Source organism: Rhizobium sp. 01T437 (genome assembly GCF_056398505.1).
This window is the reverse complement of the sequence record NZ_JBFTPM010000015.1, coordinates 57672-115342: the sequence shown is the minus strand read 5'-3', so window position 1 is coordinate 115342 and position 57671 is coordinate 57672. Positions and strand designations below refer to the sequence as shown.

Here is a 57671-nt window from a genome sequence, read left to right as displayed (position 1 = left end):
GGCCAAGGGGCTGATCGAGCGCAGGGTTATCCTCAAGCACGCCCTGAAGAATGCGCTGATCCCGATCCTGACCGTCATCGGCCTGACGGCCGCCGTCCTGATATCAGGGGCGGTCGTGACCGAGACCGTCTTCGGCCTCCCGGGCGTTGGCAATCTCGTGGTATCGGCCGTCCTGCGCCGCGACTATCCTGTTATCCAGGGAGCGCTTCTGGTGATCGCCGCGCTTTATGTCCTGATCAATTTTGTGATCGACATGCTCTACCTGCTCGTCGACCCGAGGGTGCGCTACTGATGACGGATATCGCGATCAAGCCGGCCGAAAGCGAAGGCCGCAAATTCATCCGCCAGTTTTTAAAGCGCAAGACAGTCGCCATTGGCTTGCTCATTCTCACGATTTTCGTGCTGCTGGCGATCCTGGCGCCATGGGTTGCACCCTATTCGCCGTCGAAGCTTTCGATCATCAACCGTCTGAAGCCACCGAGCGGGACATATTTCTTCGGCACGGACGAGTTCGGCCGGGATGTGCTGTCGCGCACTATCTTTGCCGGCCGCCTGTCGCTGCTCGTCGGCGTCGCGGTCGTCGCCCTTTCGGCGGCGATCGGGGTCACGCTCGGCCTGCTTGCCGGCTTCTTCAAGAACCTCGACACGCCGATCGCTCGCCTGATCGATGCGATGATGGCCTTCCCGGATATCCTGCTGGCGATTGCGCTTGTCGCGGCTCTCGGCCCGTCGCTGACGACTGTCATCATTGCGCTGTCGATCGTCTACGCACCGCGTCTTGCTCGCGTCGTCCGCGCCTCGACGCTTGTTATCCGTGAACTACCTTATGTCGAGGCGGCGCAGGCACTCGGGATCTCGACCTTCCATATCATGACCCGGCATGTGCTGAGGAACCTGCTCTCGCCGATCATGGTTCAGTCGACTTTCCTCTTTGCGAGCGCCATGCTCGCCGAGGCCGGCTTGTCTTTCCTCGGCCTCGGGGTCAGCCCGGAAATCCCGACCTGGGGCACGATGATTGCTGCCGGCCGGCAATATATCGGTCAGGCCGACTGGATGACGCTGTTTCCGGGCGTCGCCATCATTCTCTCCGTGCTTTCGCTCCAGATGGTCGGTGACGGTCTGCGCGACATGCTCGATCCCAAACTTCGAAAGGACCTTTAAATGACCGGTGAAAAAGTGGGCAAGCCGCTCCTCCTCACCAACGTAAAGCCTGTTTGCTTCGGCGCCGGCACGCCTGATGGGGCAATCGACATTCTGGTCGATGCCGGTGGCAAGATTGCCAAGCTTGGTCCGTCCCTGGCTGTGGCCGATGACGTGACGCGCGTTGATGGCAAGGGCGCCTTCGTCTCGCCCGGCTGGGTCGACCTGCATGTGCATATCTGGCATGGCGGCACCGACATTTCGATCCGCCCGTCCGAATGCGGCGTTGAGCGTGGTGTGACGACGCTGGTCGATGCCGGTTCTGCCGGTGAGGCCAATTTCCACGGCTTCCGCGAATATATCATCGAGCCGTCGAAGGAACGCATCAAGGCTTTCCTCAATCTCGGTTCCATCGGCCTGGTTGCCTGCAATCGTGTTGCGGAACTGCGCGACATCAGGGATATCGACCTTGACCGCATTCTCGAATGCTATGCCGAAAACAGCGAGCACATCGTCGGCATCAAGGTGCGCGCCAGCCACGTGATCACCGGCTCCTGGGGCGTCACTCCCGTCAAGCTCGGCAAGAAGATCGCCAAGATCCTCAAGGTGCCGATGATGGTGCATGTGGGGGAGCCGCCTGCGCTTTATGACGAAGTGCTGGAAATCCTCGGCCCTGGCGATGTCGTCACCCACTGCTTCAACGGCAAGGCCGGTTCGAGCATCATGGAGGACGAAGACCTCTTCAATCTCGCCGAACGCTGCGCATCCGAAGGCATCCGCCTCGACATCGGCCATGGCGGCGCCTCCTTCTCCTTCAAGGTGGCGGAAGCGGCAATCGCCCGTGGCCTGTTGCCATATTCGATCTCGACAGACCTGCACGGGCATTCGATGAATTTCCCGGTCTGGGATCTGGCAACGACCATGTCGAAGCTTCTGTCAGTCGGCATGCCCTTCGACAAGGTGATCCATGCTGTGACCCATGCGCCAGCCTCGGTTATCAAGTTGTCGATGGAAAACCGTCTGAGTGTTGGTGCCGCCGCCGAGTTCACTATCTTCGATCTCGTCGATTCCGACCTCGAAGCCACCGATTCCAACGGTGACGTCTCGGTGCTGAAGAAGCTCTTCGAGCCGCGATATGCGGTGCTGGGCAACGAGGCCTTCACCTCCAGCCGTTACGTGCCGCGTGCCCGCAAGCTGGTGCGCCACAGCCATGGTTATTCCTACCGGTAAGACCAGAACACAAGACATAGCATGACAGGAGTTTGCGTGAACCAGTCTTCCGCCACCGCCGGCCCGCCCGTTACCGCAGGTCAGCCCAGCACGTCGCCCTACGAGAGGCTAGCAGCGCTTGGCATCAAGCTTCCGGCCCCACCACCGCCGATCGCTAATTTTGTCACCCATGTGCAGGAGGGCAACATGCTTTACCTGTCGGGGCAGGGCCCCCGCGAGCCGGACGGCTTCATGCATGTCGGCAAGGTCGGCGCCGATGTCGGTGTCGAAGCAGCCTACGCGCATGCAAAGCTCACCGGCATTAATCTGCTTTCCGTCATGCATGAGGCGCTCGGCGACCTTTCGCGTGTCAAGCGTGTCGTCAAGCTGCTCGGCATGGTCAATGCCGTGCCACATTTCGTCGACCATCCCTCGGTCATCAACGGCTGCTCGGATCTCTTCATCGATGTCTTCGGCGAAGGGGTCGGACAGCATGCCCGCTCTGCCGTCGGCTTCGGATCGCTGCCAGGAAACATCACCGTCGAAATCGAGGCCATCGTCGCGCTCAGGGATTAATGAGGATGCGCATGATTGCTCCGGCCCAACAGATTGAAATTGGAGACACCCATGTCTGAGGATATCCCTACATCGATCGGCCTTCGCCCGGTCATCAACGTTTCCGGCACCATGACCAGCCTCGGCGCCTCGATCGTCGTTCCCGAGGCCATCGCCGCTATGTCGTCGATCCTGCCGCAGTTCGTTGAGGTCAACGATTTGCAGCGCAAGGCGAGCGCGGTTATCGCGCGGCTGACCGGCGGCGAGGCAGGTTTCGTGACCGCCTCGTGTTCGGCAGGCATTTCGCTCGCCGTCGCTGGCGCGATTACCGGCAACAACCTACTCGCTATCGAAAGGCTGCCGGATGTCGTGCCTGACAAGAATGAAGTCCTTGTCCAGATGGGCCACATCGTCAGCTACGGCGCCCCCGTCGATCAGGCGATCCGGCTTGCCGGCGGCAAGGTTGTGATGGTCGGACAGGCAACATCCACCCATCGCTTCCACATGGAGAACGCGATTACCGAAAAGACGGCCGCTGCGGTCTATGTCGTTTCGCATCACGTCGTCGACTATGGCCTGCTGAACCTCAAGGAATTCGTCGAGATCGCCCATGCCAAGGGCGTTCCCGTCATCGTCGATGCGGCCTCGGAATATGATCTGCGGATATTCCTGGAACTGGGGGCCGATGTGGCGCTCTATTCCGGCCACAAGTTCCTGGGCGGTCCGACCTCGGGCATCGTCGCCGGCAAGAAAGAGCTGGTGCGCAATGCCTTCCTGCAGAACATGGGCATCGGCCGCGGCATGAAGGTCGGCAAGGAAAGTATCTTCGGCGTCATGGCGGCGCTCGAAGCCTGGGAAAAGCGTGACCACGCCGGTATCCGCGAGCGTGAGACGAGCTACCTCAACCTCTGGAAACGGACGCTCGACGGCCGCCCCGGCGTGACCGCACTGATCGAGCCGGACCCGACCAACAACCCGCTCGATCGCATGCGTGTGATCATCGATACCGATGAGGCCCATATCACCGCCTGGGACCTCGCCGATGCGCTTAGCCGTGGCTCACCGCCGATCATCGTGCGCGATCACGAAGTCGAGCATCGCTACTTCTACCTCGATCCCTGCAACCTGCACCCTGGCCAGGAGAAGATCGTCGCCAGACGCCTGGCCGAGGAGCTCGACAAGGCGTGCGCCTCCAACGAGATCATCGCGACGCCGATCGAAAACCGCAGCAAGCGACGTTTCGAGGGTGTGCTGAAGTGGCCGGATTGATCCGAGAACCAAGGCGCGAATTCTGAGGAAGCGATCATGACAGGCATCCAGGCACAATCCATCGCAACGGCGGAACCCGTTCTCTCCGTCCAGAACCTGACGACATCGTTTCTGGTCGATGGCGCCTGGAAGCCGGTCGTTCGCAATGTCTCCTTCGATGTAGCGCCAGGAGAGACCGTCGCGATCGTCGGCGAAAGCGGCTCCGGCAAGAGCGTGACTTCGCTATCGATCATGCGCCTTCTGCAGGCGGATTCGAGCCGCATCGAAGGCAAGATCATGCTCGGCGGGCGCGACCTTCTGGCCGTGCCGGAAGGCGAGATGCGGAAGGTTCGCGGCAATGATGTCGCGATGATCTTCCAGGAACCGATGACGAGCCTCAATCCGCTCTTCACGATCGGCGACCAGATCTCCGAGGCATTGCTGTGCCACCGGCCGATGGCGAAGGCCGAAGCCCGCGCCGAGACGATCCGCTTGCTCGAAAAGGTGCGCATTCCTTCGGCTGTCTCGCGCTTTGACGAATATCCCCACCGCTTCTCCGGCGGCATGCGCCAGCGTGTGATGATCGCCATGGCGCTTGCCTCACGGCCGAAGCTCCTGATCGCCGACGAACCGACGACGGCACTCGACGTGACGATCCAGGGCCAGATCCTCGATCTGATCAAGATGCTGCAGGAAGAGGAGGGGACGTCGGTTCTGTTCATCACTCATGACATGGGCGTGGTTGCCGAAATCGCCGACCGTACCGTCGTCATGTATCGCGGCGAGCAGGTGGAGACGGGAGCGACACCCGATATCTTCCATCGCGGCAAACATCCCTACACCCGTGCCTTGCTGTCGGCCGTACCGGTGCTCGGTTCCATGCAAAATTACCAGCGGCCGTTACGCTTCCCCGTCGTCAATGCGGCGACTGGAGAATCAAACATTCCAGTCGAAACGGCCGATACGGTCGCCGCAACATCTCGCCCGGTGCTCGAGGTGAAAAACCTCACCAAGCGCTTCGACATTCATTCCGGCCTCTTCGGCAAGCTGACTGGTCGCGTCCACGCGGTCGAGAACGTTTCCTTCGATCTCCATGCCGGTGAGACGTTGTCGCTCGTCGGCGAGTCCGGCTGCGGCAAGTCGACGACCGGTCGCGCAATCATGCGGCTGATCGAGGCGCAGAGCGGTTCTGTCATTGCCGATGGCAAGGATGTGCTGGCGCTCGGCAAGGCGGGCATGCGTGAGATGCGCAAGACCGTGCAGATGATCTTCCAGGACCCCTTTGCCAGCCTCAATCCCCGCATCCGTGTCGGCGACGCCATTGCCGAGCCTTATCTCGAGCACAGGATGGGGACGACAAAGCAGGCGAGGGAACGCGTCGCAGACCTCCTCACCAAGGTCGGCCTGACGCCCGACATGGCCTCACGCTTCCCGCATGAGTTCTCCGGCGGGCAACGCCAGCGCATCTGCATTGCGCGTGCTCTTGCACTGGAGCCGAAGGTCATCGTGGCCGACGAGAGCGTCTCGGCACTCGATGTTTCGATCAAGGCGCAGGTCATCAATCTGATGCTGGACTTGCAGCAGAGCCTCAATCTCGCATTTCTGTTTATTTCTCATGACATGGCCGTCGTCGAGCGCGTCAGCCACCGCGTCGCGGTCATGTATCTCGGCGAAATCGTCGAAATCGGCCCGCGCGCTGCCGTCTTCGGCAATCCGCAGCATGACTATACCAAGAAGCTGATGGCAGCCGTCCCGGTTCCCGATCCCGATCGCCGTCGCGAAAAGCGGGCTGTCGCCAATGACGAGATCAAGAGCCCGATCCGGCCCGTCGATTACAAGATCAAGCCGCTCGGGTACCGAGAGGTATCGCCTGGGCATCTGGTGGCAAACTGAGCGCAGTATGGGAATGGCAGTTTTCGCTGCCGTGGCATCTATATAGCTGCTTCAGAAAATCCTAGTGCCTGGTATCGTCGGCTCGCAGCTGATCGATCGCGTCAAGCGCTTCGTCTGCCGTCCAGCCGGCGCGCAAGGCAGCGGCAATGAGCCGGACCTCCGCCTCCATCTCAAGCCTCAGATAAAGTCCCTCCAGGGCCTCCTTGGCGGTGACCACGTGATCGTCATGCGGCACAACGTGAGTATTCCGTGAGGTCATTGACACGTTCCTTCCTCGATTTGGGTTGTGCTTCTTGTTAGGGCGATAACAGGTTCTTTGCGTCCCAGAGACTATTTACGCGCCTGCGTTGATTTTGTTCCATGCGTTTTTCTGCTACCGACGCGAGCATTAAGTGTTTTCGTTGTGTTCCGGTCCTATGCCTGTGAGTGACACCAGCGATGGACCGTTGACGAAATTACGGTAGAACGACAGACCTCCACAGATCCCGGAAGCCAAGGGACCGTATCATGCCACATTTGCAGGAACTGATCGACTGGATTATTGCCGAAGGACTATCGACCGATACGATCGAGACCGTTCTGCAAGGTGTGGCGGAGCGGCTGACGGATCTCGGATATCCGATCATTCGTGCGTCGATCGCTATGCCGTCGATCGATCCCCTGCAACGCGGGTCTTCAGTCGCATGGTACCGATCGTTCGGCTTTATGACGGAAGTTCAAGGACATGACGAAGCGGGTCAAGAGTTGTTTCAGCGCTCGCCCGTTGCTTATCTCCTGACAAACGATCTCGACTACGCCCGCTGGAAATTGCCACCCGGACCAGGCGCACCGTCGATTCCGCTTCTGACGGAGCTGGCCGAACTTGGGGCCACGGATTACCTGATGAAACTGGCCCGATTTCCTGGCGACACCGCGCTCGCGGGCGTCAGCTTTTCCCTTGCCGTCGATCATCCCGGGGGCTTTTCCGATCACCAGATTGCAGAGCTGCGGCGGTTGATGCCGGCCCTGACCCTTACCTGTTGCCGGATCGCGACCACACGCGTTGCTACCGATGTACTCGCGGTCTATACCGGCGCCGGAAGCAGCGGCCGCATCCTGAGCGGTCATATAAGGCGCGGCGACGGTACTGCGATTTATGCGGCGATCCTCCTGGCCGATCTCAAGAACTTCACGTCGCTCAATGAAAAACACGAGCCCGAACGCATCGTTGCCTGGCTCAACGAACACTTCGAGGCGATCGGCGCTCCGGTCGAGCAGGAGGGCGGCGAGATCCTGAAGTTCATGGGCGACAGTCTGCTCGCCATCTTCCCTGCCGATATCGACAACCCGGCCGAGGCATGCGACCGCGCACTATCGGCGGCGCGAACTGCCATGAACGCCAATGCTGATGTCAATCGCAGACGAGCGGAAGCGGGAGAGCCGGAGCTTCTTGTGGATATCGTCCTTCACGTCGGCGAAGTGTTCTATGGGAATGTCGGCGCGGCCCGCCGCCTTGACTTCACCGCCATCGGCAGGGCGGTCAACGAGGCGGCGCGCATGGAGAAGCTGGCCGACGAAATCGGCCACAGCCTGCTGGCATCCGCCGATTTCGTTTTGCAGGCGCCGGGACGTTTCGAGAAAGCCGGCATTTTTCCGCTCAAAGGCGTCGCTCGTCCAGCCGCGATTTACGCCTGGCCGGATTGAAGCGAGTGTCGCCAGCGGCGCCGTTATCGGCGCCGTCGGTGTTGGTGGGTCGTCCGCGGCGGCTCTCGCTCGAAGTCATAGAAAAGTTTGTATCCGCCGCTGCTCGACACGGTGGCCATCATTTCGTCCCGTCTCGGCCATGGAGCGCGCTGCGGACAAAGATGATAGGTCGACCTCGTAGCGCGCCCGCACGCGCCACGAGTCCATTCATCAGCAGCCGGACTATGAATTTCACTGCCGTACCCCTCCGGTTCAGGCGGCCGATTTGCTGCGCATATAGTTCCGCCAGCCACCGAGAGCCGTGATCTCCTCGGCCCCCTTCACAGCATGGGCTTCGCAGAGGAAGCACGATATGCTCGAACCGTCCTCCAGCGTGACCTTGCCGATACCAAGCGGGGCAGGGATCTTGGCAACGAAACGGCCGAAGCCCTCTGGGGGCAAGGCCCAGACCTCAATCTCTAGTCCGAGACCGTCATGTCCCGGTTCGCGCACGAGGCCGGGCTTCTGCGGGGTCGTATTCGGCAGCACGAAGAGGCGATAATCGCCTGCTGTGCGGCAGGCCCTTACCAACGTGCCACCCAATGTGGTCAGTTCGTGATTGAGCGGCATGYCCGTCAGATGCGCCCCGACCACAGCGATGGCGATGGTATCGTCTGTCAATGAGGCGACCCGGCTCTGCTCGGCGATAACCGCAGCGCGATCGACGCCCATGCCGGCGGCGGCGGCGCGGTGCAACGCATCGGCAAGGGGAGCCAGCGCATCGTCGGTGAAGGCTGGCGCAATCAGCGTCACGCCGCCCGGCAGGCCGTTGTCGCCGAATCCGGCGGGAACGGCGATCGCGGCGCAATCGAGCAGGTTGACGAAGTTCGTGTAGCGACCGAGACGGCCGTTGAGCACGATCGGGTCGGCCTGCATATCGGCAACCTTGTAGGTCGTCGGTGCCGTCGGCAGCAGCAGCAGATCAGCCTTTGCCCATTCGGCTTCCGTCTTGCGCCTGAGATCTTCGAGCTTGTAGCGGCCGTTGAAGGCTTCGACTGCCGTCTTGCCTTTCGCGCCTTCGATGATCTTGCGAACCGTGGGATCGAAATCGGCGGCGTTACTCTCCAGGAAATCTTCGACGGCGGCCAGTCGCTCGGCAACCCAGGGGCCGTCATAGAGCAGCGAAGCAGCCTCGCGGAAGGGCGTATAGTCGAAGGGAACGATCGTCGCGCCGAGCGCTTTCGCCCGTTCGATTGCCTGATCGTAGAGCGCTTCGACATTGTCATCGCCGAAGAACTCCCGCTCCGCGCCGTCGAGAACGCCGACGCGCAGACCGGCAACCGGAAGAGTTGCCGGCTTGGCACGCCGCGAAAACGCATCGGTGGCATCGAAGCCCTCGGCAATCTTGCGGATCGCGACCCCGTCGCCGACCGTCGGCGCAAAGATCGTGATGCAGTCGACGCTCTTGCAGGCCGGCACGGCGCCGGTATTTGGCAGCAGCCCCGGCGTCGGCTTGATACCGACAAGATTGTTGAAGGCGGCCGGCACGCGGCCTGAACCGGCCGTATCCGTGCCGAGCGCGAAGGTGGCGAGGCCGGATGCCACCGTCACCGCCGAACCGGAGCTCGAGCCGCCTGAAATATAGTCGGCATCGAAGACCGATCGTGGCGCTCCATGGGGTGAGCGTGTGCCATTGAGGCCGGTCGCGAACTGGTCGAGATTGGTCTTGCCGATCACGATCGCACCTGCCGCCCGCAGTCGTGCAACGACAGTTGCGTCCTTCTCGGGATTATAGGCGAAAGCCGGGCAGGCGGCGGTGGTCGGCAGCCCCGCCACGTCTATATTGTCCTTCACCGCGAAGGGAATACCCCAGAGCGGCAGGCTGTTCGGCTCGGGTGCACGTTCCATCAGAGCTCGTGCTTCGGCCCGCAATGTATCATCAGGCGTCGGCGTGATGAAGATTGCCGGATCCGTCGAGGCGGCACGACGCGTAATGACGGTTTCGATGACATCGAGCGGACTTTGGCCGGCCTCATAGGCTGCGCGAAGGCTTGTCAGATCAAGAATGGTCGGCAGCATGGTTCAGCATTCCTCCAGAACAACAATGATATCGCCCGCTTTGACGTTTCGTCCGGGGCCGGCGCGCAGGTCGCGGACACGGCCCGGCGCATGTGCGGTGACGTTGATTTCCATTTTCATAGATTCGATGATGGCAAGCGTGTCTCCGGCCGCAACCGGTGCACCCGGCTCGACCAGCAGTTTCCAGATATTGCCGGGTACGGCACTGGCAACCCCGAAGCAGCCTTCGGGAATATCTCCGTCAGGGCTTTCACCGGTGCCTTCGTCGGTAACGAAGCTGTCGAGGCCTGTTTCCTTCCAGCGCTGGCGCTCGGCGTCGAAAGCCGCCTGCTGGCTCGCCTTGAAGGTCCCGATCGAGGCGGCGTTGACCTGCAATTCCTTCTCGTATGCGGCGTAGGAGAATTCCGTTTCCTCGATCTTCACAGGATAGCCGCCATGCGGAAAGGCACTGCGCGCCTCTGTCAGTTCCTGGTGGCTGACGGGAAAGAAGCGGATCTGATCGAAGAAGTTCAGCAGCCAGGGCTTGTCCTTGGCAAAGACCGGTGTCTGCCGCCAGGTATTCCAGACCTGGATGGTGCGGCCGAAGAGCTGGTAGCCGCCGGGGCCTTCCATGCCATAGATGCACATATAAGCGCCGCCGATGCCGACGGCGTTTTCCGGCGTCCAGGTGCGAGCCGGATTGTACTTTGTGGTCACCAGCCGATGGCGCGGATCGACCGGTGTTGCGACCGGCGCGCCGAGATAGACGTCGCCGAGGCCGAGCACGAGATAGCTGGCGTCAAAGACGACATTGCGCACCGCCTGCTCGTCCGCCAGTCCGTTAATGCGGCGGATGAATTCGATATTGGACGGGCACCAGGGTGCATTCGGCCGCACGAGTTCCTGATATTTGCGCATGGCAAGTTCCGCATCCGGGTCATTCCAGGAAAGTGGTAGATGCACGATGCGGCTCGGCACCTTGACGTCCTGGGCTGCCGGCAGGCTCGCCTCGATCTCAGCCAGCAAGCCGAGCAGGCGTTTGCGGGTCAGCGTCGTACCGTCATAATGGATCTGCAGCGAGCGGATGCCGGGCGTGAGATCGATGATCCCGGGCAGGCGCGCCTGCGAGACGGCCTGCATCAAGCGATGCACCCTGAGCCGCAGGGCGATATCGAGCGTCATCGGCCCATATTCGACCAGCAGATTGTCATCGCCCTGGCGGCGATAGACGACCGAGACAGGCCCATCGTCGTGCTTGCCGATAACAGGCGAGCCTGTCTCTTCCTTCGCCCGATGCACGACCGGATCAGCAATCGGGTCCTCAGGCCGTGCGACCGGATGGAAGCGGATGCGATCGCCCGGCTTGAATTGGCCCATTTTCCATTGCTCGTCGCGAGCGATCACCGCCGGGCAGACGAAGCCGCCGAGGCTCGGACCGTCCGGTCCGAGGATGATCGGCATGTCACCAGTGAAATCGATCGCGCCGATCGCATAGGCATTGTCATGCAGGTTGGAGGGATGAAGGCCGGCTTCGCCGCCATCGCTGCGAGCCCATTTCGGCGCGGGACCGATCAGGCGTACGCCAGTGCGGGCGCTATTGAAATGCACCTCGTAGCTTGTCGAAAACAGCGTTTCGATATCGCCTTCCTGGAAGAAATCAGGCGCGCCATGCGGACCATAGAGGACGCCGACATCCCATTCGCGGGTCAGTTCTGCCAGCTCGGTTGCCGGTTTCGTCGGTTCGGCGGCGGCCTGACGGGCAAGATGCAGCACATGGCCGGTCTTCAGCGTGCCGGTGGCGTTGCCGCCGAACTGGCCGAGCCCGAAGGTGGCGCGCGAGCCGAGCACGACGGGAGCGGCAAAACCGCCCTTCACTGCGAGGTAAGCCCGCTGCCCTGGCCCATCGATGCTACCGATCGACAGGGTCTGGCCGGCGCGGATGGTGACGGCCTCACCATGAGGCAGCTTCACGCCATCGGCGCTCATCGCCATCCTGGCGCCGGCAAGCGCAACCACAGTGTCGGTATGGAATTTCAGCACCGGACCGGACACTGTCAGCTCCAGTGCCGCGACCATATCGCCGTTGTCGACGAGACGGTTGGCATGACGGAACGAGCGCTCGTCCATCGGGCCGCTCGGCGGCACGCCGACATGCCAGAGCCCAAGTCGGCCCGGCAGTTCCTGGATGCTCGATTGCGCCCCCGGAGCGATCACCTCGATAACGTCAGGCACGAAGGAAAAGTCGCGTAGCGCCGTCGTCGCCACCTTGCCGCTGGCAAGAAGCTCGGAGCTGGCGATGGCGCGCAAATAATCGAGATTGGTCTCGATGCCCGATATCGACGTGCCGGAGAGTGCTGCCTTCAGCTTCTCGATTGCCGCCGGACGATCCTCGGCGGAAACGATCAGTTTGGCGAGCATCGGATCGTAGAAAGGCGTCACCTCCGTGCCGGTCTCGATCCAGCCGTCGATGCGGATATCTTCGGGGAAGACAACTTCCGTCAGCAGGCCAGCGCTCGGGCGGAAGTCGGCATGCGGCATCTCGGCATAGACGCGCACCTCGATCGCTGCTCCTTTCGGCTGCAGCCACTCGGTGCCCGAAAGCACGTCCTCGCCGGCGGCCTGGCGGATCATCCATTCGACGAGGTCGATGCCGAACACGGCTTCCGTAACGGGATGTTCGACCTGCAGGCGGGTGTTCACCTCGAGGAAGTAGAATTCCTCACGTACGGGATCATAGATGAATTCGACGGTACCGGCGGATTCGTAGGAGACCGCCGAGCCGAGGTCGACGGCTGCCTTGTGCAGGCGGGCGCGGGTTGCAGCCGAAAGACCGGGAGCGGGGGTTTCCTCGACCACCTTCTGGTTTCGCCGCTGCAGCGAGCAGTCGCGCTCGCCGAGCGCGATGACCTTGCCTTTGCCATTGCCGAAGATCTGCACCTCGACATGCCGAGCTTCGGCCACGAAACGCTCGATATAGACGCGCGCATCGCCAAAGCTTGCCCGCGCGGTGCGTTGCACGCTTTCGAAGGATGCCTTCAGGCTTTCAGGATCAGCGCAGAGCTGCATGCCGATGCCGCCGCCGCCGGCCGTACTTTTCAGCATGACGGGATAGCCGATCGTCTCTCCCGCCGAGAGCGCCTCATCGGCATTTGAGAGCAGGCCGGTGCCGGGCAGGAGTGGAACGCCGCTCGCCTTGGCGAGTTCGCGAGCCGTATGCTTCAGGCCGAAGGCTGAGAGGTGTTCGGGCCGGGGGCCGATAAAGGCGATGCCTTCGGCGGCAAGGCGTTCGGCAAAACCGATATTTTCCGACAGGAAGCCGTAGCCGGGATGAACCGCCTCCGCCCCCGTTGCCTTGCAGGCGGCGATGACGGCATCGACGTTGAGATAGCTTTCGATGGCCGGCGCCGGCCCGAGACGGAACGCTTCATCGGCCATCATCGCGGGTTTGGCGAAGCGGTCGGCATCGGAATAGACGGCGACGGAGGCAATGCCCATTTGCCGCAGGGTCTTGATGACCCGGATGGCGATTTCGCCCCGGTTGGCGATCAGGACTTTCTTGAACATGCTCAGTCCTCGCCATCCCAGATCAGCACCCGGATCGGCGTCGGGTCGAAGCCGTTGCAGGGGTTGTTGATTTGCGGGCAGTTGGAGATGACACAGAGCACATCCATCTCGGCGATGAGTTCTACATAGTCACCCGGAGCGGAGATGCCATCGACGATCGTCATCTCGCCATTCGGCTTGATCGGCACGTTCATGAAGAAGTTGATATTCGGGACGATATCGCGCTTGCCCATGCCGTGCTTGCTGACTTCGAGCACGAAATTGTCGCGGCAGGCGTGGAGATATTTCGTGCCATGGCCGAAGCGCACGGTGTTGCTCTCGCAGGAGCAAGCGCCGGCGGAGGTGTCATGGCGACCGCAGCTGTCGGCCGTCATGGTCAGCATAACATTGCCTTCGTTCGACACGATTTTCGTACCGATGCCGATATAGGCGGCACCCTGCATGCGCATCGTATCCTGATTGGAATAGCGCTCGGAGAAATCATCGGCACGATAGAAGAGCGTGTCGATCGCCTGCTGGCCGTAGCTGTCCTCGATGCGGATCGTCTGGCCCTTGCGCACGATGCCGGACCACGGCGCTTCGGCCGCGATGAAATGATCCTCGATGGCGGTTTCCGGGCTGCGGGCAGGGGAGGTCTGGATGAAATCGGACATCGGTCTCTCCTCAGGCCTGCATCAGGGTGTTGTTTTCGAAACCACGCACGGCTTCGGCAGTTGCTGTGCGGCAAAGATCATCCGCAGCCGGAGCCGCCACCTTGTAGCGGGTGATGACAACAGGCTTCGGTTGGTAGATCGGATCCGGATCGAGGGGATGCGGGCAATTGGAAAAGCCGACCAGCATGTCCATTTCGGCGCGCAACTCGACGTAATCGCCGCTGTTGGAGCGCTTGCCCTGCCAGCCAAAGCCGCCGGCCTCGGCAAGACGCACGGGTGCGAAGAGATTGAGGATGCCCGGAATATCGCGACGCTCAAGACCGAGCTTGACGGCGGCGAGGATCAGGTTATCACGGGTGTTGCGGGTCTTTTCGCCCGGATATTTCGCCGCGTTAGAGGTCGCCGTCGAGCCGCCCATCAGGCAATCATGGGCGCCGGAACTGTCCTCGATCATCGAGAACATGACGCGTCCCATGTCGGAAAAGATCACGCGTCCCTTGCCGAGCGCGGTCGTCCATTGAACCTTGGCAGTATCGACGAGATTGATCCGTTCGCTCGTATCATCGGCATTCCAGGCGACGAGCGCAACGGTGGAATTGCCTTCGGCCTGATCGACGCGGATCGCCTCGCCACGCAAAAGCTTCGTCGACCAGTACCACCCACCGGGGATGGTCTCCTGGTGGATGACGGTGTTCGGATCGATGGCCGGCGCCGGCAGCGGGCTTGGGCCGGGCAGGGCCTTTGGCGCGAATTCCAGACCCTTCTTCTGATGCTCCTCATAGCGCGCGCGATTGGCGGCGATCTCTTCGGGGGAGCGTCTTACATGCATCATTGCATCTCTCCTGACGGTGCCAGGTCGTCCCGGCTGTGCCCCAGGGAAGCGACCGGGCCGTCCCGGTCGGGGCTGAAGATCGTTGACTGGCCGGCAAGGCGCGGCGGCCAGATGGAAATGTCCTTGGTGATGGTGGCGCCGTAGCGCTCTTTCTCTTCCGGCCGGTCGCGACGGCGTTCGAAGGCGACGACGCGGCTGGCGAGTGTGAAGGCCTCGCGCATGTCATGGGTAACCATGACGACGGTCATCTGCGTTTCGTGCCAGAGCCGCTTCATCAGCGTGTGAATTTCGGCGCGGATGCCGGGATCGAGCGCCCCGAAGGGTTCATCCAGCAGCAACACCTTCGGTTTCATGATCAGCGCCTGGGCGAGCGCCAGGCGCTGCTGCATGCCGCCCGAAAGCTGGGCCGGATATTTCCCCTCCGAACCGGCAAGCCCGACCTCGGCGATCAACTGGCGTGCTTCCGCGACGGCGTTGCGACGTGCCGCGCCAAAGAGCTTGGCCTTATAGCGCGCGGCGGACAACTCCTTGCCGAGCAACACGTTGCCGAGCACCGTCAGATGCGGAAAGACGGAGTATCGCTGGAAGACGACACCGCGATCCGGTCCCGGCTCCTGTGGCAGCGGCACGCCGTCGAGCAGGATCTTGCCTTTTGTCGGCCGTTCCTGGCCAAGCAGCATGCGCAGGAAGGTGCTTTTACCGCAGCCTGAAGGCCCGACAAGGGCGACGAAGGCCCGCGAGGGGACGGTCAGCGATACGTCCTCGAGCACGATCTGGTCGCCATATTCCTTCCAGACCCTTTCGATCCTGAGTTCGCTCATGCCTGCTTCTCCAGTTCCGACCAGGGAAAGACGGCAATGCGCAGACGGTCGAGCAAAGTGTTCATCACCACGGCGAGCAGGGTGATCCAGACGACATAGGGAAAGATGATATCCATCGAGAGGTAGCGGCGGACGAGGAAGATGCGGTAGCCGAGGCCGGAATCCGAGGAGATCGCCTCGGCCGCAATCAGGAACAGCCAGGCTGGGCCGAGCTGCAGCCTGAGGCAGGTGATCAGCCGCGGCAGGATCTGCGGCAGCACGACGCGCAGGCCGATCTGCCAGGAGGAGCCGCCGAGCGTCTCGGCCTTGACGATCTGTTCGCGAGGCAGTTCCAGCGCCTTCAGTGCCAGGTCGCGGATCATCGTCGGAGCGACACCAATGACGATAAGGGCGATCTTCGAAGTCTCTCCGAGACCCATAACGATGAAGAGAATTGGCAGAAGCGCCAACGGCGGAACCATGGAGATCACGGCGACAAAAGGGGAAAGCAACGCCCTCAGATAGGGCAGCATGCCGATCAACATGCCAACTGCGAGCGCAATTGCCGTCGAGATGCCGAGGCCGGAGAGCAGGCGGATCAGGCTCGCGCCCGTGTCCGACCAGAGCAGAAATTCGCCGGTACGCTGGTCGGCGACGAAGGCCAGACGGTTGATCGCATCGGCAAAGCCGGCAAGGCTCGGCAGAAGCTTGTCATTGGCGTTTTCCGCCAGTCGTGCGGCCGAGCCAAAGGCATAGGCGACAACGAGCAGCACGAAGGGTAGCAGCATCAAGGCAAATTGCGCGCCCCGGCTCGGCCTCGTGTTGATCCAACGCATGGGAAATGCTCCGCTGGTGAAGGGAAGGCGGCGCGGGTAAGCCGCGCCGCCATTGCGATCAGAGCGAACCGTCGGCGGCTGCCTTCATGTAGGTCTCGGTGAAGCGTAGCTTCACGTTGCCGGTATCGCCCAGAACCTTGCCATCGGGCATTTCGATGCCGATGACGTCAGCGGAGGGCGCGCCATTGCCGAGCAACCCCCTCTCGAAGAGGAAGGTGCGCACCAGATCCATGGTCTTCGGCAGGCCGGGCGAGGCGGTGAAGGCAACGGCATCGGCCGGCTTGTCGAAGAGTTTGGTGGCGGCGAGCTGGGCTTCGAAGCCGGCGAGATCGGTGCCCGAAGCGGAGCCCATGGCCTCGCGGGCCGCCTTGCCTTCGGCAGTATCGGCTCGCAGCAGGGCAGCCGTCTCGTACCAGATGCCGGCGAGCGCCTTGCCGAAATTCGGATTGTCCTTCAGTACGCCGCTATTGGCGACCATCAGGTCGATGATTTCGCCTGGCACCTGCGAGCTGTCAAAAACCTTCTTGGCTGTGGGATCTTCGAGGATGGTCGAGACCAGCGGGTTCCAGGTGACAACGGCGGAGACATCGGCGGTCTTGTAGGCAGCGACCATGTCGGCATCGGACGTGTTGACTACCTTTACGTCGCGCTCCGTCAGCTTGATGCTTTCGAGCGCTCGAGCGAGCAGATAGTGCGAGACGGAGAATTCGACGAGATTGACGTTCTGGCCCTTGATATCGGCAAGGCTCGCCTTGTCCTTCAGGATGACTGCGTCGTTGCCGTTCGAGAAGTCGCCGACGATGACGGCGGTTGTATCGACGCCCCCGGCAGCCGGGATCGACAGGCCGTCCATATTGGTCAGTGTGACGGCATCGAAGGCGCCGGCCGTGTACTGGTTCATCGACTCCACGTAGTCGTTGAACTGGGTGACATCGATCTTGATGCCGTATTTGTCGGCCCATTTCTTGACGATGCCGTGGTCAGCTGCGTAGCCCCAGGGCATCCAGCCGACATAGATGGACCAGGCTACCTTGAATTCTGTCTTCGGCTCGGCTTTTGCGATGGAGCCAAAGCCCAGCGCCAGCGAGGCGGAAAGAACTGTAATGGAAAGGATCTTCGAAAAAGTCTGCATTGAAATTCCCCTTTTGCTTTTCTTCAAAAGGGATCGGCAATGACCATCGTGCCGCCAATCCCTTGGCTTACGAGGTCTCCCGGGCTTTTGTCCCGCCGTGCACCCGACGGGATTTCTCCCCCGCCGGTAGTAGCTCTCGGACCAGTCGCGCTTTTTGAAAACGCCGGAACCCTAGCCACCAACTCTGCCTATTTCGAAGCAAGCACTATGCCAGATCGCGTATGTGTTTGATTTTCAAAGATTGGCATGTGTCGCGCATTATTCAGCGCTGTGAAAGTGCATACCGATGCCTATCTGATGGGCAGTTCGTTAAATGGCGTAGATAAAACGCACAAGATTTGTGCGGCCGCAAAATACCGGCTAAAATAGGAAGTAGTCGGTTTCTGCAGGAAAGTGACCAGCGCGTAGATCGTCAAATACTCCTGAGAAAGAGGCAGTTCATTCGGCACCTCACTGCTGCTATGACATGCGTGAAGCGGGTTGATGAACGCATGTTCACCCCAGAGAATTGAGTGCAGCATTTGGTCCACAGACCTCGAGTCTTTGATGCTCTTCTGGCGCGCCGCGAGCCGATCGTCGTTCTCGATGCTCCCGCCGGCATGGGAAAGACGTCGGCACTGAATGAGATTGCCGCTCATTTCGGCACCGATATTCACGCCGGTGAAACGGTACCCGCATGGCGACCGGATCAGGTCTGCATCTGGGATATCCCACCCCATGGCAAGCCGGCCGCCTTACCTGAAGCCTTTCTGTTGGCTCAGGCGCGGATTTTTATCGCAAAGCGCCCCGATACACTGCTGCCAGGCCTCTCGCGGGCTATCGCCTATGGTCGGGCTTTTGTTGCGGACCAAGCTTTTCTGCTCATCGACCAGCACGAAGCAGCAGAGATTTTTGCCGATGGCGCGTCTGATATCATGCATGCATCAGGCGGGTGGCCCCTGATTGCATTCAATCCGACATTGAGCGCTGAACGCTTGAGCGCATTCCTCGAAAGCGAGCTTCTTCAATCCGCGCCACCCGAAGTCCTGGTTGATCTCCGCATCGTTTTGGACACAGGCAAAGGGGATTTTCGCGGGCAATCCCATTTCCTTCCCATCATTGCGGAGAACGGCCTGCGCATAACTTCGATCGTCGGCGAGATCGATCATGCGCTCGATGCCGTGATTGCGGAGCGGATAAAGGTGCTGGCCGACGCGAAGGCGATTGCGGACAGTTTTGCTGCCCGTGGTCATCCGATACGGGCGATCGAGATATTCCAGCGCATCGGACTATACGACAACGCGCTCAAGGTCTTCACCGAGGCGAAAGGCATCTTTCTCCTCTATTTCCATGGGCCGGAAGTCTATGATCGAATTCTCGCAGGCTTTCCGCGAAGCTACGTGCTGCAAAGCGAAGTCCTGGTGCTTGCGCTCGCACTGCAGGCACTTAAACTCGGGGATGTGTCGCGAGCGCGTCGACTGCTTGCCGACCGCTTCGGCGATTTGGCCAACGATCCGGAGGCCGTCTTCGCCCAGAACGCCGTGTTTTCTCGGGAATTCAGGGCATTCCGGCTGCTGATGCTCATCTATGAAGACTATTTCTTCTCCGAAAGGCTCCTGGAAACCTGCTTCGCACTCGTTGCCGAATTCCCGCTCGACGACCATCTCTTTCGCGGCAGCTTCTACAATTCCGTGCTCGAATTCTACATCCGCAACCGGCGTTTTGCGGAGGCGGAGGAAGTGGCGCAGCGTGCAATGCACCATTACGAGCGCGCCAATGCCCCGATGCTCTGCTTCTATGTCAGCCTCCATCAGGCGTTGATCCGTCTTTTGATGGGCGACGCGCTGGCGGCCCGCAAACATTCGCTCCGGGCTGCGGAAAGTCTTCGCGAGCTTCCATTTGAAAGCCGAAATGATCAACGTCTTCAATTGCTCCTTGAGGCCTGCGTCGAATACGAGACCGGACGGGCTGAACCGCTTGCGCGGTTTCTCAGCCTCGAGATCGACGATTTCTCCCATAGCGAGATCTGGCCAAGCCTGCTGGAATTCGCGTTGCATTACGGCAGCCAGGCACTTGGAGACCATTTCTCGACGATCGCGGCGCGCAGCTTTCTCGACCGTTGGCGAGTTTATCAGGTGTCCAACCGCCAATTCCAAACGATGATCGAAATCCGCGAGGCGGCCATCCTGCAGAATGCAAATCGCTGGCAGGAGGCGTCGCAATGCCTTGCAGCAATCACATCGCGCATCGATCGGAACCGGGTGGTAAGCAATGATGGAGAGCTGGTCCATCTGCACGATCGCGACGAAATAGCGCTCGCGCTCGCATGGCTGCGCCAGATAACGTACGAGCAACCCGCACGCCCTGGCCTGGAAGGCCTGATCGAGGGCATTATCGGCAACCTGCATCTGACCGACCGCCAGCGTCTGAGTGGGCAGATCTGGCTCGCCTATATTGCCAAGCGCCAGCGCAACCTGACGCGTGCCCGCGCCATCCTGCAGAAGATCTTCGAGGATTGCGCCCGGCTCGGTGCCATTGCTCCGCTTTCGGAAGAACGCGTTTTTCTGGAGGAGCTGATCGACAACCAGCGCATTGGCGGCTTCCTGGCGACGTCGCTGCCCATCAGGCAGATCATCCGCAAGCTGCGCGACAGCGGAAGGTTGTCGAGCCGCTCTGCGGGCGGGCGCAATGACCTGTCGCGGCGCGAGAGCAAGATCCTGCTGATGATTTCGGAAGGCGCTGCCAACAAGTTCATTGCCAGCACCCTCGGCCTCAGCGAGGCGACAGTCAAATTCCATCTTGGCAATGTCTATCGCAAGCTCGGCTGCCGCAACCGGCAGGAGGCGATCAGTGCGGCAAGGGCGCTGGGTATTGTCAGTTGATTCAGAAGCCGGGCGAGATCGGCGTCGCCATGCACACAAAACCTAGACCATTTAAACGAAAACCTAGACCCGTCATCTGTTGAGCAGGTTGCTTTGCATATGCAATCTTCTTCTCAGACCTCCTCTGGCGGACAATCGGATGGGTCAGCGAAGGGAATGCGGCAAACCGGCAACCCAAGTGCCAGATGCTCCTCCCGAGCAGACCTTACGGTTTAGTGCCGGGTAGAAGGCGGTCCAACAAAAGCGATCAAAATGGTCGCAGGGAACTTTTGAACCGGGAGATACCATGAGCAGATTACAGCTGATTGCTTCTACCGCTATGGCCGTGCTTGCCGCCGGCTTTGCGGGCTCGGCCGCGGCCAAAACGACCGTGACCATGAATACCGTCCAGATCTTCGGTACGATCGATCCCGCCAAGATCTCTGATTACACCGACTATATGGCTGCCGTGAACCTCTATGACGGTCTGGTGACAGTCGATTCCAGCGGCAACCTGCAACCTGAGCTCGCCGAGAGCTGGACGGTTTCGCCGGATGCCAAGGAAGTGACCTTCAAACTGCGCGCCGACGCGCATTTCAGTGATGGTTCGCCGGTCGAGGCCGCAGACGTCGTCTATTCCTTCGAACGGCTTTTGAAGATCAATCTCGGGCCGGCCAACCTCTTCGCAGACGTGCTGAAGCCGGGCTCGGTCGTGGCCGTCGATCAGCACACCGTAAAATTCACCCTCTCGAAAGCCTTCGCACCATTCCTTAGCACGGTCCCGGCCGTCTTCATCGTCAATGCCGACGTGGTCAAGGCTAATGCCGGCAATGATGACGGCCAGACCTATCTTTCGACGAAGACTGCCGGTGCTGGCCCGTACACCCTGAAGGACTGGGACCGCGGCGCGTCAATGACGATCGAACGCGATCCCAAATACTACAAGGGCTTCAATGACGGCCCGATCGACGAAGTGCGTTGGATCATCACCAATGACGAGGCGACCGTGCGCTCGCTTGCAGCCTCCGGCGAACTCACGATGAGCAGCCAATATCAGGCACCCGATACCTACAAGGCATTGCAGGAGATGGGCCGCTTCAACATCGTCAGCGAAGATACGACGATCGGCTTCTACCTGAAGCTCAACACCAAGGTGCCGCCGACCGACGATATCCATATCCGCCGAGCGCTTGCCTATGCAACCGACTACGACACGATCCGCAGCGTCATCGTGCCGGGCGGTCAGTTGAATGGTCCGCTACCGTCCGGTTTTGCCGATTATTATGCGAGCGACCTGCCGGCACCGAAATATGACCTTGAGGCTGCCAAGGCGGAAATCGCGCAGTCGAAATATGCCGGCAGTGAAATCCCGATCACGCTCGGCTATGTTGCCGGCACCAAGTTCGAGGAAGAGCTCAGCCTGCTGATGCAGTCGAACCTCGAACAGCTCGGCTTCAAGGTGACACAGCAGGCCGATCCGTGGAACCGTGTGACGGAAATTGCCGGCAAGGTCGAAACGACGCCAAACGTCAACCAGATCTTCTTCGGCCCGACTTATCCTTCGCCGGATTCCATGTTCTTCACGCAGTATCATTCGAAAGCAGCCGGCACCTGGGCTTCGGCAGAATGGCTGCAGGATCCGGCGATCGACGCCCTGATCGATCAGGCTCGCGAAACGCCTGACAAGGCCAAGCAGGCCGAGATCTACAAGGAATTGCAGCACAAGATCGTCGATCTGCAGCCGGATGTCTTCCTGGAAACGCAGACGGTACAGCATGCCATGGACAAGTGCCTGGAAGGCTTCCATGCCGTGCCGATGCAGTCCTTTGACTACAAGTTCACCCGTTATCGCTGGACCTGCAAGTAACGGCTGAGCGCGTTTCGGGCAGCGTCACCCTCATGACGAACTGCCCGGAAAGGACGGCCCGAAAGGGCCGTCCATATCCTCCATCATGAATTGAAACAGGGCTGGAACATTGGAATTCCTCCTCTTCCTGGTCAGGCGCGCTTTGTGGTCGCTGCTTGTTCTTTTCGGACTGTCGGTGGTGATCTTCACGATCGCTCGTGGCATGCCGGGGGATCCGGTGAGATTGGCGCTCGGGCCTCGTGCCAGCAATGAGCAGGTCGAGCAATTTCGCCAGACACTTGGCTTCGACAAGCCGCTGATCCAGCAATACGGGATCTATGTATCCGGGCTCGTCGGCGGCGATCTAGGCCTGTCGCTTCTGACCAAGCGCCCGGTCAGCGACGATATCCGCGAGACTTTTGCTGCGACCTTCGAACTGGTGCTCGCCACGATCACCATCGCCTTCCTGTTCGGTGTTCCGTTGGGTGTCGCTGCCGCGCGGTGGAAGGACAAATGGCCAGATAATCTCGTGCGGCTAATTGCGATCTTTTCCGCGGTGACGCCGAGCTTCTTCCTCGCGCTCGTATTGCAGATCCTTGCCGGCTATGTGCTGCATATCCTGCCGACGACCGGGCGCCTGCCGCCGGGAATGGCCTTCAGTGCCGATATTACCGGTCTCGTCACGATCGATTCCCTGCTGCATGGGCGGCTGGATGTTTTCGGCGAGGGCCTGCGTTACCTTCTTCTTCCCTCGCTTGCGCTCTCTGCGGCAACCATGGGGCAGATCGCGCGCATCACGCGCTCCTCGATGATCGACGTCTCCAGCCAGGATTATATCGAGGCGAGCCGGGCCTTCGGCATTCCCGAGCGCGTGCGGGTGTTCAAATATATGCTGCGCCCGAGTTTCGTTCCGCCGCTCACCATTTCCGGCCTCGAATTCGCATCGCTGATCGGTAACGCCTTCGTCGTCGAACTCGTCTTCGCCTGGCCCGGGATGGCGGCCTATGGCGTGCGCACCATCATGCAGAAGGACCTGAACGCCGTCATGGGTGTGGTGATCGTCTCCGGCGTCTTCTTCGTCATCGTCAATCTCGTCATCGATGTGCTGGTCGGCATTGTCGATCCGCGCATTCGTATCCGGGGGAGGCGCTGATGTCCGATACGCCTGCTATCGAGGCCGAACGCCTCTCGAATGCCTATCAGAACTGGTATCGCTTCTCACGCAATCCGACCGCCGTCATCGGTGCAGCGATTGTCATCATCTGCGTGCTCGCCGCGATCCTCGCGCCATGGATCACGCCGCATCCCGAACATGTCGGCGCTGCCGTCAATTTCCGTGCGCGCCATCTGCCGCCATCGGGCGACTTCTGGTTCGGCACTGATAATGTCGGCCGCGATATATTCAGTCGCGTGATCTTCGGCATGCGCATCTCCCTGCTTCTGGCGCTGGTCGTGCTCGGTACGGCCGTTCCGATCGGCACCATCCTCGGCATTCTCGCCGGCTATTTCGGAGGCTGGGTCGAGGTGCTGATCATGCGCGTGACGGATATCGCGCTCGCTATCCCGCCGCTCGTCATGGCGCTCGCCGTCGCCGCGGTGCTGTCGCCGAACCTGATCAATTCGCTGCTTGCCATATCGGCGCTCTGGTGGACATGGCACACACGACTGATCTATTCGATCACCAAGCAGATCCGCGCCCAGGAATTCATCGAGGCGGCGGAGACGCTTGGTGCAAGCAAGTTCCATATCCTCTTCCGCGAGATCCTCCCGAACTGCGTCTCGGCAATCGCCGTGAAGACCTCGCTCGATTGCGGCTTCGTTATTCTCGTCGGCGCCTCGCTCTCTTTCCTAGGTCTCGGCATCCAGCCGCCGACGCCGGATCTCGGCACGATGGTTGCCCAGGGCGCCGCCTTCCTGCCGGATTACTGGTGGGAATCGGTTCTGCCTGGCTCGGCCATTCTTTTCGTCGCGCTGGGCTTCAACCTGCTGGGTGATGGCCTGCGAGACCTCTTCGACGTCCAGGAGGTTCGATGAGTTTCCCGCTCCTGCGTGTCAGCAATCTCTCGGTTGAGTTTTCCACCTATGGCCGTACCAGCCGCGTATTGCATGGTGTCAGCCTCGACGTTCCCGCCCGATCGCAGGTCGCCCTTGTCGGCGAAAGCGGCTCCGGCAAGACGGTGACGATGAAGGCGATCATGGGTCTGCTGCGCAAGCCACCCGCTCGCATCACATCCGGCGAGATCTATTATGACGGCGCCGACCTGCTGACCATGGCCGAGAAGGACCGGCTGCGCCTGCGCGGCACCGCCATGTCCATGGTGTTCCAGGATCCGATGAGTTCGCTCAATCCGGTCTTCACCGTTGGCGACCAGATGGGCACGATCCTGAAATATGCGGATAAGCGCCTCGGCCGCTCGCGCTCGCGCAGGGAGCGGATGGCGCGTGTCCACCAGGTGCTCGAACAGGTCCGGATGCGCGATCCCGAGCGCGTTACGCAGTCCTTCCCGATCATGCTGTCAGGCGGCATGCGCCAGCGCGTGCTGATCGCCATGGCGCTCTTGAGTGAGCCGCAGCTTTTGATCGCCGATGAGCCGGGCACCGCGCTCGACGTCACCACGCAGGCGCAAATCCTGAAGCTGCTGAAGGATCTTGTTGAAGAGAGCGGTCTGGCGCTGCTGATGATCACCCACAATCTCGGCGTCGTGCGCGAGACCTCGAACTATGTCTATGTCATGAACAAGGGCGCCATTGTCGAACATGGCGAGACCGCCGGCGTCTTCGACAATCCGCGCGATCCCTATACCCGCAGCCTGATCGATGCCGTTCCGCGGTTGGCAGGTGGCACGCGTTCTAGCGGGGAGGTGACCGTATGAGCACGCCGATGCTTGAGATCCGCAATCTTTCGAAATCCTTTCCCGTTCGCAATGCTTTCGGCCGCCAGATCGGCGAGGTGAGGGCGGTTGACGACGTTTCCTTCTCGATCGAGAAGGGGAGGGTCTACGGCCTCGCTGGCGAAAGCGGCTCCGGCAAGTCGACCATCGCCCGCATGATCATGGGGCTCGAAAAACCGGATGCCGGCGAAATCCTGATTGATGGCGAAGGCCTTGCGAAAACGAGACGTCACCATTCGCGACATGTGCAGATGGTCTTCCAGAATCCAGGCTCCTCGCTCAATCCGCGTCGTACCGTTGGCCAGTCTGTCGCCGTGCCGCTCGATGCGCACGGCTTTTCCGGCAACAGGCGCCAGCGCATTTCCGAACTCCTGGAGATGGTGCAGCTGCCGGCCAATTTCGCCGAGCGTTATCCGCATGAGCTTTCCGGTGGCCAGAAACAGCGCGTGGCAATTGCCCGCGCACTTGCCGTCGAGCCGAAACTGCTGGTGCTCGACGAACCGACCTCGGCGCTCGACGTGTCGGTGCAGGCGCGGGTCATCGATCTTCTGACCGATCTCGCGGGGCGTATGGACCTCACCTATCTCTTCATTTCCCACGATCTCAGCCTGATGCGTAATTTCGCCGGCACTGTCGGTGTGCTCTATCGTGGCCAGATCGTCGAAACGGGGGCGGTATCCTCCGTCTTCGAAAACCCATCCCACGATTATACCCGGCTTCTCCTCGCCTCCGTTCCCGTCATTTCGAAGGAGGAGGAGGCGATGCGCCCGAAAATTCCATTGATCGACGGGGAGATCCCGACAGCCGAGAAATTGCTGGCGCTCAGGGAAGTCGATCAACAAGCAAGTCACCAACGAGGTTAGGACTGATGATCAGAATTGGTATTGACGTCGGCGGCACCAATACGGACGCCGTCATCATGAATGGACCGGACGTGATTGCCGGCGTGAAGTCGGCGACAACAGCAGATGTCATGAGTGGTGTCGTCAACGCGCTGCGTGACGTGCTCGCAGCCTCAGGGATGGAGGCATCCGCGGTCGACTTCGTCATGATCGGCACGACACATTTCACCAACGCTGTCGTTCAGCGTCGTGATCTCGCCCAGACGGCTGCCGTGCGGCTTGGCCTGCCGGCCACCGCCTCGCTGCCGCCGATGGTCGACTGGCCGGAGGATCTGAAGCAGGCAATCGGCAATCATGCCTATCTCGCTCACGGCGGCAATGAATTCGACGGCCGGGTGATCTCGCCGCTCGACGAGGAAGAACTGCTGAAGATCGCCGCCGACATCAAGGCGAAGGGCATCGACACGATCGCCATCACGTCCGTCTTCTCGCCTGTGAGCACTGACTTTGAAAAGCGCGCTGGCGAGATCTTCGAAAAGGCTCTTCCAGGCGCTCATATTACGCTGTCCAGCGAGATCGGCCGCATCGGCCTGCTCGAACGCGAGAATGCGGCGATCATGAACGCCTGCCTGCGCGATCTCTCGGCTCATGTGATCGATGCCTTCCGCAAGGCGATCGCGGAGACCGGCATCAAGGGCAAATTCTTCCTGACGCAGAACGACGGCACGCTGATGGATGCCGCCTTCGCCGAGAAATTCCCGGTCCTGACCTTCGCCTCGGGTCCCACCAATTCCATGCGCGGGGCGGCCTTCCTCTCGGGTGTCAGCGATGCAATCGTCGTCGATATCGGCGGCACGACATCGGATGTCGGCTCCCTGTATAAAGGTTTCCCGCGGCAGGCCACGGTCGCCGTCGAAGTGGGCGGTGTGCGCACCAATTTCCGCATGCCCGACGTCTTCTCGATCGGCCTTGGCGGCGGTTCGCATGTCGTCGAAACGGAGAATGGCATCAAGGTCGGTCCGGTGTCGGTCGGCTACCGTATTCAGACGGAAGCGCTCATCTTCGGCGGAAAGACGCTGACAACGACCGATATCACCGTTGCTGCCGGCAACGCGACACTCGGCGATCCCGCTAAGGCTTCCCATCTTCCGGCCGATCTGCTGCAGCGCGTACAGCAAAAGATCCACGACATGCTGGAGGATTGCGTGGAGCGCTCCCGCCTGTCTCCCGATCCCTTGCCTGTCATTGTCGTCGGCGGTGGCTCCATCCTCGTCAACCGGCCGATTGCAGGACTCGAAGTGATCAAACCATCGCATTTCGGCGTCGCCAACGCCGTCGGCGCGGCGATCGCGCAGGTCTCGGGTGAAGTCGACCGGGTCTATGCACTCGCCGAAATGGGGCGCGAGAAATCACTCGAAGATGCCAAGAGCCGAGCCATCGAAGCAGCGGTTGCGGCAGGCGCTGCACGCGACTCCATCGAGATCGTCGATGTCGAGGATGTGCCGCTCGCTTATCTGCCGGGCAACGCCACCCGCATCCGCGTCAAGGCTGTGGGAGAGCTCAATGCCCGCTGAAGGTTACCTGCTTAGGGAGGAAGACCTGTTGCCGCTGTCGATCGGAGCAGCGCTGCTCGGGACCGGCGGTGGCGGCAACCCCTATATCGGCATGTTGCGCGCCCGCGAATTGATGCGAAAGGGAGCGCAAGTGCGGGTGATGCCGCTGGAGGCGCTTGCAGAGGATAGCTGGGTCGCTGAGGTCGGCGGCATCGGTGCGCCCGTTGTCGGTGTCGAGAAGATCGAGGAAGGAGGAGAATGCTATCGCGCGATGCGCGCGGTCGAGGAGACCGCGGGTGTCAAGGTTTCGGCAGTGATTTCCGCCGAAATCGGCGGCGCCAATTCCATCGAACCGATCATTGCCGCCGCGATGGCCGGACTGCCGGTCGTCGATGGTGATGGCATGGGCCGCGCCTTCCCCGAGGTGCAGATGACGACTTACATGATCTACGGCGCACCGGTTTCGCCGGCCGCAATCGCCGATGAGAAGGGCAATGTCGTCGTCTTCAAGGACGTCATCGACATGTTCTGGCTCGAACGTTTCGCCCGTGACACGGCTGTCGCCATGGGGGCAGGGGCCGGCTTCGCCACCGCGCCGATGCGCGGCGACTTCGTCCGCCGCACCGCCATCCCCGGCACGGTCAGCCAGGCACTGGAAATCGGCCGCACGGTGCTCGATGCCCGCGCCAAGCGTCAGAATGTGGTTGAGCGTGTGATTGAAAGCGCCGGAGCCAAGCTCTTCTTCACCGGCAAGATCGTCGATATCCGTCGCGAACTGAAGGGCGGCTTTGCGCGCGGCCATGCCATCATTGCTGGGACCGGCGACTGGACGGGTTCGGAAGCCCGCATCGCCATCCAGAACGAGAACCTCGTGCTCTGGATCGACGAGAAGCCCGTCATCATGGTGCCCGACCTGATCATGAATCTCGAAATCGACACTGGCGAGCCAATCACTACTGAGATGCTGCGCTATGGCCAGCGCGTCGCCGTCATCGGCCTGCCGGTGCACGATTTGATGAAAACGCCGCGCGCACTCGAAATCGTCGGGCCGAAAGCCTTCGGCTTTCCGGAGCTGACATTCGAGCCGCTGGTTACGCGCGAAATCGCGCGATAGGGGGGAATGATGAAGACGTTGAGAACGATCCATGCAGAGGATCTCGAGGACATCGCGATCGGCGGCGCCATTCTCGGCACGGGTGGCGGCGGCGATCCCTATGTCGGCAAGCTGATGGCGCAGGAAGCGATCCGCAAGCATGGCCCGGTCAAGCTTGTCGATGTCGACGAACTGCCGGACGACGCGCTGGTCGTGCCCGTCTGCATGATGGGCGCTCCGACCGTCATGACCGAAAAGCTGCCCCAGGGCGACGAACTGATGAATGCCTTCCGTCAACTCGAGAAAGTGCTGGGGCGAAAGATCGACGCGGTTCTTTGCGGCGAGGCAGGCGGCATCAATTCGACCACGCCTTTCGTCGTCGCTGCAGCAAGCGGCCTGCCGCTCGTCGATGGCGACGGCATGGGGCGCGCCTATCCCGAACTGCAGATGGAGACCTTTACGCTGCACGGCGTCTCGGCAACGCCGATGGTGCTTTGCGACGACAAGGGCAATTCACTGGTTCTGGAAACCGTGAGCAACGGCTGGACGGAACGCCTGGCGCGCGCCGCAACTGTCGAAATGGGCGGTTCTGCCTTGCTTGCCTTCTATCCCATGAGCGGAGAGGTGGCCAAGAAGGCGGTTGTGCGCGGGACGCTGTCGCTTTGCGTTAACCTTGGCCGAACACTTCGGGAAACCCGAACAGCACATGCCGATCCGGTGGCTGCCATCACCAAGTTGCTCGGCGCGAGCATCCTCTTCCATGGCCGCGTCAAAGATGTCGATCGCCGCACCATCGGTGGCTTTGCCCGGGGCAGTGCGCGTTTCGATGGGCTCGACGAATGGAAAGGCCACGGCTTCAGGCTGGATTTCCAGAACGAATTCCTGATGGCTGAGCGCGATGGCAAGATAATCTGCACGACGCCTGATCTCATCACGCTGCTGGAGGCTGAGACGGGGGCTCCCGTGACCGCAGACTCCTTGCGGTATGGATTGCGCCTCGTGGCGCTTGCCTTCCCGTGTAACCCGCAATGGCAGACACCGGCCGGGATCGCCTTGGTGGGGCCGCGGTACTTCGGTTACGATACGGATTACAAGCCTTACGCGTTCACCTAGGTGTGGGATGGTTTGCTGTGATGGTTGGAGCGTAGCGATGGTTCGAGTGTTCAGCGCGGCTTTGCATGCGCTGAGCACCGAAGTTGGGGCGCTTTCCGCATGACTGCCCAGCTTTAACCGTATGGTCTGTCCGGCGATCTACGGAATGTCTCTCGACTCTAGCTCCGGGCAGCTTGCCTCGTTTCCGAAGGTGATCTCCCTGCGATCCCCGTTAATGGTCAGCCCTCTGAAGGTCAGCACATTCTCGTCGCGATAGACAATCTCGCTGCGGTAAATGCCGGCGCGTATTGCTCTGTTCCTGGCCCGACTGACGTTGCACTGCCCGATCGGCGGCGTCACATGCCAATTGGATGTGCCTTGCGTGTCGGTCTGCCAGCCGCCAGCAGAAGCAAGCGTCGAACTGGCGAGCAACACAAATGCTGAAAGTACAAATTTTGACGACAATCGAGATTTCACGATCTTACTCCGAGGCAATTCCGCTATCGATGCCTCTGCTATTATCTGAAATTGCTCGATAGATCATCCGACGACGCCCTGATCGGCTCTGACTTCTCGGGGAATGGTGAACAACCACTCTAACAACACGCTTCCTTTTTAGCTCGGGTTCATCCGTTGCCGACTTATGTTGCTGCGTCGCAGTAGCGGGTTTGGGAGTCTGAGGTTCGGCTATGATTTGGGTATGGATTTTGGTTCCATAAGATAGATTATGCGATCTCTGTACGTGGCGGGGTACGTTCTATTTTGAAGTGCGACAGTTGGGCCAGTTAGAGATGCGACAGTCTCGCCTCTCGACGTTCTGGTCAATGCCAACGTTGGGAGAAAGGATGAGGACCTTCAACCTAGTCGAGAACCCATGAGCAAATTGATGAAAATTAATTTCATCAATTTGCTCTGAACCCCGTTTTCAGTTGACGCCCTCTGATTTTTGTCCCAACCTGAAGAAAATAAATTACGAAATTGGGAACGACTTTAGCATGAAAGTGGGAATCATAGGGCTGGGATTCCGGCTCGGCTATCTTGGCTATGTCTTCAAGGCTATCGACAGCAGCTTCGAGATCGTCGGTTACGTCGATCCGGACCCCGCGGGACTTCCCGGATTGACGGAAAAGGGCGTTTCCGCCGGCAAGGCCTATGGCTCGCCGCAAGAGCTCCTCGCCTCCGAAAAGCTCGATCTCCTGATGATCGGCTCTCCCAATCATATGCATCTCGATCATATCCGCCTCGGTCTTGAGGCTGGCCTCAAGGTCTTCTGCGAAAAGCCGATCGTCACCACGATCGCCGAGAGCATCGAACTTGCCCATCTGATGGCCAAGTTCGGTCATGAGCGGCTGATGGTCGGTCTCGTGCTGCGCTACTCGCCGCTTTACAAGGACCTGCGCGCCGTCCAGGCCGAAGGCAAGCTCGGCCATATCGTTTCGATCGAAGCCTCTGAACATATCGAGCCCTATCATGGCGCCTTCTTCATGCGCGACTGGCGCCGTTACGAGCGCTATTCCGGCAGTTTCATGCTGGAAAAGTGCTGCCACGACCTCGACCTTTATAATGGTGTGATTGGCGCCCGTCCCGAACGCGTTGCAAGCTTCGGCGGCCGCAAGAGCTTCATTCCCGCTAACGACCCCGCGCGCGAAGGCATCAACGATCTGGAACTCTTCCACCGCAAGCCGAGCGGCTGGATGGGTTCGGACAAGGTGTTCGACAGCGACGCCGACATCATTGATTATCAGGTGGCGATCGTCGAATACGCGAATGGCGTCGGCATGAATTTCCACACCAATCTGAATGTTCCCGACCAGTTCCGCCGCTTCGCCATCATGGGCTCGCGCGGCATGGCCGAGGGCGACTTCGTCCGCGGTTATCTCGATGTCCACGAGCAGCTGACCGGCAACAAGATTGTCGAAAATAGATATGCCGCGACCGAGCTGTCGCAGCATTACGGCGCCGACGAGCAGATGGCGGCTGATATTCTGCAAAGCGTGCGCATCGGTTCGGAACTTCCGGTCTCCACGCTCAACGCATTGGAGGCAGGCATCCTGGCACTTGCCATGGATGAAGCCCGCATGAAGAAGGCCGTGATCGACCTTCGTCCCATATGGGACCGGTTCGACGAGGCGCTACACGCCAGAGCGGCCTGAGGAGAACGGCAAGATGAGTGCTCAGAAAAGTGCCGTCATCTTCGCCTGGATCCTTCTCCTTCCGGCTGTCCTCTATGTGCTCGCGATCGTCGCCTATCCACTGGTCGACACGTTCATCCTGTCTTTTACGGATGCATCGCTGCGCAAGGTGACGAACTGGGTCGGCTGGGTCAATTACGAGAAGATCTTCAATTCCACCTTCGCGGAAGTCATTGTCCGAACTTTCATCTGGACCTTCTTTTCGGTCGCCCTGAAGATGATTATCGGCACCTTCGGCGCCTCCATGCTGAACGCCGCCGTGCCCGGCCGTTCATTGTTTCGACTGCTGACCATGCCGCCATGGATCGTGCCGATGGCAATCGGCATCTTCATGTGGGGCTGGATGTATAACGGCCAGTTCGGGATGATTTCCGGATTGTTGCAGCGCTTCGGCCTCGTCGACGGTCCGGTCGCCTTCCTCGCCTATGGCAGCACCGCCTTCTGGGCGACGATCGTCACCGACGTCTGGATCGGCGTGCCGCTGGTGACGATCTACTTCCTCGCCGCGATCCAGTCGATCCCGAAGGATCTCTATGAAGCAGCATGGACCGACGGCGCCGGCCGCTGGTACCGTTTCCGCCGCATCACGCTACCGCTGATGGTTCCGGCCATCATCACCATGTCGATGCTGTCACTGATTGCGACCTTCAATTCCTTCGACATTATCTGGATCCTGACGCAGGGTGGTCCGAGCGGCGAAACGACGACGATGATCATCGATACCTATCAGACGGCGATCGGCTCGAAGAAATACGGCGAAGGGGCAGCACGCGCGGTGCTGATCTGCATCTTCCTGTCGCTCTTCTGCTTCGCCTATTTCCGCGTCACCCGCCGCCTCAATCCGGAGAAGCGCGCATGAGCAGCCGCCCCATGATCGATCGCTACAGCTGGTGGGAAATCATCCTCATCTATTGCGGCATAGCGCTCTTCCTCTTCTTCGTGCTGTCACCCTTCGTCGAAGGCTTCCTGGTCTCGCTGAAGCCGCTCAGCCAGCTCTTCTCCTCGCCCTACCGCTTCTGGCCGGAAAACGGCTCGTTCGAGGCCTACCGGACGATGTGGATCAGCGTACCGGGCTTCGGTCGCTACATCTTCAACTCATTCTTCATCTCGATCATCGTCACCGTGATCGTGCTCTGCCTCGTCATTCCGGCATCATATGCGTTCGCGAAGTTCGAGTTCAGGGGCATGGGCATTCTGCTCGGCGCCTTCCTCACGGTGAACATGTTCTCCGGCGCCGTCCTGCTCATCCCGCTCTTTCGCCTGATGCGCAGCATCGGTGTTCTGAACACCTATCTTGCGATGATCGTGCCGGGCGTCGCCTTCCTGATCCCTTCGGCGATCTGGCTGCTGCGCACCTACATGATCCGCATTCCACAGGAACTGAACGAAGCGGCCTACATGGATGGCGCCAGCCATTTTTACACGCTGCGTCGTGTCATTCTGCCCATTGCGATGCCGGGGATTATCGTCGTCGCGATCACCACCTTCATCGGCGCCTATGCCCAGCAGTTCATCTTCGCGCTAACCTTCAACTCGAAGACCGAATATATGCCCCTGCCGGTGGGACTCTTTGCTTACTTCGGCAAGCAGGAGGTCATCTGGAACGAACTGATGGCGGCCTCCTTCGTCGGCATTGCGCCGGCGATGATCGTCATCTTCTTCCTTCAGCGCTATCTCGTCGGCGGTCTCACCGCCGGTGCGGTGAAACAATAAGACCAAAAATAAAGAGTGAACAGCTAACAACGAGAATGGGAGTAACGACGTGAGCATTACCATCAAGACAGGCCTTATGGCGCTCGCCCTGCTTGGTTCGACGGCACTGACCGCGGTCACGGCCCAGGCAGCCGACAAGGAAATCAGCTGGATCTACTGCGGCGACACGATCGACCCGATCCACACCAAATATATCAAGGAATGGGAATCCAAGAACGCTGGCTGGAAGGTCACGCCGGAAGTCGTCGGTTGGGCGCAGTGCCAGGACAAGGCTACGACACTGGCTGCCGCCGGCACGCCGGTCGCCATGGCCTATGTCGGCTCGCGCACACTGAAGGAATTCGCTCAGAACGACCTCATCGTTCCCGTTCCGATGACCGATGACGAGAAGAAGGGCTATTACCCGCATATCGTCGACACGGTCACCTTCGATGGCAACCAGTGGGGCGTTCCGATCGCCTTCTCCACCAAGGCACTTTACTGGAACAAGGATCTCTTCAAGCAGGCCGGCCTCGACCCCGAGACGCCGCCGAAGACCTGGGCTGAAGAAATCCAGGCGGCAAAGATCATCAAGGAAAAGACCGGCATTCCGGGCTTCGGTCTCTCCGCCAAGACCTTCGACAACACGATGCACCAGTTCATGCATTGGGTTTACACCAACAATGGCGCGGTGACCGATGCCGAAGGCAAGATCACGCTTGATAGCCCGCAGATTCTTGCTGCACTGAAGGCCTACAAGGATATTTCGGCCTATGCCGAAGAAGGCCCGACCGCCTATGAGCAGAATGAAGTCCGCGCCATCTTCCTTGATGGCAAGGTCGCGATGATCCAGGCCGGCTCGGGTGCCGCCTATCGCCTGAAGGATACGAAGATCAACTGGGGCGTCACGACGCTGCCGCTCGGTCCGGATGCCAAGGGTGCAGGCACGCTACTGATCACCGACAGCCTTGCAATCTTCAAGGGCTCTGGTGTCGAGGACAAGGCGATGGAATTCGCCAAGTACATCACCTCGCCCGACATCCAGGGCGAATACGAGCTGCAGGGCGGCGCCGGCCTCACCCCGCTGCGTCCCTCCGCAAAAGTCGACGAATTCGTTGCCAAGGACCCCTTCTGGAAGCCGTTCATCGAGGGCATCAGCTACGGTGGTCCCGAGCCGCTCTTCACCGACTACAAGGGCTTCCAGAACTCGATGATCGAGATGGTCCAGTCCGTCGTCACCGGCAAGGCCGAGCCTGAAGCCGCACTGAAGAAGGCTGCCGGCGAGATCGAGGCCTTCAAATAAATCGACGTCGAGGATCGCAGGTCGACGATCTGCGATCCTCACCGACCAATTCATGCGCGTTCAGGCCGGGACCGGAGACAGATTTTTGGGACAGCTTCAGCTCAACAAGGTTCAAAAATTCTATGGCGACTACGAAGTTCTCAAAGGCGTCGAGCTCGACGTCAGGGACGGCGAGTTCGTTGTCTTCGTCGGGCCTTCGGGATGCGGCAAGTCCACCCTCCTGCGCATGATCGCAGGTCTTGATGCGACGACCAAGGGCGACATCATCATCAATGGCGTCAGGGTCAACGACCTGCCGCCGGTCAAGCGCGGCATCGCCATGGTCTTCCAGTCCTATGCGCTCTACCCGCACATGACGGTTTTCGAAAACATCGCCTTCCCTCTTCGTGTGGAAAAGATGGAGGAGGAAAAGCTCAAGGCCAAGGTCGAGAATGCCGCACGTATCCTGCATCTCGAAACGAGGCTGCAGCAGAAACCCGGCATGCTTTCCGGCGGACAGCGCCAGCGCGTCGCGATCGGCCGCGCCATCGTCCGCGAGCCGAAAATCTTCCTGTTTGACGAGCCGCTGTCCAATCTTGACGCCGCCCTTCGCGCCGACATGCGCATCGAACTTGCCAAGCTGCACCGGCAGCTGAAGGCGACGATGATCTATGTGACGCACGACCAGGTGGAAGCCATGACAATGGCCGACCGCATCGTCGTGCTGGATGCCGGCAATATTTCACAGACCGGCGCACCGCTCGAGCTCTACCACAAGCCCGCCAACCAGTTCGTCGCCGGCTTCATCGGCAATCCGAAAATGAATTTCCTGCCTGTCACCTGCACATCCGCAAGCGAGGCAGGCGTGACCGTGGACTATCGCGGCCAGACGGCAACCCTGCCGGTAGCGCCGCGCGACGGTATGGTCGGTAAGCCGCTGACGCTCGGCATCCGGCCGGAGCATATCCAGCTCAGCTCCGGCGACATTTCGCTGACGGTGACGCCGAGCGTCATCGAACGGCTCGGCGCCAATACTGTGGCCTATGCTGCGCTCGGTAGCGAGACAGAGAACTTCTGCGCCATGCTGCCCGGCAGTGTCGGCATCCGCGCAGACGCGCCGGTTGCCGTCGGCATCAACGCTGCCGATTGCCATCTCTTTGATGAAGACGGTGTCGCCTTCGAACGTCGCGTCGAGCTTACCGATATCGACATGAACCTGCTGGCACCTGCAACGGCCTGAACGGTCGATTGATCAGTTACCAGACGAGCCCGCGCGCGGCGACGTCCTCGACGCGCGTGACGACGCCGTTGCGATGGAAGACCATCGTGTCGAACAGGTTCGAAACCACGCATGTGTGGTTCGGGATGATGAAGAGCTTTTCGCCGATCTGCGGCCGAGCACTAGCGCAGGCCGTAAGGTCGATGACACCGTGCTCTTCCGAGAGGCTGGTTATCCTCGCCTCGGGATATCCGACGACCAGGCCGAAATCGGCAAAGCCCTGAAGATCGGAGGTCAGCGCCTTCGAGCCTGCGTCGATAACGGCGCGGTCGGCATTCGGCCGCGACACGACGGTTGCCAGGATGTGCATTGCGCAATCGTCTTGCGTGCAATGTCCCATCCGGATCATCTGACGGTCATTGTAGATATAGGTCCCTGCCCGATGCTCCGTCGCCGATTTGACCAGATGCGCCTGAAAGAGACTGGGCGTGCCGCCATTGCTGACGATCGGGCAGGCAATTCCCTCTTCCGCCAGCTGTTTCAGCGTAGCCTGGATGAAAGCCTCGACGGCATCGGCAGCCTGCGGCTTCGGATAGGTGAGGATGCCACCGAATGTCAGCCCGTCGGCAGCAGCGATGCGTCTGGCGAGCGAGACCGCCTGTTCGGGCGTCTGGACGCCGCAGCGCGCGCCGCCGGTATCGCATTCAACGAGAACGGTTAGCGGTTTGCGGCCGGAAAAATGCGCAGAAAGGCCGTCGACCGTCACGTCGCTGTCAGCAACGACCTTGAGACCCGAAATGCGATCGTTCAGGGCAACGAGCCGTTCGAGCTTCGGGGTTCCGATTATATTGAAAGTGATCAGGATGTCTTCGAAGCCGGCTTCGGCAAAGACCTCTGCCTCAGTCACCTTCTGGCAATTGATGCCCTTGGCGCCGGCCGCAACCTGGGCCGCTGCGAGCGCTGGTATCTTGTGCGTCTTGATATGCGGGCGGAAATTCAGCCCATGCTCGTCCATATAGGACTGGACCCTTGATATGTTGGCAGCCAGCTTGTCTTCGTCGATGATCGGGCGGGGCGTGGAAAGATCCGCGATCCTGTCTCCAGCCTTGGCGACGACGGCAAACCGGTTGTCATGCATCTCGGGCAGCTCCGCGTTCGGTTCCATGAGGATCGGCCACGATCGGCCAGATGGTCTTCGGCGCCCGGCGATAGTTGGTCGTCGCCGGATTGTTGGGATAGGGGGTCCCTGCCGAACAGTAGAGTATTTCAGCGGCGATCTTCGAGAAGGATGCGAAGAAATGGTTGGTCGATTTGATCACCAGGATCTTCTGCTTGGTCGGATCGATGCCCATCACTGAAAACAGGCTCGGATCGAAGCTCTGARCCCGCGTCGAGTTCAGGATGATGTCGATACCATCAAGAACGATATGCGCCGCATCCCCGAAAGGTGCGAGGCTTTCGCCGAACTGCATCTCGGCATTCTTCACCAGTTTGACTACTTTCACCATGCCGTCGACGGGATTGCCGGTTCCCGGCGCTGATTTCGCGCCGAAGCGCAGGGGAATTTCCGCCCCCTCGCCTGCTGCAAAACAGATCTGGACGGCGGTCGGATCCCAGATGGTCCCGACCGCGGCACTTTCCACGCCACGGGCCAGAAGCTCTTCGAGAATGACGGTGGCATCGCCAGCGGTGCCGCCACCCGGATTGTCCCAGACATCGGCAATCACCACCGGCCAGGCTCTGGCAGCCATCGCTCGCGATACAGCTTCCTTCTCGTCGATCTGCGGCACCATGAAGGTGCCGCGCTTTGAAAACAGCTCCATGCCGAGTTCACGCGCCAGGGCCGCCCCCTTCTGCGGATTGTTGTCGGTGACGACAAGCAGCTTGGTGCCCATCTCGGGCACGTCGCCGACCATGAAGCCGTGGACGACGGAGATCGACAGGATTTCCGGGTCTTCCTTCTCGATCCGCATGATCTTGTCGACGAAGGAGCGCATCGGATCGCGCGAGGTCGGGAAGACATCGATCATCCGGCAGTCGAATATCGAACTGACCGGCTTTACCCTGCCCTCGAGCGCGTCGGCGGCGATGCGCCAGAGATCCTCGGCGCGGTCGACGAAATCCGTATGCGGAAATTCCTTGAAATAAACCGCGAAATTCAGCGCCTCGATGCGCTTCCTGGTCAAATGGCTATGTGGGTCGAGCTCGGCGCAGATCAGCACATCAGCCCCGACGATGTCGCGGATGCGGGTCAGGAGGTCGCCTTCCGTGTCCTCATATCCCGCGGCCACCATCGCCCCATGCAGGCCCATCACCACGGCATCGACAGGCATTGCGGCACGGAGCTGGTCGAGAATTTCGTCTCGCAGCCCTTCATAGGCCTGACGGTTGACGAGGCCGGCCGGGTCTGCCCAGGCTGCCGTGCCCTCGATCAGTTCCCAGCCCTTCTTGGCAGCGACCCGGCGGCCAACCGTGATCGGCGCGGTGCAGAGTGTGGGCGTTTCCGGATGCTGGCCGGGCGGGGCATAAAGAGACGCTTCGAAAGCGCGGCGATCCACACAGATCGGAGAAAACGTATTGGTTTCGGTCGCCAGTGCTGCCGTGAAAATGCGCAAATGAGTTGGCCTTGTTTTGCGGTCCCGCCTCAACCCATCGGGTTCGGCAGGTAGCCGGTAAATCCGCAGATTTTCCACCGTCCCTCGTGGAGCCTGCAATAATAGAGCGTCTGCCACTGCATGATATCGCGGGTGCCGTCACTCTTCGTCAGGCCGCCGTCGAACTTCTTGCGGACAAGCGCCATGTCGCCCTCGATCTCGATGTCCTCGAGCGTCGTGGTGGTGAAGATCGCGGTGCGGGCATCCTCGGCGAAGCTTTGTGTCGCAAAATCCTTTGCCTGTCTCAGCCACTCGTCGCGATAGGCCGAAAGTGCGGGGAATGCCAGGCGCCACTTGTCGGGGCTGACCTCCTTGCGGCCATCGATGCCGATGAAGCCTTCCTCAACGAAATCATCTTCGACCATCGACCAGTCGGCTGCCAGAAATGCGTCGATATCGCGGGGCACGAGCATCTCCCAGATGGCGTGTCGTGCAGTATCGGAGGACGGAAAAGGATTCTTGAAAGGATCACGCATCGTCGCTCCCGATTTAAATTCTTTTCATAAATGGCGTTTTTCACTGGTCAAAATCTGCTTTCTATGGTCCCTTGTCAACTTATCAAGAAAATAATTTGCAGGGATCCCGACATGTCCATCAAGCGATATGGCACTGTTCAGACCGGCGCCGGCGGCAAGCCGCTGCCTTTCGCACGCGCGGTCGAGGCAGATGGCTGGCTCTATGTTTCCGGCCAGGTGGCGATGGAAAACGGCGAGATCATCGACGGCAATATCATTGCCCAGACACATAAGACGATCGCCAATGTGCTCGCCATTCTCGACGAAGCCGGATACGGCGTCGAGGACGTGGTGCGCGTCGGCGTCTGGCTGGACGATCCGCGCGACTTCTGGACATTCAACAAGATCTATCAGGATTATTTCGGCGCACATCCGCCGGCCCGCGCCTGCGTCCAATCGTCGATGATGGTGGACTGCAAGGTCGAGATCGACTGCGTTGCCTATAAGAAAAAGAGTTGACTGACGGATCGGCGGGAGGATCGGCTTGGATATCTTTTCCACATTGCAGGAAGACAGGAGCCGGCTCTCCGCCTCCGAGAGCCGCATCGCCGACATCATCGTCAACGATTTCGAATTCGCGGTGAATGCCTCGATCATCGAACTCGCCGAACGCGCAGAAGTCTCGCCGCCGACGGTTACACGTTTCTGTCGCCGCCTTGGCTGCGACAGCTTTTCCGATTTCAAGGTGCAGCTTGCCCGCACCGCCCATGTCGGCGTGCGTTACCTGAAGCCGGAATCAAAGAGCAGTGATCCGGCCGATGTCGCTCAGGATATCATCACCAAGGCGCAGAACGCCCTTTTTCTGTTGCACCGCTCGCTGGACCTGACCGCGATCGAGGCCGCTGTTGCGCAGATCGCCAAGGCGGAGATGATCTATGCCTTCGGATCGGGCGGCAATTCTTCGATGATCGCCGATGAGCTGCAGAATCGGCTCTTTCGCCTTGGTCTCAGGATCACCTCCAGTTCCGACCACAGCATGCAGTTGATGATGGCGGCAGCGGCGAAGGCCGGCGATGTGATCATCGGCTCGTCTTTTTCCGGACGCAATGCCGAGCTGGTGCGGGCCTTTGCGCTGGCACGCGAAGCCAAGGTCAAGACCATCGCGCTGACACAGACCGGCAGCGCCGTTGCCAGGGCTGCCGAGATCGTCGTGCCGATCGATATCCCGGAGGGAACAAACATCTATCGCCCGACATCGACGCGCATCGCCTATATCGCCACCGTCGATATCCTGGCGAGCCTTGTCGCCTACGCCATCCAGCCGAAGGCGACAGTCACGCTGAGGCGCATCAAGCAACAGCTCATCACCTACCGGGACGGCGACGACGACAAGCAACTGCTCGGCGATTGATCAAGGGAAGGAAGCGGCAAATGACGCAATCAGTGGCCATCGTCACGGGAGCAGCAGGCGATATCGGCGTGGCGATCGCTCATCGGCTCGCCGACGATCATGACATTATCCTGCTCGCGGACATCAATTACGACGCTGCGGCAGCCGTTGCCGGAAAACTCGGACCATCCAGCCGCTTCGTCGCCGTCGAATGCGACGTGACCAGCGAGGCAAGCGTTACGGCTCTTGCCGGGCGCGCGGCCGGGCTCGGCAGTCTGCGCACGCTCGTCAACAATGCCGGTGCTGCCCGCGCCGTCAGCCTGCATGATACGACGCCGGAGATCTGGCGTGCCGACAATGCGCTCAATCTCGAAGCGGCATTTCTCTGCTTTCGGGCCGTCGAAGACCAGCTGAAAGCGTCGCGGGGCTCCATGGTCAACATTGCCTCGGTCAACGGCATGAACGTGTTCGGGCATCCGGCCTACAGCGCCGCCAAGGCCGGCCTTCTGCATTTCACCCGGCTGGTTGCGGTCGAATATGGAAAATTCGGCATCCGAGCGAATGCCGTTGCCCCCGGAACGGTGAAGACACAGGCCTGGGAAGCCAGGGCGGCCGCCAATCCCAATGTGTTCGAGGATGCCCGTCGCTGGTATCCGCTGCAGCGCGTGGTCGATCCGAAGGACGTCGCCAATGCCGTCGCCTTCCTGGCCGGGCCGCAGGCTGCGGCGATTACCGGCGTCTGCCTGCCGGTCGATTGCGGCCTGACAGCCGGCCAGGCCGAGCTTGCCCGTACTTTTTCCCAGTCCGAGCACTACTGAAAATCACAGACACCGAGAGGAACGAGATATGAAACCGGCCGACTATCGCCTGGAAGGCAGCTGGAACCCTGATGGCGGACCGAATGGCGCCTTCACCTTCACGCTTTTCAATCTTTCCAGTAAGGCGCTTTCCGGTTTCAAGCTTGTCTACACCTCGCTCACGCGGGTCATCGATGCCGCCGCGTGTGGCAATGCCACCTTTCTCAGACGCAACGCCAATTTTCATGAATTCGAACCGCCGGCCGGACTGATCCTCGCTGCCGGCGCGAGCTGGACCTTTACAGTCGCCGGCCTGCACCGCCCGGCGCGGCATTGCACTGATGGCGCCAAGTCCGCCTATCTGACGCTGTCTTCCGGAGAGCATGTGCCGGTCGCCGTTTCCGATCTGCTGCTCGAAGGCCGCACCAGTGAGCCTCCGCCCGTGCTTTTGCCCGAGGGCCGGCTCGACCTGCCTTTTGCACTGCAGCCGTGGCCGGCCGAAATCGATGCGAAGCCGGGCGATAGCTTTCCGGTCATCCTCTATCCGGAGGGTGCCAGCGCAGACGAATTGTCGGCAATATCCGCCTGCATTTCGCTAACCCGCCGCCTTTTCGAAAGCGACCATTCGGTTTTCAATCTGGTCGCCTCGCCGCAGGGCCGCGCCCTTACCTTCAGCAAGGACGCCTCGCTCGACACCGAAGCCTACCGGCTGACCTTCTCGGCCGATTGCGTGACACTTTCCTATGGCGGAGCTGCTGGGCGCCAGTATGGCCTGACCTCGCTCGCACAAATGCTGAACGGCGCGCGAGTAAGCAAGGGCAAATTCCGCTTCCCGGTTTCCGGTACCATTTCCGATCGGCCCCGCTACAGCTGGCGCGGCTGCCATCTCGACGTTTCCAGGCAGTTTTATCCGGTTGCCGACGTCAAGCGGCTGCTCGACATCCTTGCCTGGTTCAAGCTCAACATCTTCCACTGGCATCTGACCGATGATGAGGCCTGGCGCCTAGAGATCAAGGCCTATCCGCAGCTGACGACAACGGGCGTGTTGCGAGGCCCGGACGAACCGCTGCTCCCGCAGCTCGGCAATGGCGCCGAGCCGGTCGGCGGCTTCTATTCGCAGGACGATGTCAGAGACATCGTTGCCCATGCAAGTTCCCTTCATGTCGAGGTCGTGCCGGAGATCGACATCCCCGGCCACAATGCGGCGACGCTGGTTGCCCTGCCCGATCTGACCGACGGCCAAGAAGCGCCAGATAGCTACCATTCCGTTCAAGGCTATCCGAACAATGCCCTGAATCCTGCCGTGCCGCTGACCTACGAATTCCTGGAAAAGGTCTTCGACGAAATGGTCGAGCTGTTTCCCTCATCCTACATCCATATCGGCGGCGATGAAGTGGCGAACGGCTCCTGGCTCGCCTCACCTCTTGCCAAAAAGCTGATGGCCGAAGAAGGCATTTCCGGCACCTTCGGGCTGCAGTCCTATTTCCTGAAGCAGATCAAGACGATGCTCGACAAGCGCGGCCGCAAGCTCGCAGGCTGGAACGAAGTCGCCCATGGCGGCGGGGTCGCGGCGAAGGACAGCCTCTTGATGGCCTGGGAAAATCCGCAGGTCGGCATCGAGCTTGCCGAACAAGGCTATGACGTCGTCATGACGCCGGGCCAAGCTTACTATCTCGACATGGTCCAGGCCGAAGCCTTCCAGGAACCGGGCGCGAGCTGGGCAGGTACGGTACCGCCGGCCCACACCTATGCCTATGAGGCGGCCGGCGAATTCCCGGAGGAATTGAAGCATAAGCTGAAAGGTGTTCAGGCCTGCATCTGGTCGGAGCACTTCCTGTCGTGCGGCTATTTCAACCGCCTCGTCTTCCCGCGTCTTCCGGCAATTGCCGAAGCTGCCTGGACCCCGAAAGCGTCGAAGGATTGGGACCGTTTCGCTGCGATCGTGGCACTCAGCCCAAAGCTTTGAGCTGGCAACGATGAAGATTGACATCGGAGTGATAATCGCCAGCCCTAACCGAGGGTTTGGTCGGTCAAGGCATCGAATATCGGATGAGCGTCAGGCCGGCCGCTTTGTCTTTCCCTTGAATCAGGATTTCGGCTACACGCTGCATGCGTGCCTTCCCACCCTCAGGCGCGACCGAGATTGATCATGACGATCCTTGTGCGGACGCGGTTTCCCCCGCCCGCACAAGGATCGCCTCAAAGCCAGCTGGCGACGATAATGAACCGCTTGATTCCCGACGTTTTCCGTAATCCTGCAATCCGGGTGAGCATGATCGCCATCTTCACGTTCGGATTTGCCGGAGCAACGACGACCCCCTATCGGTCCGTGGTCGGCATCCGCGAGCTCGGCCTGTCCAATGAACTCTATGCTGCGCTGATCTTCGCCGCAGCGGCGGTCAACGTGATCGTCAGCATTCTGCTTGGCAATCTTGCCGACCGGCTCGGTGAGTATCGTACGATGATGCTTGTTGCGGCGACCTTCGGCGTTGTCGGTTATGGGGCGGTCTTCTTCTTCCCGACGCAGGACATATTTGTCCTCAGCGCGCTTCTGCTACTGCCGGTCTATGGTTGCCTGAACTCGTTGCTCTTTGCCAATGTCCGTGCCGCAGCCCATGGAATGGCACCGGCTGACGTGGCGACCGTCAATTCCGGCGTACGGGCGATGATCTCGCTTTCCTGGGTCCTGGTTCCTGGGCTCACGGGGGTCCTGCTCTCCTCCTCTTCGACCATGTTGCCAGCCTATCTCTTCGCCGCTATTTCCTGTCTGGTGTGTGTGGGGCTCGTCGGCTTCCTATTGCCCCGACAGAGCGGCACGGATCGCGCTGCCACCCACCATCTCTCCTATCTCGCCGCGCTCGGCCAGGTGATTTCCCCGAAAATCTTCAGCCGGATCACGGCCATCGCGCTGATCAGCAGCACATTGCATGTGAACGACGCCATTTTCCCCCTCGTCGTAACCGGCGCTGCCCGCGGCACGGTCGCCGATATCGGTATTCTGGTCGGGATCGTCGCCCTCCTCGAGGTGGTCTTCATCATCGTCTGGTCACGCCTGCTGCGCCGGATCAGCCAACTCGCAGCCCTTGCAGCCGGGGCATTGATCTATGCCGCCTACCTGCTGCTTTTGGCTTTTGCCCACGAGCCCTGGCATGTCTACGCCCTCACCTTGATCAGCGGCATCGGCGCGGCGTCACTGATCTCCATTCCAATCACCTATCTGCAAGATTTGATCGCCGAGCGGCCCGGTCTCGGCAGCGCGCTGATTTCCGTCAACATCTTTCTCAGCGCCGGACTGAGTGCTCTTCTCTTCGCCGCTGGCACAGCCATCACCAGCTATTCCGGCACTGCGGTGGTCAGTGCGCTGTCTGGTCTTCTCGGGATCGCTTGGCTGCTGTTTCTCGACAGACGCCGGTGCTCGTTCTGAGGCTGGAATTCGTCGGATTTCTCTTCCCTTAGACCGCTCAGTGACGATTGCTGTTCGCCTCATGGTGATCCTTAGGCTTGTCTGCCTTCGTCGATACGACCAAACCGCCGGGGATGTTGACTTCCATGTTTATCGGCGAAAAGTCAGTAATTTTTCGCGCAGACCCTTCCGGTGATGGTGCTTCCTCATATTGCCATTCACCTTTGGGAGCGACGCTTGGCATTTCCAAACTCTGAGCTTTTTCGTCAACTCTGCTTCTGTTGATGTATACAAAAGTGAGAGTTGCAAGGAACATACAGTTCACAAGCACAACAATCCCGGAATTCCAAAACAATAGCCACATCGCCATTGAACCCTGAACGATAAACAGAAGATTCAGCAATCCCAGGAACAACTCCCAAATAGCAACCAACACATATATTGTAGCCCACTGCCCACTTGAGAATAAAGATCCATCCTCTTTGAGAAGTGATCGCGGAATAGCTCGAAAAATGGCAAACGTCATAAAGACTGCGGCAAATGATATCGCTCGCAGCGTCGGCTCTAGTATGGCTTCTCGAATTGCTTGATCAAAATAGTATTCTGACTTAATCCATTCCCAAAACAGGTCCCATGGAGGTCTAGTGGTAATAATATTAAACGCGATTCCTATGGGAAATACGATCATCCAAAATCGCCAGAGTAGGGACCAGTATACTCTGAAGTAGCGTTTTGCGGATATCATTATATCTGGACTTCTTTTCTTAATATACCAGAGCCCGATCGAAAAAAGGCTTGGCGCCTGCAAAATCAGTCGATGTAGAAGGCACCAACATAGAGAAACAGCAGCAGAGGCGAGAATATGTCGGAGAGCTCTGCCGGCTTCACTCTCATCGCGTCGAGGATCTTTACACCGCTCGCTTCGATATTTTTCTCAAGATATTGAATGACATCGTTGAGGGCGAGGCCGAATTGGTCGCTGACGACTGCGCCGTGGAGATGCTTCGCCAAGTTCTTGGCATCCTCGTCTGTTACCAACTGCCCGTCACTCGAGTCGTACCTGCCTGTCCATTCGTCGGTACCATCCCAATCCTTCGGTGCGATGGTACCGGCCGGTTGCCAACCAAATGTCTCTGCACGGGTGAGCATGACGGCCCAATGGCGATAGGTTAGCTTAATCGTATTGCCTGCGTTGTTGCGAAGATCTACACCCATTGGAAATCCCTGAAGGCAAGACTGGATCAAAATCTGGTTTCTTCATTTGAATTTAATTAAAATATTTTTCCAAGCAGAATACCCTTATTAAAATCTTGTTCAGCGCCGTTATATTCAATCGTATACCCGCCAGGGCGCTAGCCATTCGAGAAATTGGTAACAGCCCAGAAGTCTTCAGCCGTGCTTCTAACCCAATAGCGATGCGATGTCGGGATCATATGCTCAAAATCGCCTTCGGCTCCCCACCAACCATCAAGCACGACCGTTTCATAGGAACGACCATGCACCATATGCATAAATATTTTGCGGTCGTAATTAATGTAGAACTTCGGCAGTTTCGAAAACAACCGCATCCGAAGCTGAACAAGTTCTTCCTGCATCGGCGTGTTGAAGGAAAGCTCCACCTCCATTGCCGTGGACAACTTAGCACACTGGCCCTCGTCTTCCGCGAAGAACTCCCGGCGCAGCGAGTCCGTTGAGACAACCTTGGCGGTTTCACTATCCCGATAATGTGGAAAGAGAGCCTCGGTAAGCTGTGGAATGCCGTTGCGAAATTCGCTCTGTAGCTTCTCGTTCCACTGTTGGGCGGTTAAACCAGCAGGCATAAATCTGCGATACCGTTGCTCGGTACACATGGCATCAATGTTTTTCTGTTGATCAAGGGTAAAGTAGTCAGGCCAATCAATTAGCCAAATAGCTTCACCTCGATGGATGATAAACCCGATACACTGCTCTCTTGAAAGCAGAACTTTGCTTAATTCGCGATCAATTTCCGCCAAATTCATTGAAGAACTCACTCTGAGTAAGAACACGGCCATTTGAGGAACCACGGACCATAAGCTCGGAATATGCTCGGTTTAGCTCAATGGAAATTCCGGGCGTACTGGTATCAGTGAGCTTTACGCCAGCACCTGAATTTCCTTGTTGAGGAACCAGATCATCCATGATCTTGTTGTGAGTAGTTCTATTCACTTCGAAAACCACAACTGAACCGTCGGGGCGCTTGTTGCTCAGATAATAGGCGGCATGATCGGAATTGCTAACGCTAACACAAATTGAACCCGTACATCCCGGCGCAATTGAAATCGACCCATCCGCATTTACCATCAACGCATTCCTGCTCGTCGCACTAGCTGAGCCGCCGCCCTGCACCCTAAAATAGGGAACTCCATCTGGAACGTCGGGTAAACTATTTGGGGTAATAGCCGCTTTCTGGACTGCGGCGATATCATCATAAAGTGCACCGCTAGGCCCAGCAATGACAGTCGTGCCTTGGGCGTCTTGAACATAGACAAATCCGCTTGGCAGACCAACGATATCTTTGCCGGCAGAACCTGCGCTGGACAGTGGGTTATACCCGTCCGGCACCGTCACCTTGGTTCCGTCGGACGCTGTAATGGTGCGCGTGCGTCCGCTTTGGGTGGTGCTGTCGGCAAGAATCTGGTCCAACGAGTTGCGTTCAGCAGCTGTCAGACGGTCCGGATACCTCCATTCAAACACCGCCTTACCGCCTGCGGTGAAGCCGGCGACGACTGCACCTACGTCGATGGCGCTTTGAAGCTTGAGAGCGGCATCGCCCGAAAGGCCACCTGCTCGCAGCATCTGCACGATACCTGGGTCGGTAATCACGCCGGTAACGGATTGCTCTATGTCGCCATAGAGATGGCTGCCCGATGATGCTACTCCCAGCCCACCGGCAAGAATGGGCAAAAGAGTGCCATCGGACAGTACAATCATGACTCCGGCACCAACGAGGCCGGCGCCGTCAACCACAGCTCGAATCTTGCCCAGATCCTTGGTGGACTGGACAACACTCTTGATAATGTTCTGCCTAGCCTGCTCCGGCTTGATTTGCCCGACCAGCATCGCTGTGAACTGGTCAGCGACCGTGTGATCGAGGCGGAGACCGCTATCTACGGCTTCATAATAGCTTGCCATGGTAGGTGTGGGCGCTGTTCCGGCGGAAGGGCCACGCGGATTATTTTGCATCCAGTCAAGTTCTGCATCGACAGTTGCATTGAACTCGTCCAGATCCTTCATCATCGCCTTGCAGGTCGGCGTTGCTCCCTTGCTGCATTCCGCTATCAGGTTCTTTGTGTTTGTGGCGGACTCCTGAACGAACGCATCTACTTGAGCTTTGAGGGATTCGTATCCAGCGCAATTGCTGATGACACCCCGACAAGCCGCGAGGGCCTTGCCGATTTCGATGGCTTTTGCCAGACGCTCGTGCGTGAGATAGTTGTATTGATACTCCGCCACACCATAGGCGGCGCCATCTACGCCACCAATGGCTCCCGCAATACCCGCCATCAGGCTGGCACCGATCAACTTTGCAAGCGCTTTGCCTTCTGGCGTCCCTTCATATTTCGTGCCCTTGAGCATACCCTCGACGAGGTCGGCTATGGCCGGTGATAGTAGTGTTGAGGTAGCCCCACCGAGAGCAGCCTTGAAAGCGCCCTCCCAGCCGTTGACGCCGCCGAGAATGCCGCCGCCTATGGCGTGTAATGCAGCTCGACCAACGCCACCCGGTTTCCAAAAATCCTGCTCCTCCTTGGTCGTCGCTTTCAGCATCAGATCGTTGGCGATATCTCCGACCAAAGTGGCCATGGTCTTCTGCGCTTCCTGCAGATCGGCCTGCGTCTTGTATTGATCACGCAAGATGTCCTGCAGGTCCGGCAGGCCGGGCAGCGAGGTGTTGGTGTTATCGGTGTCGCGGCGAATCGTGCCAATGTCCTGGGTCTGATGGGCCGGATCGGTGATGGTGATGCCGATATTGCCGCCGACGGCCGAATACGCCGTGCCGGTGGCACTCTCTCCGTCGTTGACCTTTGCCAAGCTCAGGCCACCGGTTCCGATCGACGCACCGTAAGTATCTGCCTTCCAGCGCGAATGGGTGCCGATGTCGGTGGCATCGAGCGTGCCGGTCTCGAGACGGTTCAGTCGCGCCGGCGCCTGACTGGTAAGCAGCCCGCCGACGAGCGTCGTCTTCTTGTCAACGGTCAGATCGAGACCGCCAGTGCCTGCGTGAATGCCGGATTGCTCGGAGACGATAGCTGCATTTCCATCGGCCTTTTGCGTTGCGCCGGAAGCGCTGAAGCCGCCGCCGATCGAGCCGGAGAGATTGAGTTGGCGGGCGCCGGCTGTGGCCGTATCCACTACGCTTTCGACCGTCAGGTTGCGAACCGCGACAATCACCGAGTTACCGGTGACGGTGGCGCCCTTCAGGGCGAGATCGTTGGTGAGTAGGGCGACGTCGCCGCTGCCGCCGATATGGGTGTTGACGTACGTTAGCCCCTTCGTGCCGGCATTACCCTTGCCGTAAGAACCGCCGACCTTGACGCCGAGCGTGTCGCCGCAGCCGCCCTTTGTGCCACACTCCCAGCCGACACCGACGCTGAAGCTATAGGATGAGTTCTGGCTCGATGTTTCTGACGTGCCAGTCGCCGCATTGAGGTTGATGTTGCCATTCTGCGCAGACAGAAGGATATCGCCAGCCAGTGGGTCGCCGGAGAAACTCGGCAGGCCAAACTCGTTGTAGCCGGCTGCGATCTGCGCACCTTCACTGGTGATCGAGCCGTCCTTGGCCTCCACAGTGATAGCGCGTCCGGCCTGAATACCGGTGACGACAGGCGTCGAGGACGACGAAGACGAACTGCTTTCCTGTTGATTGACGCCGGCCGACAGCGAGACCGAGAAGCTGAGGCCCTTCGCGTCGGGAGACGTGTCCTTTAGCTGCTCATAGGCGCTCTTCAGGCCCTGGTAACCCTGATAGAAACCGAGACCGGCGATCGCCGTGTTCGTCAGCGCGTTGACGCGGCTGTCGCCGGTCAGCCGCTCGGCCGAGTTCATGATGCTCTGGGCGGCGCTTCCCAACTGGCTGGAGACGCTGAGCGTCACACCGGCGAATGTCTTCTCGTGGATATCCTCATAGTTGGTGACGTCGTTGGCCGACAGAAGATTGATATCCTTGGCAGCAAAGAGATTGACGTCGCGATCGGCTGAGGCTTCAACCGCCTGCAGATTGACGTTGTTGCCTGCTGAGATGTTGAGGTCGCGGCCGGCGGTCAGGAGCGAGGCAGCGTTTGTATTGGACCCTTGCGCCGTCTTGTCGGTGCTCTTCTGTGCACCGATACCGACCGAGAAACCACCGTTGCCAACAGAAAAGGAGATGCCGAAGCCCGACTTCTTTTCCTTTTCCGATTGGGCGAAGCTTTCCGCACCAGGCGTCACGTTGACGTCGCGGGCCGCCGACAGATTGATGTCGCGATCGGCGGTGACGGAAGAGCCAATGATGTTGAGATCGGTCTGCCGGGCGGTTACGGTTACATCCGTCCCAGCCGAAAGCACCGAGGCGACGTTGAATTCGGAGGCCTGGCTCTTGTCCTTCTGCTCCTTGCCCCAGAGCGAGATGAAGCCACCTCCGGAACCGGCAAACAAGCCGGACTTCTTGCTGCTGCTTTCGAGCTGGTGCTGTTCCTCGGCGCCGATGATGGAGACGCTGTCGCCGGCAAGGCTGATCGCATCGCCAGCAGTGACCTTCGAGCCGGCGATGACGGCGTTTCCAGCGGCGTTCAGATTGATGTTGCCGGACGCAGAGAGCTCGGAGGCGACCGTTGCTTCATCATAGCTGTGGAGCGTCGAGCTCTTCTTCGACAGGAAGCCCTTGCTTGAGGAAGCCTGTTCGAACTCCGTCGTTTCCCTGCCGGAGGCGATCAGTAGATCGCCGCCGGTGGTTACATCGATATTGGCCTTGTTGGTGTCATCGCCGGCCGTCACCTTGGAGGCGGAAACGACGGTGTCGCCGCCGGAGGTGATCGAGACCCCCTTCCCGCCGCTGACCGACGATCCGACCACCGTCTGCGTCTCGGCATGGCTGGTCGCCTTCTTGCCGCCGCCGAACAGGCCGCCCTTCTTCTTGTAGCTGTAGTCAGTCGTGGTGGTCTCGACGGCTTCGGCGATCGTCACGTCGCCGGCTGCCTTGAGGCCGAGCGTTCCGTCGGCGGCAACCGTGCTGCCGATGACATTGAGGTTGCCGCCGGCCTCCGCGGCGATCGAACCGCCGGCGGTGATCTCCGAACCGGTCGCCGTCGTCTCGATGGTAGTTGTCGTGCTGCGCCGGTCGCGCTTCGTCCTGGTCGTCGTCTTCCCGGTCGCGGAGATGTTGATATCGCCGTTCGAGTTCAGAGCGAGATTGCCGCCGGCCGCCACTTTCGAGCCGGCGACGAGAATGGCATCATCCCCCTTGATCGAGAGATTGCCACCTGTAGAGACCGAGCCGTTGACGATCGAAACATTGTCGGCGGTGAGGCTGGCGTTGCCGCCCGCCTTGAGGCTGCCGCCGGTGGCTGCGATCGACGTGCCGGAGACGGCAAGATTGCCGTTTGAGGCAATCATCCCGGAAGTGGCAAGAACGCCCACATCGATGGTGACATCTTTGCCTGCGATGACAGCGCCGGCCGAGGCAAGCCGCTCCTTGTCGCCGGGTGCAAGATGCAGCACCGGGGCAAGCACGCTCTTGCCATCCACCACTTGCCATTCGTAGACGACGACGGATTGGGTGAGGCTGGCAATCTCTTCTGCCGTCAGCGGCTCGCCAAGCGTATGCTGATGTGCTCCGAGATAATCGGCCCCGTTGTCGAGCAATTGCTTTATCTGGGTGACCGTATCATCGCCGGCAAAGCCGGAGCCGGTCAGCTGTCTCAGCTGCTGCTCGACATACTGGTTCTCGAAATAGGCGTCGCCGAGGAACAGGATCTCATGATCCGGCTCGTAGCCGATACGATCAAGGAAATAGCTGGAGCCGTAGAACTTCGACACATCGAGGAAAGCGGCGCGGGTCTCGAACAGGAAAGACTGGCCGGGGATGGTGCCGCCAAAGCCGCCGGACTGCGGGGCTGCAACGCCGCCGAGCGTGAAGAGAGCCCCGCTCGCCGTCATGCCGGCCAGCAATGTAGTCGGATCGCTCGAGCGTGCAGGCGCGGCAACCGCGACATGGTCGGCGATCGTTCCAGCAAGGGCGGTATTGTTGACGGCGGCAAAGCCGCTGATGCCGAGCGTTCCCCCTGAACGGATCGTTGCGGGAACGCCGCCGATCGCCGTGACACTCTCCACCGTGTCGCCAGGGAAGAGATCCTTCGACGGATCGCGCGTGCCGAACGGGTTCGCTTCGTAAGTCGTGACTAGATAGCCATCGCCGTTGCCGCCGGTATCGCCGGTCATCCGCTCCTTCCACTCCTGCGCGACGAAAGCGGGATAGTACTGGCAGCCTGCTGTTGCATCACATGTCATCAAAACCGTGCGCTGCAACTGCAGGCCAAGATTGGTCAGTGTGCCGGTGCCGGTGAGCGTCATGCCCGTGCCAGCTTCGATGGCGCTATAGGCGTTGGTGAGATCGACGGTGTTGATCGAGAGTATGTTGCCGGCCTTGATCAGCGCCGCCGGGCTTCCGTACGAAAGAACCCGGTCCTCGGCAACATTCCGGTAAACGTGGTGATCGGTATCTGCCGTGATGTAGATTGTGCCGTTGTATTGGATACCGTCGCTCGGAGAGCAGGTCCCGCAAAGCCTTCCCTTAAGACTGTCATAGGCGGTGACGGGCGTGCTGGAAATCAGCTGGCTTGTGACGGTAGGGGCGACAATCTTTTCGTTGCGGAGATTTGCCGTGACGATCGCCATGTTACGGTCTGCTGTGATCAGGCCGGACCGGTTGACGATGGCAGCGTTGCGCGCTCCGCTGGCGTTGCCGGCAATTTTAAGATCACGACCGGCGATAACAGCGCCCTGATCGTTGGCGAGCACGCCGCCGACGAACAATGCCGCGTCATTGCCGGCATAGACCAGCCCAGTAGCGGTGTTGGTAAGGTTGCCGGAGACGTTGATCGTGAGATCGTTGCCAGCGGCAAGCTGGCCGGCATTGGTCAATTGCGGGAGGGACAACGTCAGGTCGTGGGCAGCCAGCAGATTGGTGGAGCTGGTGATGGCAAGGCTGCCTGCGGCGATGGTGATGTCGCCGGAGCCGCTGATACCGCTGGCGGCACTGCTGGAGGTCACCGCATTGAGCCGCGTGCCCGTCAGATCGGCTGCCCCGGAGGAGGCAAGATCGATGCCGCCGAACGTCAGCTGACTGCCGGAGAAATTGGCGCTTTCGGTATCGATATGCAGCGTGCCCGAGGTGGCAAGCCCGCTCCGGTTGCCGGAGAGATCGACATGTCGCTCATTGATCGTGATGTCGCCGCCGGCGGCCGTGCGTTTGTCGAGGCTGATGACACCTGAGAGCGACGACAGCGATACGGCCTCGTTTGCCTCCATGCTGCCATAGCGGATATTGCCGCCGGCCGAGGCCTGCAAATTGCCGCCGGCAAGAACGCCGCCCGAGAGCCCAAGATCAAGACCGGCGAGCAGAGCTATATCGCCCTGCGAAAGGAACGTGCCTGCTGTGATCGCGCCGGAGGTGGCCGTCGCCGACAGGGTCGCGCCGGACTGTGCCGTGCCGGTGATGGCGATGGTCCCAGCTCCTGACGACAGCGACATTGGTCCCGCCGCTGCCGCCTCGGTCAGGACAAGGTTGCCATCGGCCAGGACACTGAGGGCGCCATTGCCGGCAAGTATGCCGCTGACGTCGACCAGACCTGTCCCGCCATCGATGAGGATATCCTCTTCAGCCCCAACCGATCCCAGACTGACATCCTTGCCCGCCTTGATCGATACCGCCTTCTTCGAGGTTAGCCGGCCCGCCGTCACGCTCCGCTTCGAAGTGAGGGCGACGCCTCTGTTGCCCGACGCGTTGCCGATCGAGATCTTGCCGTCCGACGACAGCGAAAGTTCTCCGACATTGGCCGCCATGTCGGCGCGCATGCGCACACCTGCGCCTTTTTCCGTGACGACCATCTTGATGCGGCCGGCCTGCATGGCGCCGAGTGCCGAGCCGTCGATTGCGTATTCTGGTGTTCCCGATGTCGCGTCGAGGGCTGTTGACTCGCCGGTCGCGTAGTCGAACTTGCCTTGACCCGCCGTCAGGCGTAGGTCCTTGCCATAGACCGGGCCGTCGACCTTTATGGTGCGGGATATGACGTCGAAGATGTCGACCGCACCGTCGCCGGATGCGAAGTTCGCGCCCTTCAGGCCGAAGGTGACCTCCCCATCCCTGACCGTGAAGCCGTTCAGCCGTCCGTCAGCGCCGATATCAGGGGCGCCCGTCGTCAGTGTGGCGTGCGGTGTGTTGATGAAGCCGCAGCCGTCGCAGGTGATGCCGTTCGGATTGGCGATGATGACATCGGCCCGGCCGCCAAATACCTCGACCGGCCCTTCCAGTGCGCTTCGATTGCCGCTGGTGACTTCATTCATGATGACCGAAGCCGGGCCGATGTTGCGCAGGTTCGGATTGCCTGGCGTGACACCGCCGAGCTTGGACGTTCCGACCTCGCCATTGTGGTTGTTCAGGATCAGACCGGGTGTGCCGACATTGAAGTCGCCATATTTATTGTGGGAGAGACCGGCGCTGTTTGGCGTGACGATATCGATTAAAAGAATGCCGTTTGGCGCCGCGCCGATGCCAGGACGGTTTGCGGCCGGTGCTCCGGCATCCGGCGTTACCTGCTGGGCCTGCAGCAAGGCCGGCTGAAACAGGAGAAGGCCGCTGAGAAACGTCGCAACTGCCTTGCGCGCCAGACCGGAGGAAGTACGCCGATCCTTGCGCTTCGTGGATCCAACGGGAATTCCGCGCCAAACGGAAAAAAGCAACCCGGACTTGCTCATGCTGTCACAACCTCTGCCAAACCAACCCGGTTGCAATGCAACAAACGGGCAATCAGGCAATGCGACAACTTAATGGCGAGAGTCAACGTGCGCGAGAAAACTGTTCAATCTTAAGATGATGATTTCCTTAATATGATGCTGACGATTTCAGGAAATACCTGTCGGAATTTGTTTTTTACATTAAATAGATTTAGGTAAATCAATCTGTTAGTTGCAATGACAGCGTCGAACCTGCCGCAGAACCCGCGATATGAGGCGCGAGCAACCTTTTGTTGAGACGGCGTTAAGTTTGGCGAAAGATTCAATCTTTACGAGGTTTACCATGGGCTGGAAAATGCTCGCTTGGCGAGCGCTTCCGGTATTTGCGAAGATAAGACGGTGAGGCATGGAATTGCGTTATTGCGTGAAAGGGATGGCCCTTCTGGGTGCTGCTGCGGCGCTCTGGTCGGCTGGACCAGTCGTGATGCGGGGACCAAGTGCAGTTGCTGCGGAGCCTCCTTTCCAATCGACACGTTTCGATGATTGGCACTATCGCTGCGGCGACGCGGATGCAGGCAACGACAAGAGCCTAACCAAGGCTCTGGCCGAACTTCAAAAACCGTCCAGGACGTAGAAGCGCATCATGCGAAGCATTCCCCTGATGTCGTGGCTCGCGGTTTTCGCCATAGCAAACTTCACTGCGGCCAAAGGTTTTGCCCAATCGGCCGAACCGCCGAGATCGCCTGCAGACGAGTTCATGCGCCGGCAGACCGACCTGAAACGTGCGCAGCGGCTCAATGCCCTCCAGGCTGCCACGCCTGAGGATTCCGTGGCAGAAGCACCGCCGCAGGTCGATAAGAGTGAGGGACCGTGCTTCGGCATTTCGCATGTCGAGGTGCAAGGCGTTACACTGCTGCCGCAGACAGCACTCGCGCCAGTTCTCGAACGCTATAAAAGCAGCTGCATAGGCCTTGCCGACATCAACACCCTGCTGAAGGGCTTGACCTTTCTCTATGTAGACAAGGGCTACATCACCTCACGCTTCTATGTTCCCGAGCAGGACATCGCCGCGACGAAGACACTGCGTCTTGTCGCAACGGAAGGATCGCTTTCGGATATCTACCTGAATGGCAAGCCGGTCATCGCCGGTAGTGTGCTGGCCACAGCCTTTCCGGGAATGCAAGGCAGGCCGGTCAATATTCGGGACGTCGAACAAGGCCTTGATCAGATCAACCGGCTCTCCTCCAACAACGCAAAGACAGCGATGTTGCCGGGTGCACATCCGGGCGAGTCAATCCTCAACGTCGAGAACAAGCCGGACAAGCCGTGGCATCTCTCGGCCGCAAACAACAATCTCGGTCAGGCTTCGACGGGCTATTCCCAAACGTCGCTGTCATTCGGCATGGACGATCTGTTCGACCTGAACGACCTTCTCTCGCTTTCCTATCAGCACACAGGACCGGACTATCCCTGGCCGAATGACGGGGTGGGCCGAAGCAACAGCATTTCGGGCTCATTCAGCGTGCCTTACGGCTATTGGACGCTGAGCTTAAACGGCTCCTGGTATCGCTACAGCAGCACGATTCCCGGCAACTTCACTGATATCGAAACTTCGGGCGATTCAGGCCAGTTCGGTTTCAGCCTTGATCGCGTGTTGCTGCGCGATGAGGACTCCATCACGACGCTGAATACCGCTCTCAACTACAAACAGACCGATAATTTCCTGATGGGCAGCCGCATCGAGGTCGGCAGCCGACAATATAGCGTTGGCAGTCTCGGCATCTCCCATTCGCGCCGGATGCTCGGTGGGGTCTGGGTTTTCGATCTCGGCTATAGCCAAGGGCTTGATATCTTCGACGCGGTCAAGCGTGGCGAGCCGGCAGCCGCTGATGCCGAGCCGGAATTTTCAAAATTTTCCGCTACGCTCAATGTCACGACACCCTTCGAAATCTCCGACCAGCACTTGCAGTATGCTACTGTTATCAACGGGCAATATTCGCCGGACAATCTGTTCGGGGCCGAGCAAATCTCTCTTGGCGGCTACAGCAACATACGCGGTACTCGCGACAGCGTGCTGTTTGGCAATAATGGCGTCTTCATGCGCAACGAGATCGTCTGGCGCACGCAGCCATGGGCAAGCAGCCCTTTGCTCGCAAACAGGCTGGGCGAATTGCGGCCCTATGCCGGGATCGATTACGGCCATGTTTTCGGGCAGGAGCGCTTCAGCATCGAAAGCGGCGACATCGCCAGCTGGACGGTCGGAAGTCGTCTGGCAGGCGGAACGATCAACGCTGATCTCGGCTATTCGCACATCTTCAGAAGCACGGCGGATACCAGCATGAGAGATCTATTCTTTGTGAGCGCTGCGCTGGCATTCTAACACAGTGTCACGGCGCGACCTCATCGAGCTCGCCCAATATCCCAACGACCGGCAGCGAAAATGCCTCCGCTGCAAAGCCCCGGTCGAAGTGTTCGTGGCACATTTGCGCGAGAGAGCCTGATCCCCTACCTTGCAAACCGGCTATGATGCACTGCGATCAGATTCTCCAAGCGTCATCAGGAAATTACGCACTTTCGCAGCGCCTCACTTCGTTTTAAGGCGCGGAGATTACCCGGGACTGCAACTTCACCACTGTGGGCTTCAAATGAACGAGCACATGAAGGCTGTTGAACTCAAAAAGGCCTTTCGCCTGATCAACCACGGGCCAACGATCCTGGTTTCGGCGCGCCGCGACGGCATCGACAACGTCATGGCTGCCGCATGGTGCTGCGGGCTCGACATCGATCCGCCGAAGCTCACCGTCGTCGTCGACAAGATAGCCCAAACGCGCACGCTGATCGAGGCGAGCGGATGTTTCGTCATACAGGTGCCAACGGTTGCCCAGCTGTCGCTGACGCGC

The 57671-nt window shown here is 59.8% G+C and carries 44 protein-coding genes and 1 riboswitch (2 of these 45 cut by a window edge); of the genes, 28 read left to right on the top strand and 16 right to left on the bottom strand.

The features are described from left to right. The 6 genes in view from AC1DM5_RS26425 to AC1DM5_RS26400 are tightly spaced (at most 51 nt apart) and all read left to right on the top strand, a layout consistent with a single transcriptional unit that may run on beyond the window. A protein-coding gene (locus AC1DM5_RS26425) for an ABC transporter permease (protein WP_477975993.1) crosses the window boundary here: on the top strand, nt 1–292 show its end. The gene continues 650 nt to the left of window position 1, outside the view; only the last 292 of its 942 coding nucleotides appear in the window; its start codon lies beyond the left edge, outside the window; it ends in the stop codon at nt 290–292. Then, entirely contained in the window at nt 292–1161 is an 870-nt protein-coding gene (locus AC1DM5_RS26420; RefSeq protein ID WP_477820729.1) for an ABC transporter permease, read from the top strand. The genes AC1DM5_RS26425 and AC1DM5_RS26420 overlap by 1 nt, the downstream gene beginning before the upstream one ends. Then, a complete protein-coding gene (locus AC1DM5_RS26415; protein ID WP_477975992.1) occupies nt 1162–2370 on the top strand; it encodes an amidohydrolase/deacetylase family metallohydrolase in 1209 nt (402 codons plus the stop codon). It abuts the gene before it with no gap. Nucleotides 2371–2391: 21 nt separating this feature from the next. Further along, nucleotides 2392–2925 (top strand): RidA family protein, encoded by a 534-nt coding sequence (locus AC1DM5_RS26410; RefSeq protein ID WP_477820727.1) that lies wholly within the window; start codon nt 2392–2394, stop codon nt 2923–2925. Between the two features lie 51 nt (nt 2926–2976). Further along, on the top strand, nt 2977–4173 hold the full coding sequence (locus AC1DM5_RS26405) for an aminotransferase class V-fold PLP-dependent enzyme (RefSeq protein ID WP_477975991.1): 1197 nt from the start codon (nt 2977–2979) through the stop codon (nt 4171–4173). Nucleotides 4174–4209: 36 nt separating this feature from the next. Next, nucleotides 4210–6045 (top strand): ABC transporter ATP-binding protein, encoded by a 1836-nt coding sequence (locus AC1DM5_RS26400; protein WP_477820725.1) that lies wholly within the window; start codon nt 4210–4212, stop codon nt 6043–6045. A 61-nt stretch (nt 6046–6106) separates the two neighbouring features. Here the strand turns inward: AC1DM5_RS26400 and AC1DM5_RS26395 are convergent, their stop codons facing one another. Further along, a complete protein-coding gene (locus AC1DM5_RS26395) occupies nt 6107–6304 on the bottom strand; it encodes a hypothetical protein (protein ID WP_477820724.1) in 198 nt (65 codons plus the stop codon). Between the two features lie 329 nt (nt 6305–6633). Here AC1DM5_RS26395 and AC1DM5_RS26390 point away from each other — a divergent pair, with 329 nt between their 5' ends. Beyond that, entirely contained in the window at nt 6634–7728 is a 1095-nt protein-coding gene (locus AC1DM5_RS26390) for an adenylate/guanylate cyclase domain-containing protein (RefSeq protein WP_477975990.1), read from the top strand. A 252-nt stretch (nt 7729–7980) separates the two neighbouring features. Here AC1DM5_RS26390 and atzF read toward each other — a convergent pair whose 3' ends face one another. Genes atzF through AC1DM5_RS26355 form a run of 7 tightly spaced genes read right to left on the bottom strand, consistent with a single transcriptional unit; the run spans nt 7981 to nt 17582 of the window. Beyond that, a complete protein-coding gene (gene atzF, locus AC1DM5_RS26385; protein ID WP_477975989.1) occupies nt 7981–9786 on the bottom strand; it encodes an allophanate hydrolase in 1806 nt (601 codons plus the stop codon). Between the two features lie 3 nt (nt 9787–9789). Further along, on the bottom strand, nt 9790–13329 hold the full coding sequence (gene uca / locus AC1DM5_RS26380) for an urea carboxylase (RefSeq protein ID WP_477820721.1): 3540 nt from the start codon (nt 13327–13329) through the stop codon (nt 9790–9792). A 2-nt stretch (nt 13330–13331) separates the two neighbouring features. Beyond that, on the bottom strand, nt 13332–13982 hold the full coding sequence (locus AC1DM5_RS26375; RefSeq protein WP_477820720.1) for an urea amidolyase associated protein UAAP2: 651 nt from the start codon (nt 13980–13982) through the stop codon (nt 13332–13334). 10 nt (nt 13983–13992) lie between these two features. Beyond that, a complete protein-coding gene (locus tag AC1DM5_RS26370; protein WP_477820719.1) occupies nt 13993–14814 on the bottom strand; it encodes an urea amidolyase associated protein UAAP1 in 822 nt (273 codons plus the stop codon). Continuing rightward, nucleotides 14811–15635, bottom strand: coding sequence for an ABC transporter ATP-binding protein (locus tag AC1DM5_RS26365; RefSeq protein ID WP_477820718.1), 825 nt, complete (start codon nt 15633–15635; stop codon nt 14811–14813). The genes AC1DM5_RS26370 and AC1DM5_RS26365 overlap by 4 nt, the downstream gene beginning before the upstream one ends. Then, nucleotides 15632–16450, bottom strand: a complete 819-nt coding sequence (locus AC1DM5_RS26360; RefSeq protein WP_007823484.1) for an ABC transporter permease — start codon at nt 16448–16450, stop codon at nt 15632–15634. The genes AC1DM5_RS26365 and AC1DM5_RS26360 overlap by 4 nt, the downstream gene beginning before the upstream one ends. 58 nt (nt 16451–16508) lie before the next feature. Then, nucleotides 16509–17582 carry a putative urea ABC transporter substrate-binding protein gene (locus AC1DM5_RS26355; protein WP_477820717.1) on the bottom strand — a complete coding sequence of 358 codons (1074 nt, stop codon included), beginning with the start codon at nt 17580–17582 and terminating at the stop codon, nt 16509–16511. Between the two features lie 74 nt (nt 17583–17656). Continuing rightward, a riboswitch (guanidine-I (ykkC/yxkD leader) is annotated at nt 17657–17768 on the bottom strand. A gap of 326 nt (nt 17769–18094) precedes the next feature. Between AC1DM5_RS26355 and AC1DM5_RS26350 the strand changes: the two genes are divergently transcribed. The 9 genes from AC1DM5_RS26350 (at nt 18095) to AC1DM5_RS26310 (ending at nt 29760) form a co-directional block, all read left to right on the top strand. Next, a complete protein-coding gene (locus tag AC1DM5_RS26350) occupies nt 18095–20443 on the top strand; it encodes a helix-turn-helix transcriptional regulator (protein WP_477820716.1) in 2349 nt (782 codons plus the stop codon). Between the two features lie 286 nt (nt 20444–20729). Next, entirely contained in the window at nt 20730–22289 is a 1560-nt protein-coding gene (locus AC1DM5_RS26345; RefSeq protein ID WP_477820715.1) for an ABC transporter substrate-binding protein, read from the top strand. Nucleotides 22290–22398: 109 nt separating this feature from the next. Further along, nucleotides 22399–23421, top strand: coding sequence for an ABC transporter permease (locus tag AC1DM5_RS26340; protein ID WP_477820714.1), 1023 nt, complete (start codon nt 22399–22401; stop codon nt 23419–23421). After that, nucleotides 23421–24302, top strand: coding sequence for an ABC transporter permease (locus AC1DM5_RS26335; RefSeq protein ID WP_477820713.1), 882 nt, complete (start codon nt 23421–23423; stop codon nt 24300–24302). The genes AC1DM5_RS26340 and AC1DM5_RS26335 overlap by 1 nt, the downstream gene beginning before the upstream one ends. Then, complete coding sequence (locus AC1DM5_RS26330) at nt 24299–25141, top strand: ABC transporter ATP-binding protein (RefSeq protein WP_477820712.1); 843 nt, start codon at nt 24299–24301, stop codon at nt 25139–25141. The genes AC1DM5_RS26335 and AC1DM5_RS26330 overlap by 4 nt, the downstream gene beginning before the upstream one ends. Beyond that, on the top strand, nt 25138–26022 hold the full coding sequence (locus tag AC1DM5_RS26325) for an oligopeptide/dipeptide ABC transporter ATP-binding protein (protein WP_477820711.1): 885 nt from the start codon (nt 25138–25140) through the stop codon (nt 26020–26022). The genes AC1DM5_RS26330 and AC1DM5_RS26325 overlap by 4 nt, the downstream gene beginning before the upstream one ends. A gap of 5 nt (nt 26023–26027) precedes the next feature. Continuing rightward, on the top strand, nt 26028–27575 hold the full coding sequence (locus AC1DM5_RS26320; protein WP_113319984.1) for a hydantoinase/oxoprolinase N-terminal domain-containing protein: 1548 nt from the start codon (nt 26028–26030) through the stop codon (nt 27573–27575). After that, the gene (locus AC1DM5_RS26315) at nt 27565–28668 is read left to right on the top strand and encodes a DUF917 domain-containing protein (protein WP_477820710.1); all 1104 of its coding nucleotides are present in this window, start codon (nt 27565–27567) and stop codon (nt 28666–28668) included. Before AC1DM5_RS26320 ends, AC1DM5_RS26315 begins: the two co-directional genes overlap by 11 nt. 9 nt (nt 28669–28677) lie before the next feature. After that, nucleotides 28678–29760: a DUF917 domain-containing protein gene (locus AC1DM5_RS26310; protein ID WP_477820709.1), complete on the top strand. Its 1083-nt coding sequence runs from the start codon at nt 28678–28680 to the stop codon at nt 29758–29760. A gap of 138 nt (nt 29761–29898) precedes the next feature. Here the strand turns inward: AC1DM5_RS26310 and AC1DM5_RS26305 are convergent, their stop codons facing one another. Next, entirely contained in the window at nt 29899–30216 is a 318-nt protein-coding gene (locus AC1DM5_RS26305; RefSeq protein ID WP_477820708.1) for a hypothetical protein, read from the bottom strand. A gap of 518 nt (nt 30217–30734) precedes the next feature. On the opposite strand from AC1DM5_RS26305, the gene AC1DM5_RS26300 reads away from it, so the two are divergent. From AC1DM5_RS26300 to AC1DM5_RS26280, 5 genes are all read left to right on the top strand, one after another. Continuing rightward, nucleotides 30735–31892 (top strand): Gfo/Idh/MocA family protein, encoded by a 1158-nt coding sequence (locus tag AC1DM5_RS26300; protein WP_477820707.1) that lies wholly within the window; start codon nt 30735–30737, stop codon nt 31890–31892. A 13-nt stretch (nt 31893–31905) separates the two neighbouring features. Continuing rightward, nucleotides 31906–32790, top strand: a complete 885-nt coding sequence (locus AC1DM5_RS26295; RefSeq protein ID WP_025669760.1) for a carbohydrate ABC transporter permease — start codon at nt 31906–31908, stop codon at nt 32788–32790. After that, nucleotides 32787–33644: a carbohydrate ABC transporter permease gene (locus AC1DM5_RS26290; RefSeq protein WP_025669759.1), complete on the top strand. Its 858-nt coding sequence runs from the start codon at nt 32787–32789 to the stop codon at nt 33642–33644. The genes AC1DM5_RS26295 and AC1DM5_RS26290 overlap by 4 nt, the downstream gene beginning before the upstream one ends. Before the next feature lie 76 nt (nt 33645–33720). After that, complete coding sequence (locus AC1DM5_RS26285; protein ID WP_477820751.1) at nt 33721–34926, top strand: ABC transporter substrate-binding protein; 1206 nt, start codon at nt 33721–33723, stop codon at nt 34924–34926. Between the two features lie 85 nt (nt 34927–35011). Then, on the top strand, nt 35012–36145 hold the full coding sequence (locus tag AC1DM5_RS26280; protein ID WP_477820706.1) for an ABC transporter ATP-binding protein: 1134 nt from the start codon (nt 35012–35014) through the stop codon (nt 36143–36145). Between the two features lie 16 nt (nt 36146–36161). On the opposite strand, the gene AC1DM5_RS26275 is transcribed toward AC1DM5_RS26280, so the two are convergent. From AC1DM5_RS26275 to AC1DM5_RS26265, 3 genes are read right to left on the bottom strand one after another with little or no spacing between them, the layout of a single operon-like run. Further along, nucleotides 36162–37262: a D-TA family PLP-dependent enzyme gene (locus tag AC1DM5_RS26275; protein ID WP_477820705.1), complete on the bottom strand. Its 1101-nt coding sequence runs from the start codon at nt 37260–37262 to the stop codon at nt 36162–36164. After that, nucleotides 37255–38739: a M81 family metallopeptidase gene (locus AC1DM5_RS26270; protein ID WP_477975987.1), complete on the bottom strand. Its 1485-nt coding sequence runs from the start codon at nt 38737–38739 to the stop codon at nt 37255–37257. The genes AC1DM5_RS26275 and AC1DM5_RS26270 overlap by 8 nt, the downstream gene beginning before the upstream one ends. A 29-nt stretch (nt 38740–38768) precedes the next feature. Continuing rightward, a complete protein-coding gene (locus AC1DM5_RS26265; protein WP_477820703.1) occupies nt 38769–39254 on the bottom strand; it encodes a hypothetical protein in 486 nt (161 codons plus the stop codon). A 111-nt stretch (nt 39255–39365) separates the two neighbouring features. Here AC1DM5_RS26265 and AC1DM5_RS26260 point away from each other — a divergent pair, with 111 nt between their 5' ends. From AC1DM5_RS26260 to AC1DM5_RS26240, 5 genes are all read left to right on the top strand, one after another. Next, the gene (locus tag AC1DM5_RS26260) at nt 39366–39752 is read left to right on the top strand and encodes a RidA family protein (RefSeq protein ID WP_477820702.1); all 387 of its coding nucleotides are present in this window, start codon (nt 39366–39368) and stop codon (nt 39750–39752) included. Between the two features lie 25 nt (nt 39753–39777). Then, complete coding sequence (locus AC1DM5_RS26255; RefSeq protein WP_477820701.1) at nt 39778–40644, top strand: MurR/RpiR family transcriptional regulator; 867 nt, start codon at nt 39778–39780, stop codon at nt 40642–40644. Between the two features lie 20 nt (nt 40645–40664). Continuing rightward, nucleotides 40665–41441 carry an SDR family oxidoreductase gene (locus tag AC1DM5_RS26250; RefSeq protein ID WP_477820700.1) on the top strand — a complete coding sequence of 259 codons (777 nt, stop codon included), beginning with the start codon at nt 40665–40667 and terminating at the stop codon, nt 41439–41441. Nucleotides 41442–41469: 28 nt separating this feature from the next. Beyond that, a complete protein-coding gene (locus AC1DM5_RS26245; protein WP_477820699.1) occupies nt 41470–43386 on the top strand; it encodes a beta-N-acetylhexosaminidase in 1917 nt (638 codons plus the stop codon). 183 nt (nt 43387–43569) lie between these two features. Further along, entirely contained in the window at nt 43570–44844 is a 1275-nt protein-coding gene (locus AC1DM5_RS26240) for an MFS transporter (RefSeq protein WP_477820698.1), read from the top strand. 37 nt (nt 44845–44881) lie between these two features. Here the strand turns inward: AC1DM5_RS26240 and AC1DM5_RS26235 are convergent, their stop codons facing one another. The 4 genes from AC1DM5_RS26235 to AC1DM5_RS26220 all read right to left on the bottom strand — a co-directional run bounded on the left by AC1DM5_RS26235 (nt 44882) and on the right by AC1DM5_RS26220 (nt 54792). After that, nucleotides 44882–45511 carry a hypothetical protein gene (locus AC1DM5_RS26235; RefSeq protein WP_477820697.1) on the bottom strand — a complete coding sequence of 210 codons (630 nt, stop codon included), beginning with the start codon at nt 45509–45511 and terminating at the stop codon, nt 44882–44884. Nucleotides 45512–45633: 122 nt separating this feature from the next. After that, on the bottom strand, nt 45634–46038 hold the full coding sequence (locus tag AC1DM5_RS26230; RefSeq protein WP_477820696.1) for a hypothetical protein: 405 nt from the start codon (nt 46036–46038) through the stop codon (nt 45634–45636). Nucleotides 46039–46175: 137 nt separating this feature from the next. Then, nucleotides 46176–46823 (bottom strand): hypothetical protein, encoded by a 648-nt coding sequence (locus AC1DM5_RS26225; RefSeq protein WP_477820695.1) that lies wholly within the window; start codon nt 46821–46823, stop codon nt 46176–46178. Continuing rightward, nucleotides 46804–54792: a hemagglutinin repeat-containing protein gene (locus AC1DM5_RS26220; RefSeq protein WP_477820694.1), complete on the bottom strand. Its 7989-nt coding sequence runs from the start codon at nt 54790–54792 to the stop codon at nt 46804–46806. Before AC1DM5_RS26220 ends, AC1DM5_RS26225 begins: the two co-directional genes overlap by 20 nt. Before the next feature lie 622 nt (nt 54793–55414). Between AC1DM5_RS26220 and AC1DM5_RS26215 the strand changes: the two genes are divergently transcribed. Further along, nucleotides 55415–57151, top strand: a complete 1737-nt coding sequence (locus tag AC1DM5_RS26215; protein ID WP_477820693.1) for a ShlB/FhaC/HecB family hemolysin secretion/activation protein — start codon at nt 55415–55417, stop codon at nt 57149–57151. Nucleotides 57152–57281: 130 nt separating this feature from the next. Next, a protein-coding gene (locus tag AC1DM5_RS26210; RefSeq protein ID WP_477820692.1) for a flavin reductase family protein crosses the window boundary here: on the top strand, nt 57282–57671 show its 5' portion. The gene runs 351 nt beyond the window's last position; the window shows 390 of its 741 coding nt (coding positions 1–390); it begins with the start codon at nt 57282–57284; the stop codon falls past the right edge of the window.

What these genes read in the sequence shown, in the direction of transcription:
- AC1DM5_RS26420 (WP_477820729.1), top strand. Translation starts at nt 292, where the DNA reads ATGACGGATATCGCGATCAAGCCGGCCGAAAGCGAAGGCCGCAAATTC.
- AC1DM5_RS26415 (WP_477975992.1), top strand. Translation starts at nt 1,162, where the DNA reads ATGACCGGTGAAAAAGTGGGCAAGCCGCTCCTCCTCACCAACGTAAAG.
- AC1DM5_RS26410 (WP_477820727.1), top strand. Translation starts at nt 2,392, where the DNA reads ATGACAGGAGTTTGCGTGAACCAGTCTTCCGCCACCGCCGGCCCGCCC.
- AC1DM5_RS26405 (WP_477975991.1), top strand. Translation starts at nt 2,977, where the DNA reads ATGTCTGAGGATATCCCTACATCGATCGGCCTTCGCCCGGTCATCAAC.
- AC1DM5_RS26400 (WP_477820725.1), top strand. Translation starts at nt 4,210, where the DNA reads ATGACAGGCATCCAGGCACAATCCATCGCAACGGCGGAACCCGTTCTC.
- AC1DM5_RS26395 (WP_477820724.1), bottom strand. Translation starts at nt 6,304, where the DNA reads ATGACCTCACGGAATACTCACGTTGTGCCGCATGACGATCACGTGGTC.
- uca (WP_477820721.1), bottom strand. Translation starts at nt 13,329, where the DNA reads ATGTTCAAGAAAGTCCTGATCGCCAACCGGGGCGAAATCGCCATCCGG.
- AC1DM5_RS26375 (WP_477820720.1), bottom strand. Translation starts at nt 13,982, where the DNA reads ATGTCCGATTTCATCCAGACCTCCCCTGCCCGCAGCCCGGAAACCGCC.
- AC1DM5_RS26370 (WP_477820719.1), bottom strand. Translation starts at nt 14,814, where the DNA reads ATGATGCATGTAAGACGCTCCCCCGAAGAGATCGCCGCCAATCGCGCG.
- AC1DM5_RS26365 (WP_477820718.1), bottom strand. Translation starts at nt 15,635, where the DNA reads ATGAGCGAACTCAGGATCGAAAGGGTCTGGAAGGAATATGGCGACCAG.
- AC1DM5_RS26360 (WP_007823484.1), bottom strand. Translation starts at nt 16,450, where the DNA reads ATGCGTTGGATCAACACGAGGCCGAGCCGGGGCGCGCAATTTGCCTTG.
- AC1DM5_RS26355 (WP_477820717.1), bottom strand. Translation starts at nt 17,582, where the DNA reads ATGCAGACTTTTTCGAAGATCCTTTCCATTACAGTTCTTTCCGCCTCG.
- AC1DM5_RS26345 (WP_477820715.1), top strand. Translation starts at nt 20,730, where the DNA reads ATGAGCAGATTACAGCTGATTGCTTCTACCGCTATGGCCGTGCTTGCC.
- AC1DM5_RS26335 (WP_477820713.1), top strand. Translation starts at nt 23,421, where the DNA reads ATGTCCGATACGCCTGCTATCGAGGCCGAACGCCTCTCGAATGCCTAT.
- AC1DM5_RS26330 (WP_477820712.1), top strand. Translation starts at nt 24,299, where the DNA reads ATGAGTTTCCCGCTCCTGCGTGTCAGCAATCTCTCGGTTGAGTTTTCC.
- AC1DM5_RS26325 (WP_477820711.1), top strand. Translation starts at nt 25,138, where the DNA reads ATGAGCACGCCGATGCTTGAGATCCGCAATCTTTCGAAATCCTTTCCC.
- AC1DM5_RS26320 (WP_113319984.1), top strand. Translation starts at nt 26,028, where the DNA reads ATGATCAGAATTGGTATTGACGTCGGCGGCACCAATACGGACGCCGTC.
- AC1DM5_RS26315 (WP_477820710.1), top strand. Translation starts at nt 27,565, where the DNA reads ATGCCCGCTGAAGGTTACCTGCTTAGGGAGGAAGACCTGTTGCCGCTG.
- AC1DM5_RS26310 (WP_477820709.1), top strand. Translation starts at nt 28,678, where the DNA reads ATGAAGACGTTGAGAACGATCCATGCAGAGGATCTCGAGGACATCGCG.
- AC1DM5_RS26300 (WP_477820707.1), top strand. Translation starts at nt 30,735, where the DNA reads ATGAAAGTGGGAATCATAGGGCTGGGATTCCGGCTCGGCTATCTTGGC.
- AC1DM5_RS26295 (WP_025669760.1), top strand. Translation starts at nt 31,906, where the DNA reads ATGAGTGCTCAGAAAAGTGCCGTCATCTTCGCCTGGATCCTTCTCCTT.
- AC1DM5_RS26290 (WP_025669759.1), top strand. Translation starts at nt 32,787, where the DNA reads ATGAGCAGCCGCCCCATGATCGATCGCTACAGCTGGTGGGAAATCATC.
- AC1DM5_RS26285 (WP_477820751.1), top strand. Translation starts at nt 33,721, where the DNA reads ATGGCGCTCGCCCTGCTTGGTTCGACGGCACTGACCGCGGTCACGGCC.
- AC1DM5_RS26275 (WP_477820705.1), bottom strand. Translation starts at nt 37,262, where the DNA reads ATGCATGACAACCGGTTTGCCGTCGTCGCCAAGGCTGGAGACAGGATC.
- AC1DM5_RS26265 (WP_477820703.1), bottom strand. Translation starts at nt 39,254, where the DNA reads ATGCGTGATCCTTTCAAGAATCCTTTTCCGTCCTCCGATACTGCACGA.
- AC1DM5_RS26260 (WP_477820702.1), top strand. Translation starts at nt 39,366, where the DNA reads ATGTCCATCAAGCGATATGGCACTGTTCAGACCGGCGCCGGCGGCAAG.
- AC1DM5_RS26250 (WP_477820700.1), top strand. Translation starts at nt 40,665, where the DNA reads ATGACGCAATCAGTGGCCATCGTCACGGGAGCAGCAGGCGATATCGGC.
- AC1DM5_RS26245 (WP_477820699.1), top strand. Translation starts at nt 41,470, where the DNA reads ATGAAACCGGCCGACTATCGCCTGGAAGGCAGCTGGAACCCTGATGGC.
- AC1DM5_RS26240 (WP_477820698.1), top strand. Translation starts at nt 43,570, where the DNA reads ATGACGATCCTTGTGCGGACGCGGTTTCCCCCGCCCGCACAAGGATCG.
- AC1DM5_RS26235 (WP_477820697.1), bottom strand. Translation starts at nt 45,511, where the DNA reads ATGATCGTATTTCCCATAGGAATCGCGTTTAATATTATTACCACTAGA.
- AC1DM5_RS26230 (WP_477820696.1), bottom strand. Translation starts at nt 46,038, where the DNA reads ATGGGTGTAGATCTTCGCAACAACGCAGGCAATACGATTAAGCTAACC.
- AC1DM5_RS26225 (WP_477820695.1), bottom strand. Translation starts at nt 46,823, where the DNA reads ATGAATTTGGCGGAAATTGATCGCGAATTAAGCAAAGTTCTGCTTTCA.
- AC1DM5_RS26220 (WP_477820694.1), bottom strand. Translation starts at nt 54,792, where the DNA reads ATGAGCAAGTCCGGGTTGCTTTTTTCCGTTTGGCGCGGAATTCCCGTT.
- AC1DM5_RS26215 (WP_477820693.1), top strand. Translation starts at nt 55,415, where the DNA reads ATGCGAAGCATTCCCCTGATGTCGTGGCTCGCGGTTTTCGCCATAGCA.